This window comes from Campylobacter sp. CNRCH_2015_1657, from assembly GCF_025772685.1.
In the GTDB taxonomy this organism is placed as follows: Bacteria; Campylobacterota; Campylobacteria; order Campylobacterales; family Campylobacteraceae; genus Campylobacter_D; species Campylobacter_D lari_D.
Map to the genome: position 1 here is coordinate 1 of NZ_JAKMSO010000009.1, position 56280 is coordinate 56280.

The 56280-nt window shown below is 29.5% G+C and carries 68 protein-coding genes (1 of these 68 only partly in view); 40 read left to right on the plus strand and 28 right to left on the minus strand.

Features of this window, described 5'->3' with window-relative positions; genetic code table 11:
• From L8X27_RS06475 to moaC, 4 genes are all read right to left on the minus strand, one after another.
• A partial coding sequence (locus L8X27_RS06475; protein WP_263659934.1) for a cache domain-containing protein occupies window positions 1-907 on the minus strand: 907 nt, incomplete at its 3' end.
• Window positions 908-957: 50 nt separating this feature from the next.
• Entirely contained in the window at window positions 958-2088 is a 1131-nt protein-coding gene (locus tag L8X27_RS06480; protein WP_133319953.1) for a hypothetical protein, read from the minus strand.
• 12 nt (window positions 2089-2100) lie between these two features.
• Window positions 2101-2364: a DUF493 family protein gene (locus tag L8X27_RS06485; RefSeq protein WP_133319952.1), complete on the minus strand. Its 264-nt coding sequence runs from the start codon at window positions 2362-2364 to the stop codon at window positions 2101-2103.
• Window positions 2342-2815, minus strand: a complete 474-nt coding sequence (moaC, locus tag L8X27_RS06490; protein WP_133319951.1) for a cyclic pyranopterin monophosphate synthase MoaC — start codon at window positions 2813-2815, stop codon at window positions 2342-2344. Before moaC ends, L8X27_RS06485 begins: the two co-directional genes overlap by 23 nt.
• Before the next feature lie 87 nt (window positions 2816-2902).
• Between moaC and L8X27_RS06495 the strand changes: the two genes are divergently transcribed.
• Together L8X27_RS06495 and L8X27_RS06500 are read left to right on the plus strand one after the other, a co-directional pair.
• Window positions 2903-3064, plus strand: coding sequence for a highly acidic protein (locus L8X27_RS06495; protein WP_263671116.1), 162 nt, complete (start codon window positions 2903-2905; stop codon window positions 3062-3064).
• Window positions 3065-3066: 2 nt separating this feature from the next.
• Window positions 3067-4377 carry an MFS transporter gene (locus tag L8X27_RS06500; RefSeq protein WP_263681159.1) on the plus strand — a complete coding sequence of 437 codons (1311 nt, stop codon included), beginning with the start codon at window positions 3067-3069 and terminating at the stop codon, window positions 4375-4377.
• Here the strand turns inward: L8X27_RS06500 and L8X27_RS06505 are convergent.
• Window positions 4346-4822 (minus strand): cysteine permease, encoded by a 477-nt coding sequence (locus L8X27_RS06505; RefSeq protein ID WP_263659937.1) that lies wholly within the window; start codon window positions 4820-4822, stop codon window positions 4346-4348. The two genes, L8X27_RS06500 and L8X27_RS06505, sit on opposite strands and share 32 nt — an antisense overlap.
• A 109-nt stretch (window positions 4823-4931) precedes the next feature.
• Between L8X27_RS06505 and L8X27_RS06510 the strand changes: the two genes are divergently transcribed.
• Window positions 4932-5324 (plus strand): group III truncated hemoglobin, encoded by a 393-nt coding sequence (locus L8X27_RS06510; RefSeq protein WP_263671114.1) that lies wholly within the window; start codon window positions 4932-4934, stop codon window positions 5322-5324.
• A gap of 6 nt (window positions 5325-5330) precedes the next feature.
• On the opposite strand, the gene L8X27_RS06515 is transcribed toward L8X27_RS06510, so the two are convergent.
• From L8X27_RS06515 to recA, 4 genes are all read right to left on the minus strand, one after another.
• Window positions 5331-6014 carry an AMIN domain-containing protein gene (locus L8X27_RS06515; RefSeq protein WP_133319946.1) on the minus strand — a complete coding sequence of 228 codons (684 nt, stop codon included), beginning with the start codon at window positions 6012-6014 and terminating at the stop codon, window positions 5331-5333.
• Window positions 6004-6180: a hypothetical protein gene (locus L8X27_RS06520; RefSeq protein WP_263660827.1), complete on the minus strand. Its 177-nt coding sequence runs from the start codon at window positions 6178-6180 to the stop codon at window positions 6004-6006. Before L8X27_RS06520 ends, L8X27_RS06515 begins: the two co-directional genes overlap by 11 nt.
• 101 nt (window positions 6181-6281) lie before the next feature.
• Window positions 6282-7526 (minus strand): phosphopyruvate hydratase, encoded by a 1245-nt coding sequence (gene eno / locus L8X27_RS06525; RefSeq protein WP_133319944.1) that lies wholly within the window; start codon window positions 7524-7526, stop codon window positions 6282-6284.
• Window positions 7526-8560 (minus strand): recombinase RecA, encoded by a 1035-nt coding sequence (recA, locus tag L8X27_RS06530; protein WP_263671113.1) that lies wholly within the window; start codon window positions 8558-8560, stop codon window positions 7526-7528. Before recA ends, eno begins: the two co-directional genes overlap by 1 nt.
• Before the next feature lie 109 nt (window positions 8561-8669).
• Here recA and L8X27_RS06535 point away from each other — a divergent pair, with 109 nt between their 5' ends.
• From L8X27_RS06535 to L8X27_RS06545, 3 genes are read left to right on the plus strand one after another with little or no spacing between them, the layout of a single operon-like run.
• Window positions 8670-9533, plus strand: a complete 864-nt coding sequence (locus L8X27_RS06535) for a menaquinone biosynthesis family protein (protein ID WP_263661715.1) — start codon at window positions 8670-8672, stop codon at window positions 9531-9533.
• 27 nt (window positions 9534-9560) lie between these two features.
• On the plus strand, window positions 9561-9827 hold the full coding sequence (fliQ, locus tag L8X27_RS06540) for a flagellar biosynthesis protein FliQ (RefSeq protein WP_012660903.1): 267 nt from the start codon (window positions 9561-9563) through the stop codon (window positions 9825-9827).
• Window positions 9824-10600, plus strand: a complete 777-nt coding sequence (locus L8X27_RS06545) for a UDP-N-acetylmuramate dehydrogenase (protein ID WP_263671112.1) — start codon at window positions 9824-9826, stop codon at window positions 10598-10600. The genes fliQ and L8X27_RS06545 overlap by 4 nt, the downstream gene beginning before the upstream one ends.
• Here L8X27_RS06545 and L8X27_RS06550 read toward each other — a convergent pair.
• Genes L8X27_RS06550 through topA form a run of 5 tightly spaced genes read right to left on the minus strand, consistent with a single transcriptional unit; the run spans window position 10593 to window position 16120 of the window.
• A complete protein-coding gene (locus L8X27_RS06550) occupies window positions 10593-11243 on the minus strand; it encodes a hypothetical protein (RefSeq protein ID WP_263671111.1) in 651 nt (216 codons plus the stop codon). The genes L8X27_RS06545 and L8X27_RS06550 overlap by 8 nt on opposite strands.
• On the minus strand, window positions 11243-12001 hold the full coding sequence (locus tag L8X27_RS06555) for a 3'(2'),5'-bisphosphate nucleotidase CysQ (RefSeq protein WP_263659943.1): 759 nt from the start codon (window positions 11999-12001) through the stop codon (window positions 11243-11245). The genes L8X27_RS06550 and L8X27_RS06555 overlap by 1 nt, the downstream gene beginning before the upstream one ends.
• Before the next feature lie 39 nt (window positions 12002-12040).
• Window positions 12041-13219: a cation:proton antiporter gene (locus L8X27_RS06560; RefSeq protein ID WP_133319939.1), complete on the minus strand. Its 1179-nt coding sequence runs from the start codon at window positions 13217-13219 to the stop codon at window positions 12041-12043.
• Complete coding sequence (locus L8X27_RS06565) at window positions 13200-14036, minus strand: biotin synthase (RefSeq protein WP_263660821.1); 837 nt, start codon at window positions 14034-14036, stop codon at window positions 13200-13202. The genes L8X27_RS06560 and L8X27_RS06565 overlap by 20 nt, the downstream gene beginning before the upstream one ends.
• Window positions 14036-16120 carry a type I DNA topoisomerase gene (gene topA, locus L8X27_RS06570; RefSeq protein ID WP_412175088.1) on the minus strand — a complete coding sequence of 695 codons (2085 nt, stop codon included), beginning with the start codon at window positions 16118-16120 and terminating at the stop codon, window positions 14036-14038. Before topA ends, L8X27_RS06565 begins: the two co-directional genes overlap by 1 nt.
• Window positions 16121-16250: 130 nt before the next feature.
• On the opposite strand from topA, the gene L8X27_RS06575 reads away from it, so the two are divergent.
• The 3 genes from L8X27_RS06575 (at window position 16251) to L8X27_RS06585 (ending at window position 21741) form a co-directional block, all read left to right on the plus strand.
• Entirely contained in the window at window positions 16251-17960 is a 1710-nt protein-coding gene (locus tag L8X27_RS06575) for a motility associated factor glycosyltransferase family protein (protein WP_263671110.1), read from the plus strand.
• Between the two features lie 74 nt (window positions 17961-18034).
• Window positions 18035-19747, plus strand: coding sequence for a flagellin A (locus L8X27_RS06580; protein WP_263681160.1), 1713 nt, complete (start codon window positions 18035-18037; stop codon window positions 19745-19747).
• Between the two features lie 281 nt (window positions 19748-20028).
• A complete protein-coding gene (locus tag L8X27_RS06585) occupies window positions 20029-21741 on the plus strand; it encodes a flagellin A (protein WP_263671107.1) in 1713 nt (570 codons plus the stop codon).
• Window positions 21742-21768: 27 nt separating this feature from the next.
• Here L8X27_RS06585 and L8X27_RS06590 read toward each other — a convergent pair whose 3' ends face one another.
• From L8X27_RS06590 to pseI, 3 genes are all read right to left on the minus strand, one after another.
• Window positions 21769-23649 (minus strand): motility associated factor glycosyltransferase family protein, encoded by a 1881-nt coding sequence (locus L8X27_RS06590; RefSeq protein WP_263671106.1) that lies wholly within the window; start codon window positions 23647-23649, stop codon window positions 21769-21771.
• Between the two features lie 67 nt (window positions 23650-23716).
• Entirely contained in the window at window positions 23717-25453 is a 1737-nt protein-coding gene (locus L8X27_RS06595; protein ID WP_263671105.1) for a motility associated factor glycosyltransferase family protein, read from the minus strand.
• Between the two features lie 82 nt (window positions 25454-25535).
• Window positions 25536-26570 (minus strand): pseudaminic acid synthase, encoded by a 1035-nt coding sequence (gene pseI, locus L8X27_RS06600; protein WP_263671104.1) that lies wholly within the window; start codon window positions 26568-26570, stop codon window positions 25536-25538.
• Window positions 26571-26690: 120 nt separating this feature from the next.
• On the opposite strand from pseI, the gene L8X27_RS06605 reads away from it, so the two are divergent.
• From L8X27_RS06605 to L8X27_RS06615, 3 genes are read left to right on the plus strand one after another with little or no spacing between them, the layout of a single operon-like run.
• Window positions 26691-27113 (plus strand): chemotaxis protein CheX, encoded by a 423-nt coding sequence (locus L8X27_RS06605; RefSeq protein WP_133319685.1) that lies wholly within the window; start codon window positions 26691-26693, stop codon window positions 27111-27113.
• The gene (gene fliN, locus L8X27_RS06610; protein WP_133319684.1) at window positions 27110-27406 is read left to right on the plus strand and encodes a flagellar motor switch protein FliN; all 297 of its coding nucleotides are present in this window, start codon (window positions 27110-27112) and stop codon (window positions 27404-27406) included. Before L8X27_RS06605 ends, fliN begins: the two co-directional genes overlap by 4 nt.
• A complete protein-coding gene (locus L8X27_RS06615; RefSeq protein WP_263659706.1) occupies window positions 27403-28161 on the plus strand; it encodes a hypothetical protein in 759 nt (252 codons plus the stop codon). Before fliN ends, L8X27_RS06615 begins: the two co-directional genes overlap by 4 nt.
• On the opposite strand, the gene L8X27_RS06620 is transcribed toward L8X27_RS06615, so the two are convergent.
• From L8X27_RS06620 to plsY, 5 genes are all read right to left on the minus strand, one after another.
• Window positions 28158-29654 (minus strand): Ppx/GppA phosphatase family protein, encoded by a 1497-nt coding sequence (locus L8X27_RS06620; RefSeq protein WP_263671103.1) that lies wholly within the window; start codon window positions 29652-29654, stop codon window positions 28158-28160. The genes L8X27_RS06615 and L8X27_RS06620 overlap by 4 nt on opposite strands.
• Window positions 29654-29899, minus strand: a complete 246-nt coding sequence (locus L8X27_RS06625) for a YfhL family 4Fe-4S dicluster ferredoxin (protein WP_012660922.1) — start codon at window positions 29897-29899, stop codon at window positions 29654-29656. The genes L8X27_RS06620 and L8X27_RS06625 overlap by 1 nt, the downstream gene beginning before the upstream one ends.
• A gap of 119 nt (window positions 29900-30018) precedes the next feature.
• Window positions 30019-30693, minus strand: coding sequence for a homeostatic response regulator transcription factor HsrA (gene hsrA / locus L8X27_RS06630; protein ID WP_133319681.1), 675 nt, complete (start codon window positions 30691-30693; stop codon window positions 30019-30021).
• A 77-nt stretch (window positions 30694-30770) separates the two neighbouring features.
• Window positions 30771-31088: a dihydroneopterin aldolase gene (locus L8X27_RS06635; protein ID WP_133319680.1), complete on the minus strand. Its 318-nt coding sequence runs from the start codon at window positions 31086-31088 to the stop codon at window positions 30771-30773.
• Entirely contained in the window at window positions 31073-31684 is a 612-nt protein-coding gene (gene plsY / locus L8X27_RS06640; protein ID WP_133319679.1) for a glycerol-3-phosphate 1-O-acyltransferase PlsY, read from the minus strand. The genes L8X27_RS06635 and plsY overlap by 16 nt, the downstream gene beginning before the upstream one ends.
• A gap of 198 nt (window positions 31685-31882) precedes the next feature.
• Between plsY and L8X27_RS06645 the strand changes: the two genes are divergently transcribed.
• From L8X27_RS06645 to recO, 28 genes are all read left to right on the plus strand, one after another.
• A complete protein-coding gene (locus L8X27_RS06645) occupies window positions 31883-32917 on the plus strand; it encodes a cytochrome-c peroxidase (protein WP_133319678.1) in 1035 nt (344 codons plus the stop codon).
• Between the two features lie 150 nt (window positions 32918-33067).
• Complete coding sequence (gene rplU, locus L8X27_RS06650) at window positions 33068-33376, plus strand: 50S ribosomal protein L21 (protein ID WP_263671102.1); 309 nt, start codon at window positions 33068-33070, stop codon at window positions 33374-33376.
• A 10-nt stretch (window positions 33377-33386) separates the two neighbouring features.
• Window positions 33387-33641, plus strand: a complete 255-nt coding sequence (rpmA, locus tag L8X27_RS06655) for a 50S ribosomal protein L27 (RefSeq protein WP_039649045.1) — start codon at window positions 33387-33389, stop codon at window positions 33639-33641.
• Window positions 33642-33736: 95 nt separating this feature from the next.
• Complete coding sequence (gene obgE / locus L8X27_RS06660; protein WP_263660718.1) at window positions 33737-34780, plus strand: GTPase ObgE; 1044 nt, start codon at window positions 33737-33739, stop codon at window positions 34778-34780.
• Complete coding sequence (locus L8X27_RS06665) at window positions 34780-35247, plus strand: DUF6194 family protein (RefSeq protein ID WP_263671101.1); 468 nt, start codon at window positions 34780-34782, stop codon at window positions 35245-35247. Before obgE ends, L8X27_RS06665 begins: the two co-directional genes overlap by 1 nt.
• The gene (fmt, locus tag L8X27_RS06670; RefSeq protein ID WP_263671100.1) at window positions 35244-36155 is read left to right on the plus strand and encodes a methionyl-tRNA formyltransferase; all 912 of its coding nucleotides are present in this window, start codon (window positions 35244-35246) and stop codon (window positions 36153-36155) included. The genes L8X27_RS06665 and fmt overlap by 4 nt, the downstream gene beginning before the upstream one ends.
• Entirely contained in the window at window positions 36136-36771 is a 636-nt protein-coding gene (locus L8X27_RS06675) for a biotin--[acetyl-CoA-carboxylase] ligase (protein WP_220566507.1), read from the plus strand. Before fmt ends, L8X27_RS06675 begins: the two co-directional genes overlap by 20 nt.
• Complete coding sequence (locus tag L8X27_RS06680; protein ID WP_012660935.1) at window positions 36768-37550, plus strand: ParA family protein; 783 nt, start codon at window positions 36768-36770, stop codon at window positions 37548-37550. The genes L8X27_RS06675 and L8X27_RS06680 overlap by 4 nt, the downstream gene beginning before the upstream one ends.
• 3 nt (window positions 37551-37553) lie before the next feature.
• Window positions 37554-38405, plus strand: coding sequence for a ParB/RepB/Spo0J family partition protein (locus L8X27_RS06685; protein WP_263671099.1), 852 nt, complete (start codon window positions 37554-37556; stop codon window positions 38403-38405).
• Window positions 38406-38468: 63 nt separating this feature from the next.
• Complete coding sequence (locus L8X27_RS06690; protein WP_133319671.1) at window positions 38469-38894, plus strand: FoF1 ATP synthase subunit B'; 426 nt, start codon at window positions 38469-38471, stop codon at window positions 38892-38894.
• Window positions 38895-38903: 9 nt separating this feature from the next.
• On the plus strand, window positions 38904-39416 hold the full coding sequence (locus L8X27_RS06695; protein WP_133319670.1) for a F0F1 ATP synthase subunit B: 513 nt from the start codon (window positions 38904-38906) through the stop codon (window positions 39414-39416).
• Window positions 39416-39937 carry a F0F1 ATP synthase subunit delta gene (locus L8X27_RS06700; protein WP_133319669.1) on the plus strand — a complete coding sequence of 174 codons (522 nt, stop codon included), beginning with the start codon at window positions 39416-39418 and terminating at the stop codon, window positions 39935-39937. The genes L8X27_RS06695 and L8X27_RS06700 overlap by 1 nt, the downstream gene beginning before the upstream one ends.
• A 9-nt stretch (window positions 39938-39946) precedes the next feature.
• On the plus strand, window positions 39947-41452 hold the full coding sequence (gene atpA / locus L8X27_RS06705; RefSeq protein WP_133319668.1) for a F0F1 ATP synthase subunit alpha: 1506 nt from the start codon (window positions 39947-39949) through the stop codon (window positions 41450-41452).
• A 9-nt stretch (window positions 41453-41461) separates the two neighbouring features.
• Window positions 41462-42346: an ATP synthase F1 subunit gamma gene (atpG, locus tag L8X27_RS06710; RefSeq protein WP_133319667.1), complete on the plus strand. Its 885-nt coding sequence runs from the start codon at window positions 41462-41464 to the stop codon at window positions 42344-42346.
• Between the two features lie 14 nt (window positions 42347-42360).
• Window positions 42361-43758, plus strand: a complete 1398-nt coding sequence (gene atpD / locus L8X27_RS06715; protein WP_133319666.1) for a F0F1 ATP synthase subunit beta — start codon at window positions 42361-42363, stop codon at window positions 43756-43758.
• A gap of 2 nt (window positions 43759-43760) precedes the next feature.
• On the plus strand, window positions 43761-44153 hold the full coding sequence (gene atpC, locus L8X27_RS06720) for an ATP synthase F1 subunit epsilon (protein WP_133319665.1): 393 nt from the start codon (window positions 43761-43763) through the stop codon (window positions 44151-44153).
• Complete coding sequence (locus L8X27_RS06725) at window positions 44153-44713, plus strand: MotA/TolQ/ExbB proton channel family protein (protein WP_220566504.1); 561 nt, start codon at window positions 44153-44155, stop codon at window positions 44711-44713. The genes atpC and L8X27_RS06725 overlap by 1 nt, the downstream gene beginning before the upstream one ends.
• A complete protein-coding gene (locus L8X27_RS06730) occupies window positions 44714-45103 on the plus strand; it encodes an ExbD/TolR family protein (protein WP_263661644.1) in 390 nt (129 codons plus the stop codon). It abuts the gene before it with no gap.
• 3 nt (window positions 45104-45106) lie between these two features.
• On the plus strand, window positions 45107-45883 hold the full coding sequence (locus L8X27_RS06735) for a TonB C-terminal domain-containing protein (RefSeq protein ID WP_263671098.1): 777 nt from the start codon (window positions 45107-45109) through the stop codon (window positions 45881-45883).
• On the plus strand, window positions 45883-47082 hold the full coding sequence (gene tolB, locus L8X27_RS06740) for a Tol-Pal system protein TolB (protein WP_133319661.1): 1200 nt from the start codon (window positions 45883-45885) through the stop codon (window positions 47080-47082). The genes L8X27_RS06735 and tolB overlap by 1 nt, the downstream gene beginning before the upstream one ends.
• Window positions 47083-47148: 66 nt before the next feature.
• A complete protein-coding gene (gene pal, locus L8X27_RS06745; protein WP_133319660.1) occupies window positions 47149-47634 on the plus strand; it encodes a peptidoglycan-associated lipoprotein Pal in 486 nt (161 codons plus the stop codon).
• An 11-nt stretch (window positions 47635-47645) separates the two neighbouring features.
• Complete coding sequence (locus tag L8X27_RS06750) at window positions 47646-48638, plus strand: tetratricopeptide repeat protein (protein WP_133319659.1); 993 nt, start codon at window positions 47646-47648, stop codon at window positions 48636-48638.
• A gap of 13 nt (window positions 48639-48651) precedes the next feature.
• On the plus strand, window positions 48652-49233 hold the full coding sequence (locus L8X27_RS06755; protein ID WP_263662858.1) for an FKBP-type peptidyl-prolyl cis-trans isomerase: 582 nt from the start codon (window positions 48652-48654) through the stop codon (window positions 49231-49233).
• Entirely contained in the window at window positions 49233-50153 is a 921-nt protein-coding gene (gene fabD, locus L8X27_RS06760; protein WP_263660727.1) for an ACP S-malonyltransferase, read from the plus strand. Before L8X27_RS06755 ends, fabD begins: the two co-directional genes overlap by 1 nt.
• Window positions 50150-50836: a 5'-methylthioadenosine/adenosylhomocysteine nucleosidase gene (locus tag L8X27_RS06765; RefSeq protein ID WP_263671097.1), complete on the plus strand. Its 687-nt coding sequence runs from the start codon at window positions 50150-50152 to the stop codon at window positions 50834-50836. The genes fabD and L8X27_RS06765 overlap by 4 nt, the downstream gene beginning before the upstream one ends.
• Window positions 50833-51594 carry an ATP-binding protein gene (locus L8X27_RS06770; protein WP_263681161.1) on the plus strand — a complete coding sequence of 254 codons (762 nt, stop codon included), beginning with the start codon at window positions 50833-50835 and terminating at the stop codon, window positions 51592-51594. The genes L8X27_RS06765 and L8X27_RS06770 overlap by 4 nt, the downstream gene beginning before the upstream one ends.
• Complete coding sequence (locus L8X27_RS06775; protein WP_220566498.1) at window positions 51587-52099, plus strand: cysteine hydrolase family protein; 513 nt, start codon at window positions 51587-51589, stop codon at window positions 52097-52099. Before L8X27_RS06770 ends, L8X27_RS06775 begins: the two co-directional genes overlap by 8 nt.
• Window positions 52100-52714 (plus strand): recombination protein RecO, encoded by a 615-nt coding sequence (gene recO / locus L8X27_RS06780; protein ID WP_133319653.1) that lies wholly within the window; start codon window positions 52100-52102, stop codon window positions 52712-52714.
• Here recO and L8X27_RS06785 read toward each other — a convergent pair.
• The 6 genes from L8X27_RS06785 to accD all read right to left on the minus strand — a co-directional run.
• Window positions 52698-53018, minus strand: a complete 321-nt coding sequence (locus L8X27_RS06785; protein ID WP_039617382.1) for a hypothetical protein — start codon at window positions 53016-53018, stop codon at window positions 52698-52700. The genes recO and L8X27_RS06785 overlap by 17 nt on opposite strands.
• A 61-nt stretch (window positions 53019-53079) precedes the next feature.
• Window positions 53080-54006, minus strand: a complete 927-nt coding sequence (locus L8X27_RS06790; protein ID WP_220566496.1) for a tRNA dihydrouridine synthase — start codon at window positions 54004-54006, stop codon at window positions 53080-53082.
• Window positions 54003-54986 (minus strand): hypothetical protein, encoded by a 984-nt coding sequence (locus L8X27_RS06795; RefSeq protein ID WP_263681163.1) that lies wholly within the window; start codon window positions 54984-54986, stop codon window positions 54003-54005. Before L8X27_RS06795 ends, L8X27_RS06790 begins: the two co-directional genes overlap by 4 nt.
• Window positions 54983-55339, minus strand: coding sequence for an RNA polymerase-binding protein DksA (gene dksA, locus L8X27_RS06800; protein ID WP_133319649.1), 357 nt, complete (start codon window positions 55337-55339; stop codon window positions 54983-54985). The genes L8X27_RS06795 and dksA overlap by 4 nt, the downstream gene beginning before the upstream one ends.
• An 8-nt stretch (window positions 55340-55347) precedes the next feature.
• A complete protein-coding gene (locus L8X27_RS06805; RefSeq protein ID WP_133319648.1) occupies window positions 55348-55803 on the minus strand; it encodes a 23S rRNA (pseudouridine(1915)-N(3))-methyltransferase RlmH in 456 nt (151 codons plus the stop codon).
• A 2-nt stretch (window positions 55804-55805) separates the two neighbouring features.
• Window positions 55806-56280 carry the 3' portion of an acetyl-CoA carboxylase, carboxyltransferase subunit beta gene (gene accD / locus L8X27_RS06810; protein ID WP_263661930.1) on the minus strand. The gene runs 368 nt beyond the window's last position, so 475 of the gene's 843 nt are visible here — the last part of the coding sequence; its start codon lies off the right edge, out of view — the gene reads right to left on this strand; its stop codon occupies window positions 55806-55808.

The following is a 56280-nucleotide window of genomic DNA, read 5'->3' on the forward strand; positions in this document are numbered from 1 at the left end:
TGATAACACTTAAGGCAACCATGATACTTACAACAATTGTTTGTATTGTTGCTGTTTTGAAAATAGGCTCATTTATAACATCAGCACTTTCGGTGCTACAAACAAGGTAAGAAGATATTTTAGCACATATACCTAGCCTTTCTTTTCCTTTTAATCCATATTCAAAGAAAGAATAATCACCATTTTGTTTGTGTGCATTTAATACCGGTCCATGATCTACCGATGGATCTAATAACTGTTTGTTTTTAGCAACAAATATCTTTCCATTTTCATCAAATAAAAAGCTATTACCAGGCATATTTTCAAAATTTTCTTGAAGCTCTTTTACTGGAATATCAACCCCAATAATTCCTACAAAATTACCATTTTTATATATAGATTTAGTATATGTTATTACATATTGATTTGTTGCTTTATCAATATAAGGAGAAGTGATGAAAATATCTTTATTTTCTTTGGCTCCAATATACCATGGTCTAGTTCTAGCATCATAGTTGATATTTTGTCCATAAATTTCGATATTTTTATTATTTTTATCACTAGTATCATTACTTACAAGATTTTCTCCATTATCTAAACTTATAAAAGCAGATAAAACTCCAGAAGCTTTTCTATATGATTTTAAAATAGAGCCAACATTATCTATCAAAGCTTGTTCGGAATTTAATTTTTCATATGGAAATTCCAAAATTGTTTTTTCCAAATTTAAAATTAAATCACTATTGTGCTTTCGAAATGTTTCTAAAGAAGTTCGAGCAACTTGTAAAATATCATTTTGCCTTTTTAGCTCATTATCATAAAGGTATGTTTTGGTAAAGTAAAAACTTAACACACCTAAAATAATCAAACTTAGTGCAGTGAAAAAATTTGCCATTAAAGACAATTTAACTTTCAAAGTGTTAAACATAATTTCCTCCGTATTTTATTTTTGTAATTTTAATTTTTAAAAATTAATTATCAATTAATATTTTTTTTAATTAATTTTTTTGCTTTTTCCCACAATCTCACTCCCAATTCTTTTGCATTGTTTTTATCTAAATTTTTATATTTATGGCTTGCGAGTTTTTCGAGTTCATTTAACTCTTTAGCTAAGATATTGAGTTTGCTTTGTGCTAGCTTGCTAAAATCATCAATTTTTGGATTTTGTTTAATTTCATTAATTTTGATAAGAATTTGTTCTCTGTTTTCTTGTATTAAGCGTTTAAATTTGGCAAATAAAGTGTCAAATTTATTTTCTAATAAATCTTTAAGTATATCTTTTACGGGATTATTAAATTCTAATGATATTTTTTTAAGCATTTGGATAAATTCTTGCTCTATGTCTATAAGTTCTTTTTCTTTATTTTTTAAATCATGTTCTAAAGCACTATATGCAAAGCTTGATTTAAATTTTTCAATCGCCAAAGAAATTCCTTCTTGTGTCCCATAAATACTTCCTATGCATAAATCATAAGCAAAAGCCTTTGATTCGTTAGCAAGTTCAAAAGCAGCATTTAAAACTACTTGGGATATTTTTAAAATTCTTTCTTTTTCAAAGCTTCCTTCACAAATTGCATTAAATACAAGGTTTTTAGCGATTTCACAAGATGTAAGTTCTATGTTTTCACCTTTTTCTAAAGTTGTGATAAAAGCACTCTCGGCAGTTTCTTTTAAAAGGCCTAGTATTTCTATATCATAAAGCATTGCATCATTGATACTTATATTAAATTCATTTAAATTTAAATCTTTTAAAGTCTTTTCTAAATCAAAAAAGTTATCGCAAATTTTGTGTTTAATGGTGTTTTTTTGTTCTTCTATTTTTACTTTTAATTTGCCATATTCGTTAATATAAACAAAAAATGCTTTTTTATCTTCTTCAACTCTAGCTTTAATAATACCTTGGATTATTTTGGAAATATTTTCTTCATTTATAAGTCCAAGTTTTTCTAATACTTTAGAAAAGATAGCAAAAAGCTCTTCATTACTAGTATTTTCAAAACTAATTTTTTTATAACTTAGATTAAAAACAAGCTCACTAATTAAGTTTGGAATTTCATTTTTTTCACAAGCTAAGAGAGAATTTTCAAAAATTATGGCTAAATTTTTCATATTTTTCCTTTTTTATAATACAAATTTCGCTTTACTTTTTAATTGATTAAAAATATTTAAACGATCATCTTTACTATCGACATAAACACTTAAAAGATAACTTTTATATGTTCCTTGTTTGCTAGTATTTGAGATTTTATATTTAAATTCTCTTTCATTGAGTATTTGGGTGAAAATTTCTAAAGCATCAACTTCAGCTTCAAAAACGACTTTATAATCCCAAAAAGTAGGGTAGTTTATAATAGGTTCTTTTTTAAGATCGCAGATATTTACCACTTTTTCCTCCTTCTTTGCTTTCTAAAACTATATCAGTAATTTGCATACTTTTATCAATAGCTTTAACCATATCATAAATAGTTAAAAGCCCAATGCTAACAGCTGTTAAGCTTTCCATTTCAACCCCTGTTTTTCCTTCGCATTTTACGGTTACAAAGAGTTGAAAAGAACATTCTTCTTTGTTTTCTTCTATATGGGTTTGTACTTTTGAGATCATTAAAGGATGACACATTGGGATAAGATTTGAAGTTTGTTTAGCTCCCATGATGGCTGCTGTGATGGCAGTTTGCAAAACAGGCCCTTTTTTAGCTTTGTTTTCAATGATAGCTTCAAATGCTTCTTTACTCATGTATATTTTACCGCTTGCACAAGCTTCTCTTTGGGTAATATCTTTTTGACTTACATCTACCATTTTGGGGTGATTTTTTTCATCTAAATGCGTTAAATTCATATTTTTCCTTAAGTAAAGTTTGAAAAATTATACCAAAATGTATATTTTTATATTAAAATACTACTAAAAAATTTTAAAGGATTTGCAATGGCTTATGATGATGCAGAATTTGAAAATTATGATGATGAAATGTATGATGAAGCAGATGATGATACTTATGCAAATAATCAAAGATCATATAATTATGATGATGATGATTATGAATACGATGATGATTATAGTGATGATGATACTTATGAGATGGATTAATCGTGGGTAAAAATCTTACTAAAAAAGACATAAAAGTTTTGAGTCTTTCTTCTTTGGGAGGGACTTTAGAATTTTACGATTTTATCATTTTTGTATTTTTTGCAAGTTATATTTCTAAAAATTTTTTTCCTGAAGATTTAAGTCCATTTTGGAAAATGTTTAATACTTATGGAATTTTTGCCGCAGGATATTTAGCTAGACCACTTGGTGGTATAATCATGGCACATTTTGGCGATAAATTTGGTCGTAAAAAAATGTTTATGCTTAGTATTTTACTGATGGTTGTGCCAACTTTTATGCTTGCTTTTATACCTACTTATGAAAGCATAGGATATTTATGTATAGTATTTTTAATATTTGTAAGGATTTGTCAAGGTATAGCTATAGGTGGGGAATTACCTGGTGCTTGGGTTTTTGTTTTTGAGCATGCTCCAAATGGACAAAAACGCACTTATCTTGGATTTTTAACAGCTTCTGTAGTAGGTGGAATTTTGCTTGGAAGTTTTGTATTTTTAATGATGAATAAGCTTTTTACACAAGAAGAACTTTATGAATGGGCCTGGAGAATTCCATTTTTCTTAGGAGGAATTTTTGGGATTGTTTCTGCTTATTTGCGTAAATTTTTACAAGAAACACCTGTTTTTGAACAAATGAAAAAAGATAAGGCTTTAGAAAAATTCCCTTTAAAAGAAGTATTTAGAAAAGCTAAGCTGGGCGTTGTACTTTCTATGTTGATAACTTGGGTTTTGACGGCTTGTATTGTTGTGATGATTTTAACTATACCTTCTTTTATGGCAAAAATGTTAAATATTGATGCAAGCGTTCAAACTTACATACAAATGCTTGGTATAGTTTTGCTTGTAATTGGTTGTATATTAAGTGGAATTTTGGCTGATAAAATAGGTATAGTAAAAGCTTGTATGATTTTTTCGCTAGGATTTTTCTTAACTTGTTTATTTTATTTTAACGCTCTTTATACTAAAACACCTGATTTTAATTTAGTGAGTGTGTGCTATTTAAGCGCTTGCTTTTTTACTGGAGTGATGAATTTTTGTCCTTTGATGATGAGTGAGGTATTTGATGCTAAGGTTAAATTTTCAGGGCTTAGTTTTTCTTATAATATAGCTTATGCAATAGCTGGTGGGTTTACTCCGCAACTCGCTTTATTTTTACACACTATTGCTTTGGGAAATTTAGAAAATATTGCTCGTTTTTCTTTAGGATTTTATATGTTTACTATGGCTATAATTTCGCTTGTTTGTGCTTTGATATTTAAATATCTTAGTAATACCCAACGCACATACTCTCAGTGATTTTAATGCGTTTTTCCAAAGGAGTAGGACTGAAAAAATGGCATTTTTCGATATAAATATTATAACTATAATCTAAATTTAAAAAATCGTAAAATGCCTTTAAATTTACAAATTTAACCCCACAAACTTCTTTTATATCTAAGATTTTATAAATTTGAGAATTGTTTTTTTCTACCAAATGTGATGGAGCTAAAGTAGTAAATGAGCAAAAGGCACTTGCTAATACAAAGCCACTTAGATTTTCACATTTTTGTATAAGATGTTGGTGTTTTTGTAAAATACTTTTTTTATGTAAAAATACCACTCTTGTGCCTTGATAGCGTGCTGCCTGAACATTTTTCCAAAATTTATAAGCATTTTTAGAAATATTTGCTAATTGGTGTAATTGTATATTTAAAATATAATTATCCAAGAATTGATTGGGTGGTAAAATAGTATAAGTCATATTTTTTCTTTAAATTTGTTTTTATGATTATACTAAAAATTGACTTTTGTTTATATTTTTAATTTCTAAATTTAATACAATAAGCCAAAATTATTTTTTAAGGAAAAGTATGAAATTTGAAACTATTAATCATGATGGTATAAAAAAACTTATGGATGTTTTTTATGCAAAAGTTAGAATAGACAAGGATTTAGGGCCTATTTTTAATGAAAAAATTGGTATAGATGATGAGAGTTGGAAAAAACACAAAGAAAAAATAGCAAGTTTTTGGGCAGGGATGTTTTTAGGTGATCCAAGTTATAGCGGTTCTCCTTTGAGAGCTCATCATGAACTACCTTCATTTCCAAGAGAATTTTTTGATGTTTGGCTTAATCTGTTTGATGAGAGTTTGCAAGAAGTTTTTGAAGATGAACCAAGAAGTATTATTATAGAAAGAGCTAAAATGATAGCTCAAAGATTTCAAATGATTATTTATGATCACAGATTTCTTAAGAGTTTTTAAAAACTCTTAGCGATAGTTAAAGGTATGTAAATTTTCACCTTGAGAGTATTTATAACTATATTTTCCATCAAGATAAATTACCAAACGATAATATCCTTTATGTGATCCAAATACAACTTTTCTAACATGAGCAGTATTAACTTGTAAAGTTTTTGTGTTGAAATTTTGCTTTTTAGCAAAATCTATAATGATTTTAGTTGGATCTCCTATAGATAAATGTCTTAGCATTCTATCTTCGGTTTTGATATTAATCTTATTGTTATAAAAGCTAATAGAAATAAAATTATAAATATTTCCACTAAAAATTGGTGTTTCAATATTTAAAGTGGTATTGTTTTCTTCTGTTTTAGTGTTTTTTACCCCTTGTTCTTGTGGTACAGTAACAGAAACATCAAGTATAGGTGTGGCATTTGGACTTTTGGCTTTTATAAATGAGTAAGTGTCATGCCAATTGATACTTTTGTATATATCTAGAGTAGTTTGCTCTTCAGAGCCATCAAGGTTAATGTAGGTAATGGTAATATTTTTTAAAATTCTTGCATCAGAATTAAAAGTAAAATCCTGTCTTTGAAAAGGACTAAGTTTTACAAACTCGGTGTTTTGTTGTTCTGAGTTATTGTCAAAAGGATTATCTTTTGCATTTAAAAATACACAGGATAATAAAAATAGTAAAAAAAATTTAATTCTCATGCGAATTTTCTCCTTTAAGTCTTAAAAGCTGTAAGTATTCTTTTTGAGCTTGGGCATTTTTAGCTTTTAAGGTTACTATGTTTTTCTCTAAAATTTTTTGCTCCTCTTTAAGCGATAATAAAACATCTAAAGAGGATTTGCCAAAAAACATATTACCAAAATACATAGCAACAATAATAGCTACAAATGATAATGCAATAGTTTTTATTAGATGATGACGAGCCTCCTTCTTTTTAGAATGCTCATCATACTCTTTTAATAAATCACTCAGAGTTTATCTCCTAAATACTCATCATTATCAAGTTCGATTTCTAACAAACGATTATATTTAGCTGTTCTTTCACCTCTTGCTAGAGCTCCTGTTTTGATTTGTCCTGTATTAAGCGCTACTGCAAAATCAGCTATAAAAGCATCTTCGCTTTCCCCGCTTCTATGACTCATAATACATCTGTAATTATTTCTATGAGCTAGTCTTACTGTTCTCATAGTTTGAGTGATTGTACCGATTTGATTAGGCTTGATTAATACAGCATTTGCCATATTTTTCATGATACCTTCTCTTAAAATATCTTCATTAGTTACAAACAAATCATCACCCACAAGTTGAATTTTATTGCCAAGCTTTTGAGTGAGTTTAATCCAACCTTCATAATCATCTTCAGCCAAACCATCTTCAATACTAAAAATAGGATATTTAGCACATAATTCTTCATAGCGAGCAATCAAGTCTTCACTTGAGAAAACTTTACCCTCTAAATGGTATTTACCATCTTTATAAAGCTCACTACTTGCTACATCTAGTGCTAGTTTGATTTTATTTTCATAGCCTGCTTTTTTAATACAAGTCATTAAAAGATCAAGTGGTTCAGTGTTGTTTGCTAAATTTGGTGCAAAACCGCCCTCATCGCCTAAGGCAGTAGAGTGACCTAGATTAGCTAATTCTTTTTTCAATACTGCATAAATTTCACAAACTGATCTTAGCCCTTCTTTAAAGCTTGAAAAACCAAAAGGCATAATCATAAATTCTTGAAAATCTACACTATTGTTTGCGTGCGCACCGCCATTGATGATATTGCACATTGGCACAGGTAATACACTTGCATTTGCTCCACCTAAGTAACGATATAAAGGTACGCCTAGTGCATTAGCAGCAGCGCGCGCTGTTGCCATAGAAATTCCTAAAGTTGCATTTGCTCCTAGGTTGGAATAATTTTTTGTCCCATCAAGTTCTAAAAGAGTATTATCTAGCTGAGTTTGATTAAACGCATCAAGCCCTATAATGTTTTCAGCTATGGTGCCATTGATGTTTTCAATAGCTTTTAAAACACCTTTTCCGCCAAATCTCTCATCATTGTCTCTTAATTCTAAAGCTTCTTTTTTTCCTGTGCTTGCACCACTTGGAACGATAGCACTACCCACGCTGCCATCGCTTAGCATGATTTCAGCTTTAATGGTAGGATTGCCTCTACTATCTAAAACTTCAAAAGCTCTTAAATCTTCAATAATCAACATTATTCTTCTCCTTCATCGTCTTCTTTTGCGCCCAAAATCATACTATCTATACCGATTGAGTTTTGTATAGCTTGAGTAATTTCATCTGCAATAGCTGGATTTTCTTTTAAAAAGGCTTTAGCATTTTCTCTACCTTGACCAAGTTTAGAAGCCTTGTAAGAAAACCATGCACCACTTTTATCAATAATATCAAGTTTTACACCATAATCTATTAGCTCGCCTTCATGACTTACACCCTCGCCAAACATCACATCAAATTCAGCTTGTTTAAAAGGAGGGGCTACTTTGTTTTTAGCCACTTTTACTTTAACGCGGTTTCCAATAGGCTCATCATTTTGTTTTAAGGTGGCTGTTTTTCTTACATCTAAACGCACTGAAGCATAAAATTTTAAAGCATTTCCGCCAGTAGTTGTTTCAGGAGTGCCATAGCCCATCATGCCTATTTTCATACGAATTTGATTGATGAAAATTACAGTAGTGTTCATTTTATGAACGATACCAGTTAATTTTCTTAAAGCTTGGCTCATTAATCTTGCTTGAAGACCTACATGTTGATCCCCCATATCACCTTCAATTTCTGCTTTTGGGGTAAGTGCAGCAACGCTATCTACCACTATTAGATCAATGGCTCCACTTCTTGCTATAGTTTCAACGATTTCTAAGGCTTGTTCTCCAAAATCTGGTTGAGAGATGTAAAGATTTTCTGTATCAACGCCTAAATTTTTTGCATATCTTACATCAAGAGCGTGTTCAGCATCAATAAACGCACAAACTCCACCTTTTTTTTGACATTCTGCTATGATGTGTAAGGTAAGTGTAGTTTTACCTGAACTTTCAGGTCCATAAATTTCTATAATTCTTCCTTTTGGAACCCCGCCAATTCCTAAAGCTAAATCAAGTCCAACAGAACCTGTAGGAATAGAATCAATTTTTTCAACTTCTTTATCGCCAAGTCTTAATATGGTGCCTTTTCCAAAGGTTTTATCAAGACTTTTTAAGGCTGCATCAAGTGATTTTCTTTTATTATCATCCATGCTTGTTAATCCTTTTATAATATGTTTAAAATTGTATCAAAAAGAAATTTAATATAAGTTTTTATTTTGAATTTTGCTAAAATACTTTTTTAGATTTTTAAGGAAAAAAATGAATAAAAAAATTAGCGTAGCACACTCTCCTGATGCTGATGATATTTTTATGTATATGGCGATTAAATTTGGTTGGGTTGGAAATGCTTATGAGTATGAAAATACAGCCTTGGATATACAAACTTTAAATGAACTTGCATTGGAAAATATATACGATGTTAGTGCGATATCTTTTGCACTCTATCCTTTAATAGCTAGTGAATATGCTTTATTAAAAACTGCTGTGAGTTTTGGTGAGGGTTATGGGCCAAAGCTTATTAAGAAAAAGAATAAAAAATTAAAGCTAAATTTTAAAGTTGCTTTAAGTGGAGCACACACTACCAATGCTTTAATCTTTCGCATAAAATATCCACAAGCTAGAATAATTTATAAGAATTTTTTAGAGATTGAAAAGGCTGTTTTAGAAGATGAAGTTGATGCGGGAGTGCTTATACATGAGAGCATTTTAGAATTTGATTCTAGTTTGTGTGTTGAGGCTGAACTTTGGGATATTTGGCAAGAATTAGCAAAAAATGATTTACCTTTACCTTTAGGTGGTATGGCCCTTAGAAGATCTTTACCGCTTAGTGATGCAATAGCGGTTGAAAAAGATTTGATTAAAGCAGTAGAAGTGGCCGATCATAATAGAAAAATCTTAGCCTCCATGCTTTTAGAGCGTAATTTAATACGCGTTGATGCCCAAAAACTTGATGTGTATTTAAATTTATATGCAAATAAAAACTCTATTAATATGAATGATAAACAATACAATGCCATAGATAAGCTTTTTGAGCTTGGATATAATCATGGATTTTATGAGAAGTTAATAAAAAGTAAAGATTATCTTATCCCTAGTGAGTATGAAGAATTTAGAAATTCTTGATAGAATTTAAATTTTTAAGGAGAAAATATGGAAAGTACTTTAGTAGCCTTGGGTGTACAAACTTTTAAAATCACACTTATGCTTTCTTTACCTATGCTTTTAGCAGGGCTTATTGCAGGGCTTATTATAAGTATTTTTCAAGCTGTAACGCAAATTAACGAAGCCACGCTTTCTTTTGTGCCAAAAATTTTACTTGTTGTTGTGGTAATAGTATTTTTAATGCCTTGGATGATAAGTTCTATGATTGATTTTACAACTAATATTTTAAATCAAATTCCAAGCTTTATTAGATGATTATTGATTTTTCTAAGTATTCTTCTGTGCGTATAGGTGAGATCTTTGAAGTGCAAATACTTGAAGAGCCTTGCGAATTTGATGGTTTTTTAGTAGGCGGGGCAAATAATCTTTTAATCTCTCCAAAACCCAAAAAACTTGGAATTTTAGGGAAAAGTTTTGATTATATTAAAATTTTAGAGCAAAATGAAAAAGGCATGTTTTTAGAGATAGGCTCTAGCGTGAAATCTTTTAAAATATATCATTTTGCTAAAGAAAATAACTTAAAAGGCTTTGAGTTTTTAAGAAATATCCCAGGGACTTTGGGCGGTATTTTAAAAATGAATGCAGGATTAAAAGATGAGGATATTAGCAAAAATTTAATTAGTATTTGCACTTTTAATCAAGAAATTTTAAAACAAAATATTGCTTTTGCTTATAGGTTTAATCCTATTAAAGAAGTGATGTTTAGCGCGAAGTTTTTTTTAGAATATGGATTTGACCCAGTTAAAGATGAGCTTTTAAAAAATGCAAGAAAAAATCAACCCAAAGGTGCTAGCTTTGGCTCTATTTTTAAAAATCCCAAAAACGATCATGCAGGAAGGTTGATAGAAGCAGTTAATCTTAAAGGTTTTAGCAAAAATGATGCGATGTTTAGCAATGAACATGCAAATTTTTTAATCAATAAAAAACATGCTAGTTTTGATGATGCTTTATTTTTGATAGAGCTTGCTAAAAAAAGAGTTTTTGAAGAATTTGGGATTGTTTTAGAAGAAGAAGTGGTAATTATATAGTATTTTTAATATCTTCATAAACAATTGTAGCTATTTCTTGAACTAATTCTTGATAAGATTTATTTTTATCATTTGTGCTAAATTGAGTATTGATAGTAAGGATTTTATGATCTTTTAGTTTTTTTGTTTTGGCATTAAAAAGTTTGTATTCTATGTTGGCTTTGACTTCAAAATTTGAAAAAAGCAAGAAATTTTGTTGGCTTGCTTGAATACTTTTTAAATCTAGCAAAATAATAAAATCAGCCTTTTTGAAACGATTAAATTCTAAAAACTCACTTGCATTGATGAAATTTTTATTTATTTGTAAGATATTTTGACTATTGATATAAGTTTGATTTTCTTTTTGACTAAGTAAGGCAAAATTATTTTGTTCATTTAAAATAGCACTTAATGCTTTTAGTGTGTCTTTTGCCATGGTTTTAGCATCGATTTTTAAATTTGAAAAATAAAAATTATATTCTTTTTCATAGCTTGGCACTAAAGCTAAGGTGCTAATGTGTGAGAGTTTATCATAATTTATATCTTGATCAAGATTGATGATATTAAAATTATCATTATTTTGTAATTTGATGATTTTTTTATTTGCAAAAGAATTAGCATAAATAGCACTTAAAAAACACAAAAACACCAAAAAAAATCTCACTAAAAACCTTTTAATTTAAATTCATTCTTAGCAAAAGCTATAAAACTTGGAAGTTTAAAATCAGGACTATTGTAGTTTAAGGCCTTTTTATCAAAATCGTATAAAATTCCACCATTTTGTTTGACTAAAAAATCTCCCGCAGCTATATCCCAAGCTTTTGGGCCGCCAAAACGCGGGTAAATTCCAGCTTTTGCTTCAAGTAAATATACAAACTTTAAAGCAGATGAAACCTTAATGCCTTCAAGATGATTTTGAATAAAAAAATCTTCATTATTATCATGATTTTTAGAGTAAAGGGCTATATTTTTAACCTTTTCGTATTGCTCTAGACTAAGATTTAAAATTTCATTATTTTTATAAACTTTAGTATGGGTATGTGCATAATAAAATGCATTATTTTCCACATCGCCTATAAGCGAAAGCACAGGAGTGTTTTTATGGATTAATGCGATTAAAACACAATATTCTTTATCTTTTTTAGCATAAGATTTAGTGCCATCAAGAGGATCTATTAGCCAAAAATACTCTAAATTTTTTCTTTCTTCATAAGAAAGTATATTTTCTTCAGAGCATATAGCTATATCGCTTGAAGCTAAAATTTCACTAATAGCTTCATTAGATTTTATATCAGCTAAACCTACTGGGGAATCATCATCTTTAAGCCATAAGGTATTTTTGTCTTTATATTCAAGCAATACCTTAGAGGCTTCCTTGCCTGCTTTTAAGGCTAATTCTAAAAGTGTGTCTAAATTTTTCATAAGAAAATTATAGCGAGTGAAAATAAATACTTAGTAGAGTTATTTTCTACTAAGATTATTGATAAATTTTATTAAGCTAATAGCTAAAATTGCTTCAAGTAAAGCAGTAAGCACTAATCCTGAGTATATATCTTGAGTGATAATATTAGTTTGATAAGAAAGCGTAGCTACTGCGATAAGTAAGGTTAGTGGCATAGAATGGCTTAAGCCAAATAAAAAGGTATTTTTTAAACCAAGTATTTTTACAAAAGTCATAGCACAAAGTATTCTTAGTCCTATCATAAAGATAGTTAGTGAAAAAGCTATGATTAAAACTTGAGGGTTTAAAAGCATTTGGAGTTTAAAGCTTGAACCTATATAAATGAAAAATATAGGGATTAAAAAGCCATAACCAAAACTAGAAAGTTTATGCTCTAAGTCTTTTTTATGATCAAAAAAAGTAGCTATAAATGAACCCGCTATAAAAGCTCCAAGTGCAACTTCAAGTTTAAAATAAATCATAATCGCAACTATGGCTATGAAAATTGCCATGCAAAATCTTATATCTTTTTCATTTTGATCTTGCCAAGGCATGAGTATGGTTTTAAGTTGTGGATACCACCAAAAAAGCACTTCTAAAAATTTAAATCCAAAAATACAAAGTGCTAAAAATCCCACTAGGTATAATAAATTTTGAGTGAGTGAGAAAAGATCAGCACCTTTTCCCAAAAATGCCGCAGCTATGGTAAGCAAAACTATGCTCACAACTTCAGCTAAAGTGGCTACCACCATGGATACATTTAGCCACTCACAGTTTTTACCAAAATCTCTATAAAGTGTTGAGAGTAAACCCACACTCATAACAGGTATGATAATGACAAAAATATAAGAAATATCTATACTTTCAACCGCTAAAACACTAAAAACATATAAAAGTATGATGTAAATAAAAGCTTTATTAAGTAAGCTTCTTTCGGTTTTTAAAAAGGTTTTAAGATTGATTTCCATCCCTGCTATAAACATAAGATAGTAAAATCCTGCATTAGCTAAAAGCTTAAAATTTTCACTTTCTCCTATAAAACCTAAAAATCCTATAAAAGAGCCAAGCATAATTTCAGTGGCTGAAAGTGGGAGTTTTAAAAATTTAGCAATATAAGGTGATGTAAGCAAACATCCTGCTACGACTAATAAAATTTTTAAATCCGTAGCAGCTTGAGCATCAATGGCATGAGCTAGCAAAGCTAAATCCCATTTGTTTTAGTTTTTGTATATCTTTGCTAGGTTCTTCGCCTTTAGTTGTAAGATAATCACCTACTACTATAGCACTAGCTCCTGCGTCAAAAATTTCATATTGTCTTTCTTTTAGCACTACTTCTCTACCACCTGCTACCATGATATGTGCATTTGGTAAATCTTTTTTAGTGTCTTTGATGATATTTAACGCCTCATCAGCATTTAATAAGTTTTGCTTGAGTTTTAAATTTTCATTTGGTATGAAAAAATTAATAGGCGAGGAAAAAGGATCAAGCTCTTTTAAACTTGTTCTAAAACTTTTTCTATCGGCTTCACTTTCTCCAAGACCATAAATTCCGCCACAGCAAAGCATTAAACCTGCTTCTTTGGCATAAAGATTAGTTTGAAATCTTTGCTCCCAAGTATGCGTAGAGCATATGTTTGGAAAAAATTCTTTAGAAGTTTCTAGATTATGATTATAAGAAAAAATTCCTGCTTTTTTTAATTCTTTGAGTTGTTCTAAATTTGCTATGCCATTGCAAGCTATGAGTAAAAGTCCTTCTACTTCTTTTTGCACTGCATGAGCTACTTTGCACACATACTCAAGTTTTTCATCATCAAGTCCAGCGCCTGCTGTAACTAAACAAAAACCTAAAGCCTCATTTTTCTTAGCCATTTTAGCTTCTAAAACAATTTGATCTATATCTTTTCTTTTGTATTTGTTGATATTAGTTTTTACATGAGCGCTTTGAGTGCAGTATTTACAATCTTCCCCGCACCCTCCACTTGCTATATTAGATATAGCACAAAGCATAATTTGCATTAAATTTCCTTTTTGATTTTGCATTTTAAGCACTCTAAAAATGTGCCTTTTTTAAGCTCTTTGATAATCAAAGTTTCGCCACATTTGCTACATTTTTCTTCACTTGGTTTGTATTTGCTTATATAGTTGCATTTTGGATAAGCACTACATCCATAAAATTTACCACGCTTAGAAAAACGCTCCACGATCTCACCTTCTTGACAGCTTGGGCATTTCACGCCTATGGTATTGAGTTTTTTCTCGCTTTTTTCTTCATTTTGTGTTTCTTGTTTTAAATTTCTTGAGTATTTACATTTTGGAAAATTTAAACAAGCTATAAATTCTCCATATCTTCCTTTTCTTATAGCAAGCTCTCCACCACAATCAGGGCAGGTTTCATCTAGCTTTGTGAAAGTTTTTTGGCTTTTTATATTTTTTTTACCTTCATCAATTTTTCTCATAAAAGGAAAATAAAACTCTCTTAAAACTTCTTGCCAGTCCATTTTACCTTCTGCAATGATATCAAGTTTATCTTCCATTTTAGAAGTAAAATCACTATCTACTATATCACTAAAGTTTTGTTCTAAAACCTCTGTTACAACAAAGGCTATTTCATTGGGTATGATTTGCTTTTTATCTATACGCACATATTCTCTTGCACTAAGTAAAGAGATGGTTGGAGCATAAGTTGAAGGGCGTCCTATGCCAAGATTTTCTAACTTTTTAACAAGCCCAGCTTCAGAGTATCTTGAAGGTGGCTCGGTAAAATGTGAGCTTAATTCTATATTTTGTATATTTAGTATATCTTCTAGTTTTAAATTAGGTAAAATTTTATCTTTATCCATATCTCCATATACTTTATAATGCCCATCAAATAAAATTTTTCTACCACTTATTTTAAAACTTGCTTCATTTGATTTTGCATAGACATTTTGAGTTTGAGATATAGCAGGATTCATTTGTGAAGCTAAAAAGCGATTATATATTAAAGTATATAATCTTGCTTCATCTTTTTCTAAAAATTCACTTGCAAGTTTTGGCGTAAAGCTAAGATTAGTCGGTCTTATAGCTTCATGTGCTTCTTGAGCGCCTTTGCTTTTAGTGGTATAAATATTTGCTTTGCTTGGTAAGTATTCTTTGCCAAAATCATTTTTGATGAGTTTTCTTACTTCTTCTAAGGCTTCTTTTGCGATGTTTAAGCTGTCAGTTCTCATATAAGTAATCACACCCATAATACCTTGATGGGTTTTTACACCCTCGTAAAGTTTTTGAGCAATCATCATGGTTTTTTTAGGGTTAAAACCTAGGCGATTGCTCGCGCTTTGTTGCAGGGTTGAAGTCATAAAAGGTGCTTGTGGAGCTATTTTTCTATCTTTACTTTCTATATCTTTTATTTTAAAGTTAGCATTTTTACAAGCTTCAAAGATGAGTTTGGCTCTGTCTTCGTTAGTTAGACTTAGTTTTTCTATCTTTTGATTTTGAAATTCGACTAATTCAGCTTGCAAGTCTTTTTCAAAAATCATATCTATACTAAAGTATTTTAAAGGAGTAAAAGCTTTTATTTCTCTTTCTCTATCGACGATGATTTTTAAAGCCGCACTTTGCACACGCCCTGCACTTAAGCCTTTTTGGATTTTTTGATTTAGTAAAGGACTTAATTTATAGCCTACTATGCGATCAAGTAAGCGTCTAGTTTGTTGAGCATTGACGCTATTTACATTTAAAGATCTTGGGTTTTTTAAAGCATTTTCTATAGCGCTTTTAGTAATCTCATGAAAAACTATGCGTGGCAGGGAATTTTCATCTTTATTAATAGCCTTAGCTATATGATAAGCTATGGCTTCGCCCTCACGATCCTCATCGGTTGCAAGGTAGATGGTTTTAGCTTTTTTAGCCTTTTCTTTGAGTTCTTTTACTAAACTTGAATGATCATTTGAAATTCTATATTCTGGTTTAAAATTTTCATCTTCTATTTTTATACCAAAGCTAGTTTTAGGTAAATCTCTAATGTGGCCTTTAGAAGCTATTACTTCATAGTCTTTACCTAGAAAATTACCTATGGTTTTAGCTTTAGCAGGTGATTCTACTATGATTAAATTTTTCATTATTTTCCTTATAAGGATTAAAATTAGTAAAAGTGTATAAAAAAAAGTTAAATTTTTTGCTTAGATGGATTTTTAAATAAAATGCAATTAATGATATAATTTTCTATAATTAAATTTCATAGGATATAAAATGTTTTTGCAAAAAAACTTACAAGCTTTAGAATTTACCAATAAACCCTTACAAGAAAAAATTCTATCTTTAAAAGAAGAATTTATCGACATCTTTCCAAGTCAAACACCCTTTGTGCCCTCAAAAGATGATTTAATAAAACCTAATATATTTTTTTGCGGTATAGGAGATGGGCTTTTTTTAAAAAAACTTATTAATAAACATATTTTTATTTTTGATAAATCAGAATTTTTTGCTAATGTTTTAAGTAAGATGGATTTAAGTCAAGAGCTTTCAAGCGGAAAAATATATCTTTGTGATGTAGAAGAGAAAAGATTAGAAGAGTATCTTGTTTTGCTTTTTTCGCAAAAAGATTGTTTTGAGTATTTAGGGCTTTTTAAACTTTTACCTTATAGTGAATTTTATAATAATAGTCCTATGTTTGATTTTGTGTATCAAAAGTGCTTAGATGTTATTTATAGGTTAACTCATAGTATAGATAAAAATTTTTCTTTAAATAGTAAGGTACAAAGAAATTTTTTATCTAATTTGCCTTTAGTTTTAAAAAATACTCCTTTTCAAAGATTTATTTATGAAAATAAAGGAAAAAATAAAAGTGTTATTGTGGTGTGCGCAGGTCCTTCTTTAAGCAAGCAACTTAAGCTTTTAAAAACTTGTCAAGATGATTATGTGATATTTGCTTTAGATGCTACTTATAAAACTTTACTTAAGAATGAAATTTATCCTGATTTTGTTTTTTCTATGGATGTGCAAGAAAAATGTAAATGTTTTTATGAAAATTTGCCACAAAGTAAAAAAGAACCCATTTATATTATAAATGCTGCTGTAGATAAAGCTTTAATTCAAATTTTAGAAAATAAAAATCCAAAGATTTTTATTTTAGATAGTTTAGATTATCAACAAAAATTTAATTTAGATGATTTTGGTTATTTAGATATAGGTATCAATGTAGCTCATTTTGCTTATAATTTTGCTATAGCTTTGGGATTTACTAATGTAATCATGATAGGACAAGATTTGGCTTTTAGTGATGATGGTAAAACCCATGTAGATGAAAATGTTTTTAAAGGAGATGTGAGGTTTGCTGAAAATACTAGAACTAAACTTACAACATCATCTTATGGTAAACAAGGTTTTATTCAAACTCATATAGGCTGGGATGAATTTAGAAAAAGATTGGAGGTTTTATTTTTATCTCATCCTAATGTTAAGTTTTATAATGCCACAGAAGGTGGAGCTTTTATAGATTATACCATAGAGATGCCTTTTGAAAAGGTTTTAGCGTTATATAAAGATAAAAAACAAGATTATGTATTTCCAAATGTTTTAAGTATTAATAGGCAAGAAAAATTATTAAAAAAATCTTTGGAAATTTTACAAAAAGATTATTTAGAGTTAAATGCTTTACATCAAAAAGCAAAAGATCTTTTAGTAATTTTGCAAAATCAAAATGCAGTTTTTGATGAGCAAGTATCAGAATCTATTTTTGATTTTAATGATTTATTAGATAATGCAAAAATTTTACAAAGTTTTATGTATAAACCATTATTTTATCATAGGGGCTTTTTTAATGTGAGTTTATATCAAGAGTCTCAAAATGCTTTATCAAGTTATGTAGATTTTTTAAAAATATTTTTAGAAATTGCAGCGTTAAGTTTAGCAAGTATAGAAAATTCTATAAATGAATATAAAAATATCTTAAAAGTATAAATTTTTTTATCATTTTTTCGATATAGCTTAAACAACTGCATGGAAGCGGTTGAATTTATTTAAAAGGATTTAAAATGGGTTTTCGTATAAATACTAATGTGGCATCTTTAAATGCTCAAAACAATGCAAATTTAAACTCAAGAGCATTAGATAGCTCTCTAAGCAGATTAAGTTCAGGTCTTAGAATCAACTCTGCAGCAGATGATGCTTCAGGTATGGCTATAGCAGATAGCTTAAGATCGCAAGCTAATACTTTAGGTCAAGCTATAAGCAATGGTAATGATGCTTTAGGTATTTTACAAACAGCTGATAAGGCTATGGATGAGCAGCTTAAAATCTTAGATACTATCAAAGTAAAAGCTACTCAAGCAGCACAAGATGGACAAACTACCAAAACAAGAAATATGCTTCAAGCTGATATTAATCGTTTGATGGAGCAACTTGACAATATTGCAAATCAAACTTCATTCAATGGAAAGCAGTTATTAAGTGGTGGTTTTGTAAATCAAGAATTCCAAGTAGGTGCACAGTCAAATCAATCTATCAAAGCAAGTATTGGTTCAACTCAAAGCTCTAAAATAGGTGTAACTAGATTTGAAACAGGTTCTCAAGCTAAAGATAGTGGTATAGCTCAGCTTACTATTAAAAACTATAATGGTATAGATGATTTTAAATTCCAACCCGTAGTGATTTCTACTTCAGTAGGAACAGGTATGGGAGCTTTAGCTGAAGAGATTAATAGAGTTTCTGATATCACGGGTGTTAGAGCAAATTTCTTAGTTGAAACTACAGGTGTTGGCCCTATAAAAGCCGGTGCTACAAGTGATGATTTTAAGATTAATGGTGTAACTATAGGTAAGATAGAATATCAAGATAGCGATCAAAATGGCTCTTTGGTAGCTGCTATAAATTCGGTTAAAGATAGCACAGGAGTAGAAGCTTCAAGAGATGCTAATGGTAGACTTGTATTAACTTCAAGAGATGGTAGAGGTATAGAAATAGGTGGTAGCATAGGCGCTGGTGCTGGAATTTTAAATAAAGATTATAAAAATTATGGTCGTTTATCTTTAATTAAAAATGATGGCAAGGATATATTAATATCAGGAAGTGGACTTAGCTCTATAGGTATGGGTGCAGCTGATATGATCTCTCAAGCTTCTGTATCTTTAAGAGAGTCAAAAGGTAGAATTGATTCCAATGTAGCCGATGCTATGGGCTTTAATGCTTATAAAGGCGGTGGTAAAATGATAGTAACTGTTGGCTCTGTTTCTGCTTATATGAGTTCAGCAGGTAGTGGTATGAGTGCTGGCTCAGGATTTTCAGTAGGAAGTGGTAAAGATATGTCTAAACTTTATAATTCTACTGATGCTTTAGTTTTTGTGACAGCATTCTCAGTAGCATTTGGTGTTAGTGCGGAAGCTGTAGCAGGCAATTCTCAATTTGTTAATTTTAAAGCTTCTATGAATATAGCAGCTAAAGATCAAGAAGCTGGTGTTACCACACTCAAAGGTGCTATGGCTGTGATGGATATAGCTGAAACTGCTATTACTAACCTTGATAAAATTAGAGCTGATATTGGTTCTGTGCAAAATCAAATCACAGCTACACTAAATAACATCAGTGTAACCCAAGTAAATATCAAATCAGCTGAATCAAACATCAGAGATGTAGATTTTGCAGCAGAAAGTGCAAACTTTGCTAAGCATAACATCCTAGCTCAAAGTGGATCTTATGCTATGAGTCAGGCTAATGCTGTGCAACAAAATGTAATGAGATTATTACAATAGTTAAGAAATCCAAAACACCTTGAATTTTCAAGGTGTTTCTTTAAAAACAACTCTTTAAAAACAACTCTTTAAAAACAACTCTTTAAAAACAACTTTTTAAAAACAACTTTTTAAAAACAACTCTTTAAAAACAACTTTTTAAAAACAACTTTTTAAAAACAACTTTTTAAAAACAACTTTTTAAAAACAACTTTTTAAAAACAACTTTTTAAAAACAACTTTTTAAATTTGGAACATTTATTGCTTTAAAAGTTCTAAGCAATATTTTGAAAGGATTTAAAATGGGTTTTAGAATAAACACCAACATAGGTGCAATGAATGCACATGCAAATTCAACTATCACAGCAAGAGAGCTTGATAAGTCTTTATCAAGACTTAGTTCAGGTCTTAGAATCAACTCTGCAGCAGATGATGCTTCAGGTATGGCTATAGCAGATAGCTTAAGATCGCAAGCTGCAACTTTAGGTCAAGCGATAAATAATGGTAATGATGCTATAGGTATTTTACAAACAGCTGATAAGGCTATGGATGAGCAGCTTAAAATCTTAGATACTATCAAAGTAAAAGCTACTCAAGCAGCACAAGATGGACAAAGCACTAAAACAAGAAATATGCTTCAAGCCGATATTAATCGTTTAATGGAAGAACTTGATAATATAGCTAACACTACAGCTTTCAATGGTAAACAACTTTTAAGCGGAAACTTTATAAATCAAGAATTCCAACTCGGTGCACAGTCAAATCAAACTGTAAAAGCTAGCATAGGCCCAACTCAAAGCTCTAAAATAGGTGTAACTAGATTTGAAACAGGTTCTCAAGCTAAAGATAGTGGTATAGCTCAACTTACTATCAAAAATTATAATGGGGTAGATGATTTTAAATTCCAACCCGTAGTGATTTCTACTTCAGTAGGAACAGGTATGGGAGCTTTAGCTGAAGAGATTAATAGAGTTTCTGATATCACGGGTGTTAGAGCAAATTTCTTAGTTGAAACTACAGGTGTTGGCCCTATAAAAGCCGGTGCTACAAGTGATGATTTTAAGATTAATGGTGTAACTATAGGTAAGATAGAATATCAAGATAGCGATCAAAATGGCTCTTTGGTAGCTGCTATAAATTCGGTTAAAGATAGCACAGGAGTAGAAGCTTCAAGAGATGCTAATGGTAGACTTGTATTAACTTCAAGAGATGGTAGAGGTATAGAAATAGGTGGTAGCATAGGCGCTGGTGCTGGAATTTTAAATAAAGATTATAAAAATTATGGTCGTTTATCTTTAATTAAAAATGATGGCAAGGATATATTAATATCAGGAAGTGGACTTAGCTCTATAGGTATGGGTGCAGCTGATATGATCTCTCAAGCTTCTGTATCTTTAAGAGAGTCAAAAGGTAGAATTGATTCCAATGTAGCCGATGCTATGGGCTTTAATGCTTATAAAGGCGGTGGTAAAATGATAGTAACTGTTGGCTCTGTTTCTGCTTATATGAGTTCAGCAGGTAGTGGTATGAGTGCTGGCTCAGGATTTTCAGTAGGAAGTGGTAAAGATATGTCTAAACTTTATAATTCTACTGATGCTTTAGTTTTTGTGACAGCATTCTCAGTAGCATTTGGTGTTAGTGCGGAAGCTGTAGCAGGCAATTCTCAATTTGTTAATTTTAAAGCTTCTATGAATATAGCAGCTAATGATCAAACTCCAGGCGTTACTACTCTTAAAGGTGCTATGGCTGTGATGGATATAGTAGAAACTGCTACAGCAAATTTAGATGCCATTAGAGCTGATATTGGTGCGGTGCAAAATCAAATCACAGCTACACTAAATAACATCAGTGTAACCCAAGTAAATATCAAATCAGCTGAATCAAACATCAGAGATGTAGATTTTGCAGCAGAAAGTGCAAATTTCTCTAAATACAACATCCTAGCTCAAAGTGGATCTTATGCTATGAGTCAGGCTAATGCTGTGCAACAAAATGTTTTAAAACTCTTACAATAAATCCAAAGAATATAAGGCAGTTTTGCCTTATATTAAATTTCTTTTTTCTAAAATATTTTGTAAAGGTATGATGGCTATTTTTAAAGCTTTTTCTTGGACTAAAGCTAACTCGCTGATTTCTTCTAGCCAAGATTTATGTGCTGTAATCCAAGCAACAAGTTTATTTTGTTTATCGCTATCATTGCGCATAGGATTAACATAAATTTTTGAAAAAGAACTTTCAAGATGAAATAAAGAAGGACTTAAAACTTCTCTTAAGAAAATGTATTTATTGCTTTCTATAGTCTCTTTTAGTTGATCTATTTTTGCATTTAACTCATGTAAGGTATAGTGTGTTTTGCTTTGATAGTTTAATTCTTTATGTAATTTTTTACAAATTTTTAAGAATTTTTCATTAGCTTTTATATTTTGTTTGATTTGTTTGTAAGCTTTTAGCATAAGCTCTTGGCTATCTTTGCGTTTTGGTGGATTTAGTTTTGGAAAAGGTTTTTTTACTTCATCTTTTAAAAACTCTTTACAAATTTCTTTAAAAGGTTTTTCTATGGTTCCTTCTATCCTTGCCCCACCTTCTGTGGCATTGTAAATTTTTGCTTTTGTTTGTTTGTGAAATAAACTTTCAAAAATTTGTTTAAATAATATCCAAACCTCTGAACTTTGCACATAAGTTTTTCCACCATAAGCTAGGGTTTCAAATTTTCCATGATCGCGTTCAAAATCTCCTTCGTGATAACTTTCATGTAAAAATCCTTCACTATGAGTTTGTCCATCATCACTATAAGCTAAATCTTGTCCTATTAAGATGATATTTTCATGCCCTAGTAAAAGTGCTAGTTCATAGTTTAAATGTGCTACGCTCATTCCACCGCTTACATAGCCAAAATCATGCAATCCTAAAGAATAAGCAAAAGGCATTGATCTTGAAACTAAAATATATTTTCTTTTATTTTTTTCTAAAAATTTTATACTATCTTTATATACTAATGAAGCTAAAATAAAAGTAATGTCTTTATCAAATTCTTTAAAATCATTATCAAAGCATTTTGATACCACATCATCTCTTTCTAGCATACAAACATAATCAGGTTTTATACCTGCCTTTGCTAAGATAGGATAAGCGCTATCAGCACAAAATATAGTAGCCTTATTAGCATATTTTTTAAGTAAAGGAAGTTGTTTTTTTAAAGAAGGTCCAGTAGCTACCAATATAGCATTTTTGCTTTTATTTGATCTTTTTTTCTTAAATTCACTAAAACTTGGATGTGTAAGCATTTTAGGTAAGTTTAGAACAAATTGCTCTATGCCTTGCATAGCATCAATTGGGTCATTTCCTCTTCTTAAGGCAATATTTTTAATAACTTTGGAATTTAAATCATTTATGTTTTTAATTTCTTCTTTTTGTCTTTCTTCATAAAATTCACAATGAATATGTAGAGTGTAAGTTTTTAAAAATAAATTTAAAAAAGAGCATAAAGTATCAGCTTTTGTATAGTTAAATTCCTTTGCATGGATTAAAATAAATCTACCTTCTAAAAGTTCTTTGGAAAAATCTATCATATTAAAAACTAAAAATATTAACTCAATGTCTTTTTCATATACAATAACTTTTTTATGTTCTTTATTTGCAAGCAAACTTTTGTAAAATATACCATTGCCTAATCCATAGAAAAAAAGTATAGGGTATCTTAAGAATTCTTTATTAAATAGCTCAATTTTTTCTTGTAATTCTTTTAAAGGATTTATATATAAATTTTTTATATTTTTATAACATATATTACAATTTAAAGGATCTTTATCAAAAACATAAATATAATCTTTAGCTTCTTTTATTCTACCTAATCTTCTTTTTAGCGTTTGATATTCACTTCCTTTTAAGGCTTTTAAATTTTTTTTAAAAATCTCTGTTTTCATTTTTATCCTTTTTGATTAAAAAAATAATATCGTCATTTTTTATGTTTTTTATCAAAAATTTGATGTGTTATTGTTTTAAATTTTCTTTTATAGTTTTATTATAATTTTCAAGATATAAAATAATCTCATCAAAAAAATTGATTTGTTGTTCTAAGAAAGATTTTGTATTTTTTTCTTTTTCAACTTTGTATTTTAAAACCTCACATTCATTTTGAAAGCATCTAGCTTGTAAAATATCTGAAAAAAATTCACTTTTTGGGAGCTTAAGTCTTAGTTTTTCTAATCTTTCTAAGCTTTTATCCTTAATAGCTTTTTTGCATTCATTGATAAAAATTTCACTTTGTTTTATTTGTTTGTTGAGTTTTTCTTTGCATTGTTTTAGTTTTTTTTGTGGATTTTTTGCTTTTGTTAAAATAATATTTTTTTCAATTTTTTCTTTTAAAAACTCTTCACAAATTTCTTTAAAAGGTTTTTCTATGGTCCCTTCTATCCTTGCCCCACCTTCTGTGGCATTATAAGTTTTGATTTTTAATATATCTCTAGCTAGAGCTATATCTTTTTCAAAACTTTTTAAAAACAAATACCATGTGAGTTGTGTTTTTACTTCTTTATTGCCTCCATATGCACAGATTGTTTTATAAACAACTTCTTCATCTCCTTGATCACCATATAAATGTTCTTTTGGGTGAGACTTTCCATCATCACTATAAGCTAGATCTTGCCCTATTAAAATAATATTTTCAAATCTTAAAGCTCCAGCTAACTCATAAGCCATATTAGCAACACTCATGCCATTTCCCAAAAAACCATATTCATTTAAGCCAAGTTTGCTTTCAAAAAACAAAGGTCTTAAAACGAGCATATAATTTCTATTGTTTTTTTCTAAATATTCTATAGTTTTAGGATGAGTTAAAGAAGCTATGATAAATAATATATTTTTATCAAATTCTCCAAAATCATTATTAAAAAATTCGCTAGTCATATCTTCTCTTTCTAGTGAAAAGACATAATCAGGCTTAATTCCCTCTTTAGCTAAGATAATATAAGAGCTATCAGCGCTAAAAATTACAACATTTTCTTGGTGTTTTTTTAAAAGCGGAAGTTGTTTCATCAAAGAAGGACCTGTTGAAACTATAATGGCATTTTTTGCTTTTGCTTTTCTATCTTTTATTAGATTTTTAAAAGGAGTATGAGTGATGATTTTTTCTAAATTTATAATATTATGTTTTATTCCTAGCAAAGCATCTTTTGGGTCATTTCCACGAGCAAGCATTAGTGTTTTTATGAGATTTAATAAAATTTGCATCACATTTTGAGCATTGGGTGTATAAAAATTAATATAAAAATCATTATAAAAATGAAAATTGAAAATTTTCAGTGTATGTTTGATTTGTGGATAATTAAATAAAACTTTAAGTTGAGCGGTGTTGATATTTGGTGTAAAAAACAAAATAAGTTTTTCTTTTCTAAGAAGCGTGGTAAAATCAATCATATGAAAAGCTAGATATAAAATTTCTAATTCTTCTTCAAAAATAACAATATGTTTTAAATGCTGATTTTTTAAAAGCTCTATAAAAAATTTTCCATCGCCAAAACCATAAAAAAATAATACTGGATATAATTGAAATTTATCATAATCAAAAGAATGGTTTTCATCTAAAAAAACTTGATTTTGTAAATCAAAAATTTTATCTTTTATGATTTTAAATTTATGATTTTGAGTGATTTTTCTCAACTCGTAAGCTAATATTTGATCTACTTCAAAAAGAGCTTGGGTGTTTTTTAAAAATAATTCTTTATTCATTTAAAGTCCAAATTTTTATTTTATTATATCAAAACATATTTTTTACTATCATGATTTTTAAACAAAATATATTTTTCCATGATTATTCCTTGAAATGTTTTTCTTCTAAAGCTTTAGCAAATTCTATATCACAACTTGCTTTTTTACCAAGCATGATAGGTAAAAATTTAGGATGCAAACCTAGGCTTGGTCTTACGCTTTTTATATTTTCTCGTGTGAAAATATCACCTTTTTTGATGTCTTTGCTTGCGTATAAACTTCTTGCAAAATGGCGGTTTTTTAAAGTTTTTTCATCCATGCTAAATTCTTTGTTTCCTAAAGCTTGCTCGCTTAAACGCACCATAGAACACATTTGCTTAAACTCCTCAAAATCAAGACTAAATTTAGCATCAGCACTATTTAAAGTTTTATCTAATATAAAATGTTTTTCTATGACTCTTGCACCAAGAGCTACGGCTAAAGTTGGTGCTAAAAATCCCTCGCTATGATCACTTAAACCAATAATAGTGTTAAATTTTTCTTGTAAAGTTTTTATGACATTTAAATTTAAATCACAAATTTGTGAAGGATAAGCCGAGGTGCATTTAAGCAAAATCAAATTCGGATTGTTTTCTTCTTTAAAAATTTTAACAATCATTTCAAGTTCTTCTTCATAGGCTATGCCTGTAGAAACTAAAGTAGGTTTGTTTTCTTTTGCTACATAACGCACAAAATCATAATCATTTGCTTCAAAGGAAGCGATTTTATAAGCTAGGGGATTAAATTGCCTTAAAAAATTTACATCTTCTTTAGAAAAAGGACTAGAAAAGCAAATTAAACCTTCATTTTTAGAACATTCAAAAAGTTTTTCATGCCACTCATAAGGAGTTTTAGCTTCTTCGTAGAGCTCATATAGTTTGCGTCCATGCCATAAACCACCTTCAATAATAAAATCTTTTTTGTCAGAATTTAGTGTTAAGCTATCTGGGGTATAGGTTTGAATTTTTATAGCATCAGCTCCTGCTTGTTTGGCTGCTTGTATAGTTTTTAAAGCTATTTCAAGACTATTTGCATGATTGGCTGAAAGTTCAGCGATGATGAAAACTTTTTCATTTATGTTAAAATTTCCTATAAACATCAAAAAACCTTTTTTTAATTTAAATAAAAATTTACTATATTTTATATTTTAATTATTAATTGTGATTAAAGGTTTATTTAGTAAAATAAATTTATTATAAAGTTATCTAAGGAAAAAACTATGACTAAAACACTAGAATATTCGATTTATCACTTTTGTGAACACATTTTAAAACTTAAAATTACACCAACAAGCGTGATTAGAGGCGAGCTTTATGGGGCTTCTATACCTTTGTATTTTAAAGATGAAGAATATAGTTTTTATCTGTTTTTTCAAAAAAAGGCTCTTAATGAGATTGCGCAATTTTTATTGCATGAAGAGTTAAAAGAAGATGATCTAGCAGATTTAGTAAAAGAAGTAGCTAATCAAATTATAGGTTATGCCAAAAAATTACTTAATGACACTAATGGCAAAGATGAATATCGCTTGGGTGTTCCTGAATATTTAGGACGTATTGATGGATTTTCAAAAATCAAACTCAAAGAAAAATTTACTTATGAAATGAAAAATGCTCGTTTTAGAATAGGTTATAAAAAATTATGATAGAAGATCATTTAGGATTGTTGCAATCTTATGAAGATATTTTAGATATTAGCGTTGATTTTGTTAGTGAGCTTGGTACTACTAATATGAGCGTAAGAGAGCTTTTAAAGCTAGAAGTTGGTTCTGTGATAGACCTTGAAAAGCCAGCGGGTGAAAGCGTGGAACTTTATTTAAATAGAAGAATTTTTGGAAAAGGTGAGGTAATGGTGTATGAGAAAAACCTTGCTATAAGGATTAATGAAATTTTAGATTCTAAATCAGTATTGCAGTATTTCAAAAAAGAATTGCAATGAAATTTATTTGGATTTTACTACTTGCTTTACCTCTTTTTGGGGCAAAAATTCTTGATTACAATATTTATCCAAGAGAAGATAGGGTGGATATTACTTTTTCATTTGATGTTCCTTATAAAGAAGGTATTAGTCAAAAGAAAAAAGATGGTATTATTATTTTTACTTTAAATGCTAAAAGTGCAAAAGAGGAAGATAGAGCGTTAAATTCTGATATTATAAAAAAAATTAAAATTTTTTCAGAAGATAAAAAAACTTTTATAGCTTTAAGTGTAGGTGATAAAATACAAATCACCGCTGATGCGATTGGTGAATATGGTTTAAGATTGCGTGCTCAAAAAGAAGGTGTAAATTTAAGTACTAAAAAAAGCTTAGAGGAAAAAAACGAGGAAATAAAAATGCAAGAATATGATTTTACAAATTATATTTTAGTTGTAAGCGTTTTGATACTTTTGCTTGTTGGACTTTGGTTTTTAAAAATATATCTAAGACAAAAACACCCTTTAGATAGGAATTTTAATTTAATCTTTCAAAGACCACTTGATAGACACAATCAACTTGTAGTTTTTGAATATGGTTTAAAGCGTTATACTATGATTATAGGAAATTCTAATGTGGTATTAGAAACAAATGAAGCTTTGATAAAAAATGAAGAACAAAACAAAGCACCTCAAAAGCCAAAAGAAAAAGATTTTGATTCTTATTTTGAAGAAAATAAACAAAGATTGCAAAATTTACTTTTAAAACAAAATAATTAATTTTGCTGATTAAAAGCCAAAATGATAAGTTTTGGCTTTGAAATTTTTTTGATTTCTTCTTTTGAAAAATAAATTTGTTTTTTAGTCGAGTATATATACAAAGTATGATTTTTTAGCGTGAAATCAAGATTCTCATCAGTGTCTTTTGCAAGTTTTTTTGATAAAGCTAAAATAAAATTAAGCCAAGCTAATATGTGATTATTTGGTAGTAAATCTTTTATATTTTCTATCGCAAATGGATTGATTTTTTTTCCATTAGCTTTTAAAATAGTAGAAATTAATAAAATTTCTTTATGTGAAAAACCAAAATGCAGGCTATTTAGAGCTATATAAGCACTATGTTCATTGGCAAAATAAAAATTAATTCTCTCGCCTATATGCGATAATTTTGCAGCATTTATAAGATCTTTTTTAAAAGTAAGATTAATTTTATGGATAGGCAAAAGAGTATCAAATAGTTTATTTGCAAAATAAGCACTTTTATCATTATAATCTATACTAAAACGATCTTGTATAGATTTTAAGCTTGGATTGAAATTCGGAGGAAATTTGGCATTAAATTTTGAAAAATCCGTTGTTTCGTTTTTTATTTTAGTATATTTTTGAAAAAGATTAGATAAAAATACACCTTCTCTAACACCCACTGCAGAGGTGATGATATTTTTAGCTTTTAAATTTTTTGCTAGTGCTAAAAATATCACACATCCTTCTTTTATAGTATCAAAACGATCTTTTTTTATGTTAAAATCATTTAAATTTTTAGCATTTTGAATTTTTTCTATGTGATTTTTTTCTTTTTCAAAACTATAACTAAAATTATGAATCATTTTTAACGGGTAAGAGTTTTTTTTCATTATAGAATTTGACAATGCCCTTAAACTTCCACCTATGGCAATGATATTTTCATTTTGAAAATGCTTTGGAACTTGTTTTAGTGCTTCTTGTATAAATTGGTCTAGTGCATTAAATTTTTTTGTATCGTAAAAAATTTCTTTTAATCTTACTGTGCCAAGATCAAGTGAAATACAATCTACAATCTTACCTTCTTTGATTAAACAAAGCTCAGTCGATCCTCCACCTATATCTATAGTGGTGGCATTTTGAATATCTGATAGTAAATTTAGCGCAGCAAGCCCACCTAAAAATGACTCTGTTTTTCCATTAATACATTTTATATTTAAACCTACATTTTTTGCTATTCTAGCTATGAAATCTTTAGCATTGGGCGCATCTCTTAATGCAGAAGTTCCAACAGCAATAATTTTTCTACATTTTTCTTTTAAAGCTTTTTCCTTAAAATAAGTTAAAGCTTTTTCGGCTTTAAGCATGGCTTCTTCTTGAAGAATTTTATTATTATTGTAAGCATTTTCTCCAAGTCTTACTTTCTTTTTGTGCTCACTGCAAATGAAAAAACCATATCTTGAGGTTTTTTCAAAAACTACCATACGAACGGAATTAGAGCCAAGGTCAATTACTGCTGTTTTTTTAGCCATTAAATATCTTTATTTTTATGTTTTAAACGAAGCTCATCAATGCTTTCTACATTATCAGGATCAGGTATGATACAATCTACTGGACAAGCTACTATACAAGCTGGTTCTGAAAATTCATTCACACATTCAGTACAAAGATCAGGATCTATGACATAAATTGGATCATTATCATAGATTGCTTCATCGGGACATTCTTCCCTACATGCATCACAGGATATGCATTCTCTAGTGATTAAAAGTGACATATTTTTTTCCTTTTTATAAGTAATAAAGCAAACTTATACTATATAAAAACTTATAGGTAATTTAAAATGAAAGAAAAAACAAAATCTACTTTTTAGAATGATTAAATCATTCTAAAATTTTAGTTAGTTTTTTTAGGAAAACAAAAACGATACCCTCTACGACGCACGGTTTCTATGGTAGAGATGTTAAGCGGTTTATCCATTTTTTGTCTTATTTGATTGATTGCAACCTCTATAACATTTGGAGTTACAAGTTCAGGTTCTTCCCAAATAGCATCTAAAAGTTGTTCTTTTGACACAATCTGATCTGAATGTCTAGCTAAATGAGTTAAAACTTCAAAAGGTTTTCCTTTTAATTCTATATCTTTTCCTTGATAAGTGATTTTTTCTTCATCAGGATCAATCACTAAATCATCGATTTTGATCACATTTGTTCCGCCAAATCTAAGTCTAGCTTCAATTCTCGCCATTAAAATTTCAAAATCTAAAGGTTTTTTTATATAATCATCTGCTCCAGCTTTCAAAGCTTTGATTTCATTTTCTTTATCTGCTTTTGCGCATATTGTAACTATAGCGGTTCTTGGAGATTTTTGCTTAATGGCATTAATTAAATCACTTGCATCATTATTGCCAATAGTCCAATTTGATAATACTAAATCATAGTGTCTAATACCTATAAAATACTCAGCGTCTTTAAAATTTTCTGAAGTATCACTTTGATAGCCAAACTCATTTAAGGTATTTGATAGAGTTTTATTAAGTGATGCTTCATCTTCTACAACTAAAATACGCATTTTATTCCTTTGAAGATAGTTTTAGTGCAAAAGTATAACACAAATTAAGCAAATGTTCAAAATTCTTTAAAAAAATTTTAATATTTTTTACTCAGACTAGCTCCAACGCATGCATTTTTGATAATATCAGGTTTGTAACAAGTGATATTTATAAATTTAAGCTTTTTATTATGTTTTTTAATATCCTTGCATATGTATTTTAAAGATTTTTCTATAGTTTTAAATTTTTTCTTTTTATAAATTTTTTCTATTCTAATACAAAGTTTTGCATAATCTAAAAATTTTTTACTTTTAGCTTCTAGTTCTATAATAACTTTTTGTTCTTGAATTCTTTCAAAATCCAAAAGCCCTATAATACATTTAAATTCTAAACTGACTTTTATATGACTTTGCATTCTTGTTTTCCAATAAGCCTTAAAATATTTGGTATATGTTTATAAATTACTATAAATGCAATAACAAAAATTGGTGCATGGGTGTTGATCACAGGCATGTTATAATGAAAAATAAATGAAGTAGCTATTAAAACAATTAAAGCTCCTAATGAAGCTAAGCTTGAAATTTTAAATACCTTTCCTATGATAAACCAAGCTAAAACCGCAGATATTATTTCAAAAGGTAAAAATACTGTTAAGACCCCAGCCCCTGTAGCCACTCCTTTGCCACCTTCAAATTTTAAATAAGGAGAAAAGCAGTGCCCAAATACTGCTAAAACAGCCATAGTCCATAAGATATTTTCATCATAGCCCATAAATTTTGCCACTAATATAGGTATGATTCCTTTTAATGCGTCTAAAATAGCGGTTGCAATAGCAAGTATTTTAGCTAGTTTAGGATCGCTTTCTTTTACTACCCTTAAAACATTTGTAGCGCCTATACTTTTACTACCCATATTTTTAATGTTTGTTTTAGCAAAGATTTGAGCTAGTAAAAGCCCAAATGGTATAGCGCCTATGAGATAAGCTAAAAGATAGATTATTAAATTTTCCATTTACTTTTCCCTAAGATTTTTGTAAAACTCTGTAATAATAGCAAAAAACCCTGAAATAAATATTTAAGAGATATTTTCTCCTATAATAATTTTTATTGTTAAATATAAATTTTTTATATTATTTAAAGAAAATTATAGATATATTTTCAATAAGTTTATTTTAAATAGGCTTTATTTTATCTTATTTAGGAGTAGATAATGAAAAAAATTTCATTATTAGTTGCATCATCATTATTAGTTGCATCAACTGCTTTTGCTAACGATAAAGCTTTGCTTGATGAAGCAAAAGCTGCAGGTTTGGCACCTTTACCAAAAGATCAGACAGGTGTTGAAAAACTATTAAAAGAAATGGGTATTAAAGCTAGTAAATTCTCTAAAGAGAAAGCTAACCTTGGTAAAAAGCTGTATTTTGAGCCAAGACTTTCTAAAAGTGGTTTGATTTCTTGTAATACCTGTCATAATTTAGGTATGGGTGGTACTGATGGTATAGCGGCTGCTGTAGGACATAAATGGACAGCTAATCCTCATCATTTAAATTCGCCAACAGTTTATAACTCAGTTTTAAATTCAACTCAATTTTGGGATGGTAGAGCAGGAACTTTAGCAGATCAAGCAAAAGGACCAATTGAAGCAGAACCTGAAATGGCAACTCCTGCTAAATTAGCAGTAGAAAAAATAGCTTCTATGCCAGAATATGTAAAAGAATTTAAAAAAGTTTATGGTAGCAGTGGAGTAACTTTTGATAATATTGCAGATGCTATTGCTACATTTGAAAGAACACTTTTAACTCCATCTAAATTTGATAAATTCTTAGAAGGTGATACAAAAGCATTAAATAAAAAAGAAAAAGAAGGTTTGAAAACTTTCATCGATAAAGGCTGTACAGCTTGTCATACAGGGGTAAATTTAGGTGGTAGTATGCAGGCTTTCCAAGTAGCAGCTAAATATAAATTTGCAAATGTAGGTGATTTTAAAGGTGATGCAAATGGCTTAGTTAAAACTCCAACCTTAAGAAATATTGCTGAAACTGCTCCGTATTTTCACAATGGTGCTATTTGGTCTTTACAAGAAGCAATCAAAGAAATGGGCAGTGTGCAACTTGGCATAGAAATTTCTGATAAAGAAGCAGCTTCTATAGAAACTTTCTTACATGCCTTAACAGGTAAAAAACCAAGCATTACTTACCCTCAACTTCCAAAAGCAACTGAAAAAACTCCAAAACCAGAGCTTTAATTTAAATCTTAAGACGCTTTTTGCGTCTTAAGCTTACTTTATACAAAATCAAGATATAATTACTGCTTTTAGCCATTAAAGCTTTCTAAATTTATGTTTATGCATAATGCTTTATGGTGCTACCAAAATATTTTAAGAAAGGATAGCTGTATGTATGCTATTATAAAACACAGTGGAAAACAATACAGAGTAAGCCAAGGTGATGAGCTTAAACTAGATCGTTTTGAAGCTGAAGCAAAATCAAGCATAGAAGTAAGTGAAGTTCTTGCTGTATGTGATAAAGAATTAAAGGTAGGTGTGCCGTTTGTTGCGGGTGCAAAAGTTGTTTTAGAAGTGATTGCTCATGGAAAAGACAAAAAAGTTGTGATTTATAAAAAAAGACGCAGAAAAGACTCAAAATTAAAACGCGGTTTTAGAAGACAATTTACTCGCGTTAGAGTAGTAGATATTAAAGCTTAAGGAGTAAAGAATGGCACACAAGAAAGGTCAAGGTTCAACTCAGAATAATCGTGATTCTATAGGTCGTCGTCTAGGTGTTAAAAAATTTGGTGGAGAATTTGTTCGCGCTGGCAACATCATCATCCGCCAAAGAGGAACAGCAACTCATGCGGGTAATAATGTAGGCATAGGAAAAGATCATACAATTTTTGCTTTAATTGATGGTTTCGTAAAATTCGAAAGAAAAGATAAAAATAGAAAAAAAGTTTCTGTTTATCCTGCATAATTTTAAGGCTACTTTGTAGCCTTTTTCTTCTTTTTAATCTTAATATATTAAAAAAAATATAATATCATTTTAAAAATTTATACTTTGGTGATTGTATGTTTATAGATAATGTGAAATTAGTTTTAAGTTCAGGTAATGGTGGCAAAGGCGCTGTGAGTTTTCGCCGTGAAAAACATGTTCCACTCGGTGGGCCTGATGGTGGCGATGGTGGAAATGGCGGCGATGTATATTTTATATGTGATAATAATACCCATACGCTAGCGCACTTTAAAGGTAAAAAAGAACTTAAAGCACAAAATGGCCAGCCAGGCTTAGGTCGTAATAAAAACGGCAAAAGAGGGGAGAGTTTAGAATTAATCGTTCCTCAAGGCACTCAAGTAATTGACGCACAAAGTGGGGAAGTTTTGCTTGATATGTTAGTAGAAGGCCAAAAAGAATTATTTTTAAAAGGCGGTAAAGGTGGTCTTGGCAATACTCATTTTAAAAACTCTACTAATCAACGCCCAGATTATGCCCAACCAGGCGTGGCAGGAAAAACTTTAAGTGTGCGCTTAGAATTAAAACTCATAGCAGATGTTGGGCTTGTGGGCTTTCCAAATGTAGGAAAATCCACTCTTATAAGCGTAGTATCTAATGCAAGACCTGAAATAGCTAATTATGAATTTACTACTTTAACTCCAAAACTTGGTATGGTTGAAGTAGATGATTATAATTCTTTTGTAATGGCAGATATCCCAGGTATTATAGAAGGTGCAAGCGATGGCAGGGGTTTGGGACTTGAGTTTTTAAGACATATAGAAAGGACTTCTTTTTTGCTTTTTGTGCTTGATCCATTAAGAGATATGAGTTTAAAAGAGCAATTTTGTATTTTAAGAAAAGAATTGGAAAAATTTTCAAGCAAACTTTATGCAAGAAATTTTGGCTTAATGCTTTCAAAAAGTGATAGCGTAAATTTAGGCGAAGAATTTGCACAAAAAATGGAAGAAGATTATAATGAGCTAAAAGCTTATTTGCAAAGTCAAAATAATCCACAAAGCTTTTTTGTTAAAGTATCAAGCCTTGAAAAAACTGGACTTAAAGAGCTTAAATTTATGCTTTTAGAAGAAGTTAAAAAAATTAGAAGTCAAAATAATCTTTGATGAGTGAAAATTTAACTATAGATTTTATTCAAGAATATATCAAGTCTAATTTTAAAGGCTTGGTATATAAATTTACTTATAAAGAACATAGCTTTTTTTATAATCCCGATAAGGTTTTAAAAAACGGAGTTTATTTTTGCACTATTAAAGAAAATGATGGCATAAATGATAAAGCTTCAAATTTAAATAGAGAAGGTGTATTTCGTCTAAGTTGCTCTCTTTGTGATCAAGATTACCAAAATCTTTTTGGTAAAAAACCTAAAAAAGCTTTAAAGGGTGAGGTTGTTAATTTAAATTATGATTTTTCTATGCTTGATTTTACCATGCCTCATCCAATTTATGCTTATATGGGGTATATTTGCATCAACAACCCTTCTAGAAAAAATTTTGAAATTTTTAAAGATTATCTTGAGCTTTCATATCAAAAAGCTATAAAAACTTATAAAAAAAGGATAGTGGTATTATGAAAAATATCATTTTTATGGGAACTCCATCTTATGCAACTTGTATTTTAAAAGAGCTTGTTGATAAAGGGTTTAATGTCCAAGCTTTATTTACTCAACCTGACAAACCTGTGGGTAGAAAACAAATTTTAACCCCAAGTGATACTAAAAAATTTATTTTAGAAAATAATTTAAATATAGAAATTTTCACTCCAAAAAGCTTAAAAGATGAAAACATAACTAATAGAATAAAAAGCCTAAAACCTGATTTTATAGTTGTTGCTGCTTATGGGAAAATTTTACCAAAAGAAATTTTAGATATTGCTCCTTGTATCAATTTGCACGCTTCCTTACTTCCTAAATATCGCGGGGCTTCGCCTATACAAAGTGCTATTTTAAATGCGGATAAAATAAGCGGGGTTTGTTCTATGCTTATGGAAGAAGGGCTTGATAGTGGTGCAATTTTAGAAAGTATAGAATGTCATATAGAAGGTAAAAATTCAGCTGAAGTGTTTATTATGCTTTCAAATTTAGCTGCTAAGCTTACTGTTTCTACACTTTTAAATTTTGAAAAAATTATCCCAAAAAAACAAGATGAAAATTTAGTTACACATTGTAAAAAAATCAAAAAAGAAGATGGCTTGATTGCTTTAAATAATGCAAATGAAATTTTTCAAAAATTTTTAGCTTTTACACCTTGGCCCGGAATTTTTTTAGAAAATGGTTTGAAATTTTTAGATATAGAATTAGTTGATAGTGAAAAAACTCAAAAATCAGGTGTGATTTTACAAATAGAAAAGGAAGGCTTTTTGCTTTCATGTAAAAAAGGTGTTTTAAGGATTAAAAATTTACAAGAAAGTGGAAAAAAGGCTTTAGACGCTAAGACTTATTTAAATGGAAAAAGGTTAAAACTTGGAGATAGTTTATTTTGATGAGCTTGAATCAACTCAAATTTATTTAAGTGATAAAATTCGTAGTGGAGAAATTACTAACAATACAGCCATTTGTGCTTTTATCCAAAGTGCTGGTATAGGTAGTAGGGACAATACTTGGCAAAGTAAGCAAGGAAATTTACATGTATCTTTTTGTATAAAAACTCAAGAATTAGCACAAGATCTTCCTTTGGCTTCTGCTAGTATATATTTTGCATTTTTAATGAAAGAAGTATTGCAAAGAAAAAATTCGAAAGTATGGATTAAATGGCCCAATGATTTTTATATAGAAGATAAAAAAATAGGCGGTCTGATGAGTTCTAAAATCAATGATTTTTTGGTTGTAGGAATAGGGATTAATCTTAAATATGCTCCATTTAATGCTGAAATTTTAGATATAGAAGTAGATATAGCAAAACTTTTAAATGAGTATTTTTCTTATGTAGATGAGAAAATTTTATGGAAGAATATTTTTAGCAAGTATATGCTAGAATTTGAAAAATCAAGAAATTTTTTTATACATAATGAAGGTAAGATTTTATCTTTAAAAGATGCTTTGTTGTATAAAGATGGTTCTATATTGTTAGATAATAAAAGGATATATAGTTTAAGATGAGTGAGATAATAACTATTGCAAATCAAAAAGGTGGGGTAGGTAAAACTACTACCGCTATTAATCTAGCGGCTTCTTTAGCAGTAGCTGAAAAAAAGGTTCTTTTGATAGATATTGATCCACAAGCTAATGCTACAACAGGACTTGGTTTTAATAGAAGTAATTATGAGTATAATATTTACCATGTTTTTATAGGCAGGAAAAAACTTTCTGAAATCATTTTAAAAACTGAACTTCCACAATTATACTTAGCTCCATCAAATATTTCTTTGGTTGGAATTGAACAAGAAGTAGTAAAAGAAAGCGGAGAATATAGAACGATTTTAAGAGAAAAAATCAAAGAAATTGCTAAAGATTATGATTTTATTATCATTGACTCACCTCCTGCACTTGGAAGCATTACGGTAAATGCTTTTGCAGCAAGCGATAGTGTTATTATCCCTATACAATGTGAATTTTATGCGCTTGAGGGTGTTGCGATGGTTTTAAACACCATAAAATTTGTGAAAAAAACTATCAACCCAAAGTTAAAAATAAAAGGTTTTTTACCAACTATGTATAGCTCACAAAATAATCTTTCAAAAGATACCGTGGAAGATTTAAAACAAAATTTCAAGCAAAAGCTATTTAGAACAGGTGATAATGAAGATGATTTTATCATCATACCAAGAAATGTAAAACTTGCTGAAAGTCCAAGTTATGGAAAACCTATTATACTTTATGATATAAAATCCCCAGGTTCAGTAGCATATCAAAATTTAGCACATTCTATATTAGGATAAAAAATGGCAAAAAAAAGTGCATTAGGAAGAGGTTTAAGTAGTATTTTGGCTGATATTGATGAGGTTTATGAAAAAGAATTAGGATCAAAAGAAGGCAAAATAGAAGAAATTGATATAGATTTAATTAGTCCAAATCCTTATCAGCCAAGAAAAAATTTTGATACACAAGCTTTAGAAGAGCTTGCGGGGTCTATTAAAGAATATGGTTTAATTCAGCCTATTGTAGTTTTTAAAAAAGATGAATTTGATTATATTATAATAGCTGGCGAGAGAAGATTTAGAGCATGTAAGCTTTTAGAAAAAGAACAGATTAAAGCCGTAGTTTTAAATGTGGATGATATAAAATTACGCGAGCTTGCTTTGATTGAAAATATCCAAAGGGAAAATTTAAATCCTATAGAATTGGCACATTCTTATAAAGAATTATTGGAAATTCATGACATAACTCAAGAAAAATTAGCAGATCTTATTCACAAGTCAAGACCACAAATTGCTAATACCTTAAGACTTTTAAATTTAAATGAGCAAACGCAAAATTTCATTATAGAAGGTAAAATTTCACAAGGTCATGCAAAAGTTTTAGTAGGACTTGAAAAAGAAGAAGAAAAAATGATAGTTGATACTATCATAGGTCAAAAACTTAATGTAAGAGATACAGAAAAACTGATTAAAAATTTTAAAAATTCAAATAATTTAGAAAAAAATACAAATTTAAATAAGCAAAATCAATCTATATTAAATTTAAAAGAAAAAATAGAATCTTTTGGATTTAAGACAGTAGTGAAAGATTTAAAAATTATTGTTAATTTTTCTGACGAAAATGAGATTTTAAAATTTTTTAAAATACTAGATTAAATATGCTTTTAGGTATATTTTGGTATAATTGCGCGTTTTATTTAGATTTATTTAGGAGTATTAATGTTTAATGATGTACATTTTTCCATCATGATAGCTACTGGTGTCATTTTTTTGCTCATGATAGCAATTTTAAATTCTATACTCTATAAACCTTTGATTAAATTTATGGATTCTAGAGATTTGACTATTAAAAATGACGAAGAAAAAATGAAAAAAAATTCTGATGATGTTTCAAATGTAGAAAATGAGTTGGAAAAAATTCATATACAAACAAGAGATGAGATTAATCAAATCAAAGCAAAAGCAGTAGAAGAAGCTAAAATAAAACAAGAAAAAGAATTATCAATAAAGAAAAAAGAATTAGAAGAACAAATGCATGTTTTTCTAAAAAGTCTAAGAGAAAAAGAAAAAGAATTAAAAGAAGAGATGCGGTTAAAAATGCCAGAATTTAAGCAAAGCTTTAAAGATAGCTTGAGTAAAATTTAAGGAAGATAAATGTTGAAAAAAATTACATTATTATCGGTGCTTCCTTTTTATGCTTTTGCAGCAGGTAATGGAAGTGGCGAGTATGATATTATCCCAAGAGCAGTTAATTTTGTTTTGTTTGCTGCTATTTTATATTATTTTATAGCAACACCTTTAAAAAATTTTTACCACGGAAGAATTGCAAAAATTGCCTCTAGGATGAATGAAATACAAGAAAAACTTATTGCAAGCAAAAATCATAAATTAGAAATGATGAAAAAACTAGATTTAGCTAAACAAGAAGCAATTAATGCAGTTGCTCTTGCAAAAAAAGAAGCAGAAATCATTACAGATAAAATAGAAGCTGAAACAAAAATGGAGATTAAGGCTTTAGAAAAAACTTATGAAGAGCATAAAGAATATGAAATAAGAAGAATGGAAAAAGAAGTTGTGCAAGCGGTTTTAGAAGAAATTTTTGAAGATCAAAGTTTACAGCTTCAGCAAAAAGAAATTTTAAATATCATGATGAAAAAGGTGTCTTGATGGAAAGTGTAATTGCAAAAACCTATGCAAAAGCTATATTAGAAAGAAAAGATTTTGAAAATTTTTATTCAAATTTATTACAACTTAGTTCAGCTTTTGCTTCTGATAAATTTGTAAGTATTTTAAATGCTTATGAGCTTAAACAAGAAAAAAAATTAGATTTTATACTTTCTTTATTAGATAATCCAAGTGATGCTTTTAAAAATTTTATGAGCTTAGTTGTTGGCAACAATAGAGAGATGTTAATTCCAAGCATTACTAAAGAATTGAGTGAACAAAAAGCATTAAAAGAAAATGAATTTTTAGGGCAAGTTTATTCAAAAGAAAAATTAAGTGAAGAAGAAATTAAAAATTTAGAAGAAAAACTTAGTCTTAAATTCAACGCAAAGATTAGATTAGATAGTAAAATAAGTGATAATGACAGTGTAAAAATTAGCTTAGATGGACTTGGTTATGAAATTTCATTTTCAATGCAAAGCTTAAAAGCTAAAATGAATGAATATATATTAAAAGCAATTTAAGGAGACTTGATGAAATTTAAAGCAGATGAAATTAGTTCTATTATAAAAGAAAGAATTGAAAAATTTGATTTTAATCTTGAAATAGAAGAAACCGGTAAGATTATTTCAGTTGCTGATGGTGTTGCTAAGGTTTATGGTCTTAAAAATGCTATGGCCGGTGAGATGGTTGAATTTGAAAATGGCGAAAAGGGAATGGTGCTTAACCTTGAAGAATCAAGTGTTGGTATTGTTATTTTAGGAAAGGGACTTGGCTTAAAAGAAGGAAGTTCTGTAAAAAGATTAAAAAAACTTCTAAAGGTTCCAGTTGGTGATGCGTTGATAGGCCGTGTTGTAAATGCTTTAGGTGAGCCAATTGATGCTAAGGGAGCGATTGAAACAAGTGAATATCGCTTTGTAGAAGAAAAAGCAAAAGGTATTATGGCTAGAAAAAGTGTTCATGAACCATTACATACGGGTATTAAAGCTATTGATGCTTTAGTTCCAATTGGTAGAGGACAAAGAGAGTTAATTATTGGTGATAGACAAACGGGTAAAACTACTGTTGCAATAGATACAATTATTAGTCAAAAAGGTAAAGATGTTATTTGTATTTATGTGGCAATTGGTCAAAAACAAAGCACAGTGGCTCAAGTAGTTAAAAAGCTTGAAGAATACGGCGCAATGGATTATAGTATAGTGGTAAATGCAGGTGCTTCAGATCCTGCTGCATTGCAATATCTTGCTCCATATACAGGTGTAACTATGGGTGAGTATTTTAGAGATAACTCAAGACATGCGTTGATTGTTTATGATGATTTGAGTAAGCATGCTGTTGCCTATCGTGAAATGTCTTTGATTTTGCGTCGTCCTCCGGGTCGCGAAGCTTATCCAGGGGATGTATTTTATTTACATTCAAGATTGCTTGAAAGAGCAAGTAAATTAAGTGATGAGCTTGGCGCAGGAAGCTTAACAGCATTACCTATTATTGAAACTCAAGCAGGGGATGTTTCAGCTTACATTCCAACCAATGTTATTTCAATTACCGATGGTCAAATTTTCTTAGAGACAGATTTGTTTAATTCAGGTATTCGTCCTGCGATTAATGTTGGTTTATCTGTATCTCGTGTTGGTGGTGCTGCACAAATTAAAGCAACAAAACAAGTTTCAGGTACCTTAAGACTTGACTTAGCTCAATATAGAGAATTGCAAGCTTTTGCGCAATTTGCAAGTGATTTAGATGAAGCAAGTAGAAAACAACTTGAGCGTGGACAAAGAATGGTTGAAGTTCTAAAGCAGCCTCCATATTCTCCGCTTTCAGCTGAAAATCAAGTAGTGATGATTTATGCAGGAACTAAAGGATATTTAGATGATATTGCAGTTTCAAAAATAGGAGAATTTGAAGCAGCCTTATATCCATTTATTGAAGCTAAATATCCAGAAATTTTTGAGCAAATTAGAACCAAAAAGGCTTTAGATAAAGATTTAGAAGAAAAATTAGCTAAAGCATTGAGTGAGTTTAAAGCAAACCACATATAAGGTTTTTAAATGTCTAATTTAAAAGAAATTAAAAGAAAAATAAAAAGTGTCCATAATACACAAAAGACAACTAATGCTATGAAGCTTGTCTCTACTGCCAAATTAAGAAAGGCAGAAGAGGCAGCTAAAAAGTCAAAGATTTTTGCTCAAAAAATTGATGAAGTTTTATCTGAAATTGCATTCAAGATTAATCAATACGAAGGACTTGATGATAAACTTCCGTTTTTTAGAAAAAAAGACAATATTGAGAAAATGGATATTATTTTCATTACTGCTGATAAAGGTTTATGCGGTGGTTTTAATATTAAAACTATTAAAACAGTAAATGAAATGCTTGAAGATTGTAAAGCAAAAAAAATCAAAGTAAGATTAAGAGCTATTGGTAAAACAGGTATAGAGTATTTTAATTTTCAAAATATTGAAATTTTAGAAAAATATTTAGACACAAGCTCTAGCCCTGATTATGAAAAAGCTTGTGCTATTATTGAAAATGCAGTTGATGATTTTATAAATGAAGTTACAGATAAGGTTGTAATTGTACACAATGGCTATAAAAATATGATTTCGCAAGAAATTCGTATTAATGAATTATTACCAGTGCAAGCTATTGCGAGCAAAGAAGAACAAGAGTCTCAATCTTTAATGGATTTAGAACCTGAAGATGAAGAAATTTTAAATGATTTATTAAAAACTTATTTTGAATATAATATGTATTTTTCTTTAGTTGATTCTTTGGCGGCTGAGCATAGTGCAAGAATGCAAGCTATGGATAATGCAACCAATAATGCAAAAGCTAGAGTTAAACAGCTCAATTTAGCTTATAATAAAGCAAGACAAGAATCTATTACCACCGAATTGATAGAAATTATCAGTGGTGTTGAGTCAATGAAATAAATTTAGGAGTGATGATGCAAGGTTTTATTTCTCAAGTTTTAGGACCAGTGGTTGATGTTGAATTTAAAGAATATCTTCCACAAATTAACGAAGCTATAATTGTAAATTATGAATTAGAAGGAAAAGAATGCAAGCTAGTGCTTGAAGTAGCTGCGCATTTGGGTGATAATAAAGTAAGAACTATCGCTATGGATATGACTGATGGTCTTGTTAGGGGTTTAACGGCTGTTGCGACTGGAAACCCAATTAGCGTTCCAGTGGGCGAAAAAGTACTTGGAAGAATTTTCAATGTAACAGGTGATTTGATTGATGAGGGTGAAGAGATCAATTTTGATAAGCATTGGTCAATCCATAGAGATCCACCTCCATTTGAAGAGCAAAGTACAAAAAGTGAAATTTTTGAAACAGGTATTAAGGTAGTTGATTTGTTAGCTCCTTATGCAAAAGGTGGTAAAGTAGGACTTTTTGGTGGTGCAGGCGTTGGTAAAACCGTTATTATTATGGAGTTAATCCACAATGTTGCATTTAAGCATAGCGGTTATTCTGTTTTTGCAGGTGTTGGTGAAAGAACTCGTGAGGGTAATGATCTTTACAATGAAATGAAAGAAAGTAATGTTTTAGATAAAGTTGCATTATGTTATGGTCAAATGAATGAACCACCAGGAGCAAGAAATCGTATTGCTTTAACAGGTCTTACTATGGCTGAGTATTTTAGAGATGAAATGGGACTTGATGTGTTGATGTTTATTGATAATATCTTTAGATTTTCACAATCAGGTTCTGAAATGTCAGCACTTTTAGGAAGAATTCCTTCAGCTGTTGGCTATCAACCAACTTTAGCTAGCGAAATGGGTAAATTCCAAGAAAGAATTACTTCAACTAAAAAAGGTTCTATTACTTCAGTTCAAGCAGTTTATGTGCCAGCAGATGATTTAACAGACCCTGCTCCTGCAACTGTTTTTGCGCATTTGGATGCAACTACGGTTTTAAATAGATCGATTGCTGAAAAAGGTATTTATCCAGCTGTTGATCCGCTTGATTCTACTTCAAGAATGCTTGATCCACAAATTATTGGTGAAGAGCATTATAAAGTAGCGCGTGGAGTACAATCAGTACTTCAAAAATACAAAGATTTGCAAGATATTATTGCTATTTTAGGTATGGATGAATTGAGTGAAGAAGATAAATTGATCGTTGAAAGAGCAAGAAAAATTGAAAAATTCCTATCTCAACCATTCTTCGTTGCTGAAGTATTTACAGGAAGTCCTGGTAAATATATTAGTTTAGAAGATACAATAGCAGGTTTTAAAGGTATTTTAGAAGGGAAATATGACCATTTACCTGAAAATGCTTTCTATATGGTAGGTGGAATTGATGAAGTTATTGAAAAAGCAGAAAAACTTAAGGCTTAATAATGGATAATTTAATACATATAGAGGTGGTAACACCTCTTGGTATGATTTACAATGATAATGTAAAATCTATTGTTCTTCCTGGAAGTGAAGGTGAATTTGGTGTTTTAAAAGGACATGCATCTTTAATTTCTTCTTTAAGGGCAGGGATTATAGATATAGAAAAATCAGATTCTACCCATGAGTTAGTTGCTATTGATTCAGGTCATGCAAAAGTTTCTGAAACGAAAGTAAGTGTTTTAGCAAAAGGTGCTGTGTGGGTTGGAGGAAATAGTGATAGTGAAATAGCAAAAAGATTAGCAGATGCAAAAGATTTAATCAAATCTATGAGTAGTGATAGTGTTGCTTTAGCTTCTACTTTTGCTAAGATGGATAATAATGTAAGGCAAAAATAGTGGATTTTCAATCAATTTTTCATTTTTTTGAAAATACAAGCTTAATTACTTATATTGTATTGGCTTGGCTTTCGGTGTATTTTATACTTAGTTTTAGTATTTTATTTTCAAGATTAATGCTTATTAATAAATGGATGCAAGATGAAAGTCAGGCTTTAGAAGCTTTGATGAGAGGAGAGAGGGATTTAAGCCAAAGTGCATCAATTTTAAAAAAATGTATTGAGATTGATGAAACTAAGATGAATATTTATAAAAATTCTGTTGAAAAAAAAGCCACAATTGGATTAACTTGGCTTAGTATTATTGCTTCAACCTCTCCTTTTATAGGTCTTTTTGGTACAGTTATTTCTATACTTGAAACTTTTGGTGGTTTAGAAATGCAAAATTCTTTGAGTATTATTGCGCCAAAAATTAGTGAAGCTTTGGTAGCTACAGGTTGTGGAATTTTAGTGGCAATTCCCGCATATAGTTTTCATTTGATTATCAAACGCAAAGCTTATGAACTAATTAATATTTTAGATAGTGAGATAAAAGTATTAGTAAGTTCAGCAAAGGTTTAATTGATGTTTTTAGAAGAAAAACCCGAACTAAATATTACACCTTTAGTGGATATTATGCTTGTATTGCTTGCTATTTTAATGGTAACAGCACCAAGTATTACATATGAAGAAAAAGTTCAACTTCCTCAAGGTTCACAAAAAACTTCAAGTGCTCCAAATATCAAAAGTTTAATTATAACAATTAATGCAAAAAAAGAAATTTTTATAGGAAAAGATAAATTTAATTTTTTAAGTTTTGCGGATAATATGAATGCATTAAAAATGCAATATAATACTCAAGAAACAGTTTTCATTAGAGCGGATAAGAATTTAAAATATGATGATGTAATGAGTGTTTTAAGAACAATGAAGCATTTGGGTTTTCAAAAAGTTGCTTTGCAAACTGAGTAAAAAATGGAAGAAAATTCTACATATAATTTTAAAGCTTTTACTTATGCGATTTTAGTTTATTTTTTTGTTGTTTTTTTAGTATTTTTTAAGTTAGTCGAATATAAGCCAAAAGCTATTGAATATACTAATGATCCTAATAGTTTTATTAATATAGAACTTGGAGATAGTATAAATCAAAATCAAGTAAATATGATACAAGAGCTACAAAAGGAAAATTTGCAAAGTTTATTTGAAGAGAATCTTTTGCAAAAATACACTACAAATAAAAATGTTAATACTCAAAATGTAGAACAACAAGCTAGTGTTTTCAATGAGTTATTTGGCAAAATAGAAGACTATCAAGAAGAAAAAACTACAAAAGTACAATCTTCAATGCCATCGAAAAAACCTACTTTTACTCAAAGAGAAAAAATCAATGATTTTTCTAAGCAATTAAATGAAAATCTACAAATTAATCAAGAATTAGGACAATCTGTTATAGAACAAAAAATAGGAGTTTATGATCAATTTTTAGGTGTTGTTAGAAAACATCTTGAAGATAGATGGAGAATATACAATCCTAGTGGTAATTTAAGTATAGAAGTAGAATTTGTAATTGATAATAACGGATATTTTTATTTGTTAAGTACCACTAGCGCACATAGTGATAATTTTGATAAAAAGGCGAAAGAATTTTTACAAAATTTAGAAGGAAAATACATAACTTTACCTCCAAATGGTAAAATAAGAAAAATTAAAATGAAACTTAGTGATATAATTGAGTTTAAAACGGAGAAGTGATGAGAAAAATATTAGCGTTTTTATTTTTTTGTTCAGTATTATTTGGGCAAGATGCGACAATATCTGTTGTAAATAAAGGTATGCAATTACCTAAAATTTATATTAAAGATCAATCAAGATTGAATGATTTAGATCTTAAAAAAAGCTTTTATAATATGCTTGTTAATGATATAAAAGTGAGTTCAAATTTTGAATTAACTCAAGATGAAAAACAAGGTGATTATATTTTTTCTTATGTTTTAAATAAAAATGGTAAGCTTTTGGATATTGATGTTGAAATTTTAGCTGCAAATGAAACAAAAACGAGATTTTATGAGCAAATTCTTTCCATTGAAGAATATCCATTTTTAGCACATAGAAGTGTCGCTCAAATGAATAGAAAATTAGGTTTTGCACCGGTTGATTGGATGGATCATAAAATTTTAATAGCTAGAACTCAAGGTAATAAGCAAAGTGATATTTTGTTAGCAGATTATACTTTAACTTATCAAAAGATATTAATATCAAAAGGTTTAAATTTATTTCCCAAATGGGCAAATAAAGAACAAGATGCATTTTATTTCACTGCTTATGAAGATGAAATTCCAACACTTTATAAATATAATATGAAAAATAAAAACATCACAAAAATCATTGCTAGTAAGGGTATGATGGTTGCTTCTGATGTTAGCGATGATGGTAAAAAAATTTTACTTACTATGGCGCCAAAAGATCAGCCAGATGTGTATTTGTATGATACAGATACAAAAGATTTAAAACAGATTACAAATTATACGGGTATTGATGTAAATGGCAACTTTGTAGATGATGATAAAAAAATCGTATTTGTATCAGATCGTTTAGGTTATCCAAATATTTTTATGCAAAATTTAGATTCTAATTTAACAGAACAAGTAGTTTTTCATGGTAAAAATAATTCTTCAGTTTCTACCTATAAACATTATATGGTTTATTCTAGCAGGGAGGTAAATCAAAGTGGGGTTTTTAATCTTTATTTAATGTCAACCCAGAGTGATTATATAAGACAACTCACTGCAAATGGTAAAAATCTTTTTCCAAGATTTTCAAGTGATGGAGAAAGTGTAGTATTTATTAAATATTTAGGTTCACAAAGTGCCTTAGGAGTCATTAGAATTAATGCAAATAGGGCTTTTCATTATGGTTTAAAGGTAGGTAAAATTCAATCAATTGATTGGTAAAATATCAAAATTGTATTTTTTTTGTTATAATTAAACATGATTTTTAAATAAAAAAGGGGAAAAGCAATGAAAAAAATCATTTTTGCTTCAATTACTGCGTTTGCTGTTATTGTAAGTGGTTGTGCTACAAAAAATACTAGTGTAAGCAGTTCAAGTAGTGTAGATGGATCAAAAGGTAGTGGTGGTTCTGATAGATTTGAAAATCTTGAATCTTTAAATTCTATTGCAAATGTGTATTTTGATTTTGATAAATTTAATGTTAGAAAAGATATGCAAAAAGTTGTTGCAGATAATGCTGAAATTTTCAACAAAGAAGCCGCGAATGCTGCAATTGTAGTTGAAGGAAACTGCGATGAATGGGGAACTGATGAATATAATCAAGCTCTAGGTTTAAAAAGAGCTAAAGCTGTTAAAGAATCTTTAGTAGCTCAAGGTGTTAGCGCAGATAGAATAAGCGTAAAAAGTTATGGAGAAACTAATCCTGTATGTACTGAAAGAACAAAAGCTTGTGATGCGCAAAATCGTCGTGCAGAATTTAAATTATCAAAATAAGTTTTAAATAAATGAAAATCAAATTATTATCAGTAGCTCTTTTAGGAGCTACTTTTTTATACGCTGAAATTTCAGCATTTGATGCAGGAAAAGTAGATACAAAAACACCTTATGGCTTAACTCAAAATGAAAAATTACAATACGAAAATCAAGAACGCTTAAAAGCTTTAAATGAATATTATACTAATTTGACTAGTAAGATAAATACTGCTGTAGAAAATATAGAAGGTTTACAAAGTGTAACCGAGGGTTTAAATGCTCAATATTCTAAAGCAAATACAAAATTACTTTCACTAGAAGAAAACTATCAAAATTTTGATGCAAATATCACAAAAGAAATTCAAAATTTAAGAGCTTATGTAGAAGAAAATAGGCAAATTCAAGAAAAAAATCACCAAGAAATTCAAAAAGTATTGAGCGAAATAACAACTTTGATCAATAAAATTAATGATGATTATGTTTCTAAAGAAGATATGAACCAAACCATAACTTTTTTTCAATCGGAAATAGCTAGAGTGCAAAATCAAACAAATAATATTCAAGTTGTTCCTATTGCTAGTGAAAGCAATAAAACACAAGAAGTCATTAAAGAAACAAATACGACTTTGGAAAAAGAAATTGTTCAAGAGAAAGATGATAGTTGGAAAAAACTGCAATCTAGCGAAATTTTAAAAAAAGCTATTGATGAAACCAATAAAAATCAATTTGATGATGCAAAAGAAAAATTTGAGCATTTAATTAGTATCCATTATAAACCTGCTAGATCTACTTTTTGGCTTGGAGAGATAAGATATAAACAAAAAGATTATGCAGGCGCTTTGGGATTTTACAAAAAAAGTTCTGCTATAAGCACCAAGGGTGATTATGTGCCAAAATTACTTTATCATACGGCTATTAGCTTAGATAAAGTTGGGGATCCAAAAAGTGCTAATAAATTTTACAAAGCTTTAAAGACAGCTTATCCTGATAGTCCTGAAGCAAAAGTTTCGCCAGATAGAAAATAAAAAAGGAGATAAAATGGCTATAGAAAAAAATAGTGTAGTTTCAATGTTTTATGAGTTAAAAGATGCAAACACAAATGAAGTTTTAGAATCAAATATTTATGCTGAACCTATTTCTTTTATTTTAGGTAAGGGTCAAATTTTAGAAGGACTAGAAGAGGAAATTCAAAAACTTGATGCCCCATGTGATGCTGATATTGTGATAAAAAAAGAAAATGCTTTGGGTGAATATGATGCAAATGCATTGCAAACTTTACCAAAAGAACAATTTGCAGGGATTGATTTGCAAGTTGGTATGGAGCTTTTTGGCGAAGGCGAAGATGGTAATACAGTAAGAGTAATTGTTAGAGAAATTACTGAGAATGAAGTTACTATTGATTATAATCATGCTTACGCAGGAAAAGATTTGTTATTTTCAATTAATATTGTAGATGTTAGAGCTGCAAGTGAAGATGAAATTTTAACAGGAATTATTGCAGGTAGCAGAAGTTGTGGATGTGGTGGTGGAGGACATCATCATGATCATCATCACGGACATGGTGGTGGATGTTGTGGTGGCCACGGACATGGTGGTGGCGGTTGCTGCGGTGGACACTAATGAATAGTGCATTTATTTTCCCAGGCCAAGGCTCTCAAAGTGTTGGTATGGGGCTTAGTTTTTATGAGAATTCACTTAAAGCAAGAGAATTATTAGATTGTGCAAGTGATTATTGTAAAATTGATTTTAAAAATTTGCTTTTTAAGGAAAATGAAAATTTAAATAAAAGTGAATTTACACAAATGGCCATAGTGTTAAACTCACTAATGGCTTATGAAGCTTTAAAAGAGCAAGCTAGTATAGAAGCTAAGTATAGTTTAGGCCATTCACTAGGAGAATTTAGTGCTTTAGCGACTCAAGGTGCATTTGACTTTTTAGATGTTATAGCACTTGTTAACAAGCGTGGCCAATTTATGCAGGAGGATTGCTCTAAAATCGAAGCTGGTATGATGGTGGTTTTAGGACTTGAAGATAAAGTAGTAGAAGAACTTTGTCAAAAGGCATTAAGTGAGCAAAAAAGTATTTTTGCAGCTAATTATAATTGTGAAGGACAGATTGTAGTAGCGGGCTTAAAGCCTGATTTAGCTTCTTATGAGAGTGAGTTTAAGAATGCAGGAGCCAAAAGAGCTATGCTTTTGAATATGAGTGTTGCAAGCCATTGTCCATTATTAAAAAATGCGTCTTTAAAACTTACAAAAGAACTAGAGCTTGTGTTAAAAGATGATTTTAAAAGTGTAGTTTCAAATGTAAATGCAAAAATATATAGTGATAAAACTCAAGCTTTAACACTTTTAAGCGAGCAACTTATAAAGCCTGTTCTTTATAAACAAAGCATTAAAACAATAGACAATGAAGTGGATTTTTATATAGAATTTGGTGCGAGCGTGCTAAAGGGCTTAAATAAAAAAATCACTCAAAAAGAAACTTATGCTTTAAGTAAAATAGAAGATATTGATGAAATTCTAAAGGTGATTAAATGAAAATAGCTATTTTAGGAGCTATGCCCGAAGAGGTTACTCCTTTACTCGAAACATTAAAAGAATATCAAGCAATTGAATATGCAAATAATACTTATTATATTGCAAAATACAAAAATCATGAATTAATCATCGCTTATTCTAAGATAGGGAAAGTAAATTCCACTCTTAGCGCAACTATTATGATAGAAAAATTTAAAGCTGAACTTATGCTTTTTACAGGAGTGGCTGGTGCTTTTAATCCTAGTTTGGAAATAGGGGATTTAATCTATGCTACAAAATTAGCTCAATATGATTTAGATATTACAGCTTTTGGACATCCGCTTGGTTATGTTCCTGGTAATGAAATTTTTATAAAAACAGATGATAAGCTTAATAATCTTGCCATAGAGGTTGCTAAAGAACTTGGTGTTAAATTACAATCAGGTATTATCGCTACGGGTGATGAATTTATTTGTGATGAGAATAAAAAAGCAAAAATTAGAGAAATTTTTAATGCAGATGCTTGTGAAATGGAAGGAGCTAGTGTGGCTTTGGTATGTGATGCTTTAAAAATTCCATGTTTGGTTTTAAGGTCAATGAGTGATAAGGCAGGTGAAAAAGCTGAATTTGACTTTGATGAGTTTGTAGAAAAATCCGCTAAAATTTCAGCTAATTTTGTTTTAAAAATTTGTGAGAAATTATGATAAATCTTAGCAAAAGACTAATCAGAGAAGTTACAAAAGCAAATGCCAAGTTTTCCTTAATAGGAGATAATGATAAAGTTTTATTAGGACTTAGTGGCGGGAAAGACTCTCTAGCTCTAGCTCATCTTTTAAAGCGTATGCAAGCACATGCACCTTTTAAATTTGAACTTAAAGCAGTAACTTTAAGTTATGGCATGGGTGAAGATTACACCAAACTTCATAATCACTGCAAAGAACATGGTATTGACCATGAGGTTATTGATTCTAATATTTATGAAATTTCAGGTGATACCATTAGAAAAAATTCAAGCTTTTGTAGCTATTTTTCAAGAATGAGGCGTGGTGCTTTATATACTTACGCCTTAGAAAATGGTTTTAATAAATTAGCCATAGCTCATCATTTAGATGATGCAGTAGAGAGTTTTTTTATGAATTTCATTTATAATGGTGCTCTTAGAAGTTTAGCGCCAAAATATAAAAGTAAAAGAGGTATAGAAGTCATCCGTCCTTTGATTTTTGTAAGAGAAAGACAATTAAGGGAAAATGCTATTAATAATGAATTAGAAGTAATTGGTAATGAATTTTGTCCTGGTATGAAATTAAGTGAAAAAAATGTAAAATTTCCTCATGCTAGAGAAGAAGCTAAACAGCTTTTAGCAAATTTAGAAAAAGAAAATCCAAAATTATTTACGAGCTTAAAAACTGCATTTGAAAATATCCACACGGATAGTTTTTTCATGGTTAAGGATAATGACTAAACTTTTAATTATAGTTGATTATCAAAATGATTTTATCGATGGTAGCTTAGGTTTTGAAAAAGCTACCAAGATAAAAGATAATATTCTTACTCTTTTAAAAAATCATCAAGGTGATGTTGTTTTTACTTTTGATACGCATGATGAGAATTATTTAAAAACCCAAGAAGGAAAAAAACTGCCTATTTATCATTGTATTAAAGATACTTTTGGTTGGCAAATGCCAAGCGATTTTGATGTGTATTTAAAAAATGCAAAAAAAATCTTTTATAAGAATGCTTTTGGTAGTTTAGAATTGGCTAATTTTTTAAAACAAAATCATTATGAAAGTATAGAATTTTGTGGCTTAGTTTCGCATATTTGTGTATTTAGTAATATTATTTTAGCTCAAAGCGCCACGCCTAATTCTAAAATTATTTTACATAAAAACGCTACTGCAAGTTTTAATGAATCTTTAGAAAATAGTGCTTATGAAATTTTACAAGCTTATGGCATAGAGCTTTTATAGATGCAAGGCTTTATTTTGCACACTCAGAGCGTAAAAGATGAGGATTTGATTGTTTATCTTTTAAGTGCCAAAAAAGTTATTAAAAGTTATAGATTTTACGGAATGAGACATTCTAATATTCTAAATGGATATAAGATTGATTTTGAACTTGAGGAAAGTTCTAGATTTTTACCGCGCTTAAAAGATGTTTTACATATTGGATTTTCTTGGGTTTTAGATAGAGAAAAAATGTTTTTTTGGCAAGAATTTATCAGGCTTTTTTATTGGCATTTAAAAGATGTTGAGGAGATTGATAGTTTTTATTTTGAGCTTTTAGAAGATTGTGCTAAGCGTTTTGAAAAACAAGATTGCAAGCGTGTGATTGTGGATGCTTATTTAAAGATTCTAAGCTTTGAAGGACGCTTGCATAAGGATTTTATTTGCTTTTTATGTGATGAGTGTATAAAAGAAGATGTTGTATTGATAAGGGCTTTTTTGCCTGCGCATAAAAAATGTGCTTTTGGCTATGAGTTTAAAGCTAAAGATCTTGTGAGGTTTTATGAAAATTTTAATTCATCGCATTTTAGCGATGAATATATTGATAATTTATATAAAATCATTAAAGAGGGTTTTTAAGAGTAATATCATACATCATAATAGCCTCTTGTCTTAATTTTGCGATGATATTTGCACTATCAATATGTGTATTTTTTATAATAGCTTCCTTGCTATTTTTAATATCTTCAAGCAAATTTCCAAGTTGTTTTTGGGAGCTTTGTAAGCAAGTGCTTATACATTTTGGTTGTGTTTGTTGTAAAACTTGCTCGAAATTTAAACTTTGATTGTTAAGCTTTGAAGCATGTGCTGCTAGATTATTTGCACTTGTTCTAATGCCACCTAATGCTTTGTAAATCCCTTTTGAATTGATATGAGCTGCCATGAACCTTCCTTGTTTTATGGTATCTCTTCATTCATATTGCTTAGAATTTTACAAGCAAAAATCATTCCTTATTGAAAAATTCTTGCATATATTTTCGCATAATTTCTGCATCATTAATGCGATTAACACAATCTCTAAAATTTGAAGCATCTTCATAGCCTTTAGAATATTCATGTAAGTGCTTTCTAAATATGCTTATACCTTGTTCTTTGTAATGTTTTAGCATTTCTTCAAAATGTGTAAAGATGATTTTGTTTTTTAAAATTTTATCGATTTTTTTGCCAGTTTTTACCTCGTGAAATATCCAAGGTTTTCCTATGCTTGCACGCCCTATCATCAATGCATCACAATTTGTTATTTTAAAAACTTCTTTAGCATTTTCTGTGCTAATATCGCCATTTGCAACTAAAGGAATTTTGATATTTTCTTTAGCTAAAGCTATAGCTTCATAATCAGAATTTCCACTATACATTTGTTTTCTAGTGCGACCATGCATACTGATAAAATCTACCCCAGCATTTTCACATGCTTTAGCAATGGTAATAGGATCTTTTTTTTCAAACCCTAATCTTACTTTGACACTAGTTAGCTTTTTATTGCTTGTTTTTTTGATAAGTTCTAAAATTCTTTGCAATTTATCAAGATCTTGCAAAAGAGCACTGCCTGCACATTGTTTTATAACTTTATTTACAGGACAGCCGCAATTAAAATCAATCCCATCTATAAAATCAAAACGATTTAATATTTCTACAGCTCTTTGAATCACACTTTCATCCGAGCCTGCAATTTGAACTATATAAGGATTCTCAAGTTCAGCTTTTTCCAACATTTTAAGAGTTTTTGAGCTTTCATACACTAAAGCATTAGAACTTATCATCTCACTAATTGTTACATCAGCTCCAAATTGTTTAACTAAATTTCTCAAAGGTAAGTCCGAAAAACCTGCCATAGGAGCTAAAAACAAAGGCTTTTTACTAAAATCTATCATTGTATAAATTTTTCAAGTTCTATTTTTTTATTATGTTCTCTTAAAAAGAGCAAGAGTCTAAAATCCTTATGTTCGTTTTGATCATTTCCTAATTCATTAAGCAATTCATCATACATACCAAATTCTGCTAAAGTATAAAGATAAGCTCTTAAAGCTTGAGAATGACTATCTTTTAACTTTTTAAATAAAGCAATTAATATTTGAGGCTCTATTTTTTTACAAAGTATTTTTGTGCATTGTAAATATGACTTATCATCTAAGGTATTCATGCTAAGCAAAACTTCGATTTCAGCATGATTTAATTCCAAATTTTCTTTTTCAAATCTATCCAAAAGTAATAAAATATCATCTTGATTTTTTTGTATTTTTAGTGTTTTAATTTGGCTATAAGGTGCATTATCTAATACCATTTTATAAGCAAAATTTTCTAATTCATTTGTCAGAGTTTCTTTATTTTTAATAAAAGAAAAAGCATAGTCGCTATCTTTTTGGAAATGATTTTTTTCATTTAAAATGAAAATTTCATTATGTGGATCGAGTTTGTATTTTTTTAATTCCACAAATTCCTTTTTGTCTAACTGCTCTAAAATATTTATAATATCATCTATTTTTGTATTTTGATTTTTTTCTTTAAAATAAAGAGCTTGAGTGTTTTTGGCTATATCTTGAAATTCTTGAGTTTTAAATTTAATTTTGCTTATTTTTTTCAAAAATACATCAATTAAAAAATTTTCATAATTTTTGCTATCTTTAATAAGATTTTTGTATTGTAAATGTTTTAAAAAGCCATAAAAACTCATATGCAATAAAGCTAAAACCATCAAAATAAATGCAGGTAAAATTACCCACAAGCTGATAGGTAAATTTAGCTCAAAAGCAGAAATTGTGAAAGTGTAATTTCCCAAATTTAGATTATAAACTAAGGCTGCTACGATTAAAAGATAAACTAAACTTGCAAAGAAAAATAATTTTACTTTCATAATTCTTTCCTTTTTTCTAAGTTTTCACGACAATTTATACAATATTTTGCGTGAGGTTTTACTTTGAGTCTTTCAGGATGTATATCTTCATCACAATACTCACAAATTCCATAAGTATTGTTATCTATTTTGCTTAATGAATGTTTAATTTCTTCTAATTCTGTTTTTAAATTTTCGTTGATTTTTAAGTCAATATGTGAGCTGTTGTCAATTTGTTGTAAATCAACTTCATCTCTTGGTTCACTATCTTGCAGATCATGGATATTGTCTATATTGCCTTGAAGTTCTTGTAAAATTTCTTTTTGTCTTTGAAGTAATATATTTTTAAATTCTTCAAGATTTAACTCTTGCATAAATGCTCCTATTTGTGGTATGGATGATTTGTATTAATGCAAAATGCACGATAAATTTGTTCTAAAAGCATAGTTTTAGCAAATTTATGCACTAAAGTCATTTTGCTAAGAGCTATGCTTGTATGCATTTGTGCGATGAATTCTTTTTCAAGGCCATAAGCACCGCCTATAAAAAAAGAAATTTCATTTTTATCTTGTAATAATTTAGCAAATTCTATACTTGTAAGCTCTTTACCCTTTTCATCTAAAGCTATGCAAAAACCTTTTTTATAAGGATTTAGCGCGTTTGTATAAGATTTTTTTGCTTCTATGGTATTGGTATTTTGTGCTAAATTAATTTTATTGTTAAAAATACAAATATCATTAAAATTGCAAAATTTTTTGATGAGCTTGGTGTAGTGCTCATCTATTTTACTAAATTCATTATTATTGTTTTTTTGAATGCTTAAAAGATTAATATGCATTTTTAATTTTTAGAAAAAAATCTTAAAAAATCTGCTATAAATTTTTTATGTTCACTTCTTTCTACAATAGCATCAATTAATCCATGTTCAAGTAAAAATTCGGCCTTTTGAAAGCCTTCTGGTAAATCAGTACCTATAGTTTGTTTGATAACTCTAGCTCCTGCAAAGCCTACTAGGGCACCAGGTTCAGCCATAATGATATCTCCAAGCCAAGCAAACGATGCGCTCACTCCACCCATAGTTGGATCAGTTAAGACAGAAATATAGGGAAGCTTTTCTTCTGCTAATAGCTTTAATGCTGCACTTGTTTTGCTCATTTGCATTAAAGAATAAGTGCTTTCTTGCATTCTAGCTCCACCACTTGCACTCACTATAACAACAGGAGTTTTTTTCTCAATCGCTCTTTCAATAGCTCTAAGAATTTTTTCACCTTCTACTGAGCCCAAACTTCCACCCATGAAAGAAAAATCAAAAACA

Coding starts and splice junctions, on each gene's coding strand:
- L8X27_RS06480 (WP_133319953.1), bottom strand. CDS start 2,088: ATGAAAAATTTAGCCATAATTTTTGAAAATTCTCTCTTAGCTTGTGAA.
- moaC (WP_133319951.1), bottom strand. CDS start 2,815: ATGAATTTAACGCATTTAGATGAAAAAAATCACCCCAAAATGGTAGAT.
- L8X27_RS06495 (WP_263671116.1), top strand. CDS start 2,903: ATGGCTTATGATGATGCAGAATTTGAAAATTATGATGATGAAATGTAT.
- L8X27_RS06505 (WP_263659937.1), bottom strand. CDS start 4,822: ATGACTTATACTATTTTACCACCCAATCAATTCTTGGATAATTATATT.
- L8X27_RS06510 (WP_263671114.1), top strand. CDS start 4,932: ATGAAATTTGAAACTATTAATCATGATGGTATAAAAAAACTTATGGAT.
- L8X27_RS06515 (WP_133319946.1), bottom strand. CDS start 6,014: ATGAGAATTAAATTTTTTTTACTATTTTTATTATCCTGTGTATTTTTA.
- L8X27_RS06520 (WP_263660827.1), bottom strand. CDS start 6,180: ATGTATTTTGGTAATATGTTTTTTGGCAAATCCTCTTTAGATGTTTTA.
- eno (WP_133319944.1), bottom strand. CDS start 7,526: ATGTTGATTATTGAAGATTTAAGAGCTTTTGAAGTTTTAGATAGTAGA.
- recA (WP_263671113.1), bottom strand. CDS start 8,560: ATGGATGATAATAAAAGAAAATCACTTGATGCAGCCTTAAAAAGTCTT.
- L8X27_RS06535 (WP_263661715.1), top strand. CDS start 8,670: ATGAATAAAAAAATTAGCGTAGCACACTCTCCTGATGCTGATGATATT.
- fliQ (WP_012660903.1), top strand. CDS start 9,561: ATGGAAAGTACTTTAGTAGCCTTGGGTGTACAAACTTTTAAAATCACA.
- L8X27_RS06545 (WP_263671112.1), top strand. CDS start 9,824: ATGATTATTGATTTTTCTAAGTATTCTTCTGTGCGTATAGGTGAGATC.
- L8X27_RS06555 (WP_263659943.1), bottom strand. CDS start 12,001: ATGAAAAATTTAGACACACTTTTAGAATTAGCCTTAAAAGCAGGCAAG.
- L8X27_RS06565 (WP_263660821.1), bottom strand. CDS start 14,036: ATGCAAATTATGCTTTGTGCTATATCTAATATAGCAAGTGGAGGGTGC.
- topA (WP_412175088.1), bottom strand. CDS start 16,120: ATGAAAAATTTAATCATAGTAGAATCACCTGCTAAAGCTAAAACCATA.
- L8X27_RS06575 (WP_263671110.1), top strand. CDS start 16,251: ATGTTTTTGCAAAAAAACTTACAAGCTTTAGAATTTACCAATAAACCC.
- L8X27_RS06580 (WP_263681160.1), top strand. CDS start 18,035: ATGGGTTTTCGTATAAATACTAATGTGGCATCTTTAAATGCTCAAAAC.
- L8X27_RS06585 (WP_263671107.1), top strand. CDS start 20,029: ATGGGTTTTAGAATAAACACCAACATAGGTGCAATGAATGCACATGCA.
- L8X27_RS06590 (WP_263671106.1), bottom strand. CDS start 23,649: ATGAAAACAGAGATTTTTAAAAAAAATTTAAAAGCCTTAAAAGGAAGT.
- L8X27_RS06595 (WP_263671105.1), bottom strand. CDS start 25,453: ATGAATAAAGAATTATTTTTAAAAAACACCCAAGCTCTTTTTGAAGTA.
- pseI (WP_263671104.1), bottom strand. CDS start 26,570: ATGTTTATAGGAAATTTTAACATAAATGAAAAAGTTTTCATCATCGCT.
- L8X27_RS06605 (WP_133319685.1), top strand. CDS start 26,691: ATGACTAAAACACTAGAATATTCGATTTATCACTTTTGTGAACACATT.
- fliN (WP_133319684.1), top strand. CDS start 27,110: ATGATAGAAGATCATTTAGGATTGTTGCAATCTTATGAAGATATTTTA.
- L8X27_RS06615 (WP_263659706.1), top strand. CDS start 27,403: ATGAAATTTATTTGGATTTTACTACTTGCTTTACCTCTTTTTGGGGCA.
- L8X27_RS06620 (WP_263671103.1), bottom strand. CDS start 29,654: ATGGCTAAAAAAACAGCAGTAATTGACCTTGGCTCTAATTCCGTTCGT.
- L8X27_RS06625 (WP_012660922.1), bottom strand. CDS start 29,899: ATGTCACTTTTAATCACTAGAGAATGCATATCCTGTGATGCATGTAGG.
- hsrA (WP_133319681.1), bottom strand. CDS start 30,693: ATGCGTATTTTAGTTGTAGAAGATGAAGCATCACTTAATAAAACTCTA.
- L8X27_RS06635 (WP_133319680.1), bottom strand. CDS start 31,088: ATGCAAAGTCATATAAAAGTCAGTTTAGAATTTAAATGTATTATAGGG.
- plsY (WP_133319679.1), bottom strand. CDS start 31,684: ATGGAAAATTTAATAATCTATCTTTTAGCTTATCTCATAGGCGCTATA.
- L8X27_RS06645 (WP_133319678.1), top strand. CDS start 31,883: ATGAAAAAAATTTCATTATTAGTTGCATCATCATTATTAGTTGCATCA.
- rplU (WP_263671102.1), top strand. CDS start 33,068: ATGTATGCTATTATAAAACACAGTGGAAAACAATACAGAGTAAGCCAA.
- rpmA (WP_039649045.1), top strand. CDS start 33,387: ATGGCACACAAGAAAGGTCAAGGTTCAACTCAGAATAATCGTGATTCT.
- obgE (WP_263660718.1), top strand. CDS start 33,737: ATGTTTATAGATAATGTGAAATTAGTTTTAAGTTCAGGTAATGGTGGC.
- L8X27_RS06665 (WP_263671101.1), top strand. CDS start 34,780: ATGAGTGAAAATTTAACTATAGATTTTATTCAAGAATATATCAAGTCT.
- fmt (WP_263671100.1), top strand. CDS start 35,244: ATGAAAAATATCATTTTTATGGGAACTCCATCTTATGCAACTTGTATT.
- L8X27_RS06680 (WP_012660935.1), top strand. CDS start 36,768: ATGAGTGAGATAATAACTATTGCAAATCAAAAAGGTGGGGTAGGTAAA.
- L8X27_RS06685 (WP_263671099.1), top strand. CDS start 37,554: ATGGCAAAAAAAAGTGCATTAGGAAGAGGTTTAAGTAGTATTTTGGCT.
- L8X27_RS06690 (WP_133319671.1), top strand. CDS start 38,469: ATGTTTAATGATGTACATTTTTCCATCATGATAGCTACTGGTGTCATT.
- L8X27_RS06695 (WP_133319670.1), top strand. CDS start 38,904: ATGTTGAAAAAAATTACATTATTATCGGTGCTTCCTTTTTATGCTTTT.
- L8X27_RS06700 (WP_133319669.1), top strand. CDS start 39,416: ATGGAAAGTGTAATTGCAAAAACCTATGCAAAAGCTATATTAGAAAGA.
- atpA (WP_133319668.1), top strand. CDS start 39,947: ATGAAATTTAAAGCAGATGAAATTAGTTCTATTATAAAAGAAAGAATT.
- atpG (WP_133319667.1), top strand. CDS start 41,462: ATGTCTAATTTAAAAGAAATTAAAAGAAAAATAAAAAGTGTCCATAAT.
- atpD (WP_133319666.1), top strand. CDS start 42,361: ATGCAAGGTTTTATTTCTCAAGTTTTAGGACCAGTGGTTGATGTTGAA.
- atpC (WP_133319665.1), top strand. CDS start 43,761: ATGGATAATTTAATACATATAGAGGTGGTAACACCTCTTGGTATGATT.
- L8X27_RS06735 (WP_263671098.1), top strand. CDS start 45,107: ATGGAAGAAAATTCTACATATAATTTTAAAGCTTTTACTTATGCGATT.
- tolB (WP_133319661.1), top strand. CDS start 45,883: ATGAGAAAAATATTAGCGTTTTTATTTTTTTGTTCAGTATTATTTGGG.
- pal (WP_133319660.1), top strand. CDS start 47,149: ATGAAAAAAATCATTTTTGCTTCAATTACTGCGTTTGCTGTTATTGTA.
- L8X27_RS06750 (WP_133319659.1), top strand. CDS start 47,646: ATGAAAATCAAATTATTATCAGTAGCTCTTTTAGGAGCTACTTTTTTA.
- L8X27_RS06755 (WP_263662858.1), top strand. CDS start 48,652: ATGGCTATAGAAAAAAATAGTGTAGTTTCAATGTTTTATGAGTTAAAA.
- fabD (WP_263660727.1), top strand. CDS start 49,233: ATGAATAGTGCATTTATTTTCCCAGGCCAAGGCTCTCAAAGTGTTGGT.
- L8X27_RS06765 (WP_263671097.1), top strand. CDS start 50,150: ATGAAAATAGCTATTTTAGGAGCTATGCCCGAAGAGGTTACTCCTTTA.
- L8X27_RS06770 (WP_263681161.1), top strand. CDS start 50,833: ATGATAAATCTTAGCAAAAGACTAATCAGAGAAGTTACAAAAGCAAAT.
- L8X27_RS06775 (WP_220566498.1), top strand. CDS start 51,587: ATGACTAAACTTTTAATTATAGTTGATTATCAAAATGATTTTATCGAT.
- recO (WP_133319653.1), top strand. CDS start 52,100: ATGCAAGGCTTTATTTTGCACACTCAGAGCGTAAAAGATGAGGATTTG.
- L8X27_RS06785 (WP_039617382.1), bottom strand. CDS start 53,018: ATGGCAGCTCATATCAATTCAAAAGGGATTTACAAAGCATTAGGTGGC.
- L8X27_RS06790 (WP_220566496.1), bottom strand. CDS start 54,006: ATGATAGATTTTAGTAAAAAGCCTTTGTTTTTAGCTCCTATGGCAGGT.
- L8X27_RS06795 (WP_263681163.1), bottom strand. CDS start 54,986: ATGAAAGTAAAATTATTTTTCTTTGCAAGTTTAGTTTATCTTTTAATC.
- dksA (WP_133319649.1), bottom strand. CDS start 55,339: ATGCAAGAGTTAAATCTTGAAGAATTTAAAAATATATTACTTCAAAGA.
- L8X27_RS06805 (WP_133319648.1), bottom strand. CDS start 55,803: ATGCATATTAATCTTTTAAGCATTCAAAAAAACAATAATAATGAATTT.